Here is a 57,671-nt window from a genome sequence, read left to right as displayed (position 1 = left end):
TGGCGCTAAGCGTGCGGACGGTCAATTCGTAACTGGTGGCTCAATTCTTTACCGTCAACGCGGTACAAGAATTTACCCAGGTGTGAACGTTGGTAAAGGTGGAGATGATACACTTTTCGCGAAAGTGGACGGTGTTGTTAAATTCGAGCGCCTTGGCCGTGATCGTAAACAAGTAAGTGTATATCCTGTAGCTCAAGAAGCATAAGGATTAATGAGAAAACTCTAACCTTAATGGTTAGAGTTTTCTTTTTGGCCCCAAAAGGTGTATATTAAGTGTAGCTTGCTTACGACAGCTATAATTTTTGATATACTAACAGCAAAGATGTGTGACAAGACTTTTTGCTGTGTAGGAGTGCGTGTATGAAAAACGATTGGGATGTAATTGAGGTGCTGCGTTTCGCACGCCATGACTGGTTAAATAAAATCCAACTAATAAAAGGTAATTTAGCACTAAATAAAATAGATCGGGCTAAAGAAATCATCAATGAAATTGTGATTGAAGCTCAATCCGAAGCTAAGCTATCTAATTTGAATATTCCTCAATTTGCCTCTTTGCTTCTTACATTTAATTGGGAAAATCATTCTTTTCAAATCGAATATGATGTACAAGATGGTACGATAGGCGGTACTATAGATGATCAATGGCTAACAAACTGGGCGCGCCTTTTTTTCGAATGTCTTAACTCCTCTGTCAAGCCATTTTATGAGAACCATTTATCTGTTACAATTGATCCGCAAATGGATGGAACCCGTTTCTTTTTTGATTTTAGAGGAATAATAACAAATAAGCAGCAGGTTGAGCAATTTTTAGAAAGTTATTCTACTAATATTCATATTCAATGTTTGACCGAGCAAGAATTATCATTTGAATTTAAGGCAGCTGCAGCAATATAGTAATGATTACATAATAAAAAACAAACAGTTCTTGCTGTCAATATAAACGGACAGCTAAGACGGGAGGAATAAAATGTTTGTCGATCGCGTAAAAATTTATGTTAAAGGTGGAGATGGCGGAAATGGGATGGTAGCTTTCCGCCGTGAAAAATATGTTCCAATGGGTGGACCTGCTGGCGGAGATGGCGGCAAGGGTGCAGATGTTGTCTTTGAAGTCGATGAAGGTTTGCGTACACTTATGGACTTTCGTTATCAACGCCATTTTAAGGCTACACGTGGTGAACACGGAATGTCAAAAAATCAGCATGGTCGAAATTCAAAGGATATGATTGTTAAAGTGCCGCCGGGTACCGTCGTTTCCGATGTTGAAACAAATGAAATAATCGCTGATCTTACTGAACATGGCCAGAAAGCCGTTATCGCAAAAGGCGGACGAGGGGGAAGAGGAAACAGCCGATTCGCAACTCCTTCCAATCCGGCACCACAATTATCGGAGCACGGGGAGCCTGGAATCGAAAGAGAAGTCATTCTTGAATTAAAGCTTCTTGCAGATGCGGGGCTTGTTGGTTTTCCGAGTGTAGGTAAATCTACACTATTATCTGTTGTTTCTTCAGCAAGACCCAAAATTGCCGAATATCATTTCACAACGATTGCTCCTAATTTAGGGATGGTTGAAACAGAAGACGGACGTAGCTTCGTATTGGCAGACCTACCTGGATTAATTGAAGGAGCACACTCAGGGGTCGGACTTGGTCATCAATTTTTAAGACATATTGAACGTACCCGTGTCATCGTTCATGTCATTGATATGGCAGCAACTGAAGGCAGAGATCCATATGAGGACTACTTAACGATTAATAATGAATTAAGAGAATATAATTTACGTTTGACAGAAAGACCGCAAATTATTGTAGCTAATAAAATGGAAATGCCTGGAGCGGAAGAAAACCTCCAAAAATTTAAAGAGCAGGTCCAAGAGGATTTTCCAATCTTTCCAATATCAGCGATAACAAGGCAAGGGTTACGGGATTTGTTATTTGTCATTGCAGACAAGATTGAAGAAACACCAGAATTCCCACTTCACGAAGAAGAAGATACAGGGGTTCATCGTGTGCTTTATAAACATGAGGCAGATCAAACTGAATTCGTTATTACAAGAGATTCAGCTGGTACGTTTATTCTTTCGGGAGATGCAGTTGAGAAGCTCTTTAAAATGACTGATTTCAGCAGGGATGAATCTGTCAATCGTTTTGCAAGACAGCTTCGCGGAATGGGTGTGGATGAAGCCCTACGTGAAAAAGGAGCAAAAAATGGAGATACAGTCAAGCTGCTCGAATTTGAGTTTGAGTTTATAGAATAATCTCTAAAGGCTTAATGGAGTGTATATATGAGACAGGAAAAGTTCGATAAGAAGTTTTACCTCGTTCGGGAAGATGTTCTTCCTGAAGCAATGAAAAAAACACTAGATGCAAAAGAAATGATCGAGAGAGGAAAGGCAGAATCCGTATGGGATGCCGTGCAAAAGGTGGATTTAAGCCGGAGTGCGTTTTATAAATATCGTGATACGGTTTTTCCTTTTCATACGATTGTTAAAGATCGGTTAATCACTTTATTTTTCCACTTAGAAGATCGTTCAGGGACTTTATCACATTTATTAGGGGTTGTTGCGAAGTCGGGGTGCAATATCATGACGATTCACCAAACAATCCCCTTATTAGGGAGAGCAAATGTCACCCTATCCTTAAATGTTACCGAAATGGCGATTGAAATTGAAGAATTGCTAGCAAATTTAAGAAAATTAGAGTTTGTTGAAAAGGTAGAGGTGCTCGGTTCAGGCGCGTAGTTTCAGGGCTGATCCGGCCCTTTTTTTCTTTTTTTTAATAGAATTATCTCAAAATTACACACATTCTTAGTGTAAAGTGGTAAAGTAATATAAAAGATTGATGTGTACATTGTCGAGCTCCAGCGCCTACCCCCGACGTACAGGATGTACTAGTGTCGACAATGCGACAGGACAAGGAAAGCTTCGGCAGCGACACATCGCACGACCAAAAGTGTAGCTTTTGGGAGGACGTCGGGTTTATGTCGACCTCGAGGTCACAAGCCAATCCTGAAAGGTAGAGCTCACCTTTCAGGGAGGCTCGTCTTGTGCTTGTCGGGGTGATCAAGGCGCTTCCGCATTTCTATTTAAGGAGAGATTTTTGTGAAAGTAGGTTTTTTAGGCCCGAAAGCAACATTTACAGATATCGCTGTCCGGGAAATGTTTCCTGAAGAAAAGGCTGTTCCATATTTAACGATTCCTGATTGTTTTGATGCATTAATAGAGGATGAAATAGATATGGCTGTCGTTCCACTTGAAAATGCGCTTGAAGGATCAGTTAATATAACGCTTGATTACTTAGTTCATGAAGTAGATATTCCAATCATTGGTGAAGTCACTTGCCCGATTCGACAGCATTTGATGGTTCACCCTATGAATAAAGATAAATGGAAAGAGATAGGCGTCGTTTATAGTCACTCACACGCATTAGCTCAATGCCATAAATTTTTACACAAGGAACTAAAGGGAACACCAAGTGAAAAAACAACTTCGACAGCGGCGGCTGCTCAATTCGTGAAGGAAAGTCCGGACATTATTGCAGGAGCGATTGCCAACGAGCTGGCAGCAACGGAATACGGTCTTGAAATCGTTCAAAAGGATATACATGATGTAAGCTATAATCATACCCGCTTTATCGTTCTTTCTAAGAAGAAAGTTCGCTTACACGAAGAGAAATCAACTTATAAAGGCTTTAAAACAACGGTGATGATTACACTTCCGTCTGACCGCGCTGGAGCACTTCACCAAGTACTCTCTGCATTTGCTTGGAGAAAACTGAATCTATCGAAGATTGAATCAAGGCCGATGAAAACCGGACTTGGAAATTACTTTTTTATTATTGACGTAGATATGAAGCAAGATGAAGTGCTTATTCCTGGAGTTGTAGCTGAATTAGAGGCTTTGGACTGTCAGGTGAAAATTTTAGGAAGCTACCCTTATTTTCAAATCGGTTCAGAAAAGAGCCGTGTTCAACATTTATAATACAAAAGGATCCCAGCTAAAAGGGATCCTTTTGTTATGATTACTCTAATAAAAAGTTAGCCTTTTTTAGCGCTTTAACCGCTTCATCTAGTTTTTCTTCAGAGGCAGCGGCGATTGTGTGAAGGTGAATTCCTTCTGTCAGCTCTGATAAGTAGGAGGCTTTCGTCGTTTTTATTTTTTCAATAAATTGGGCAACCTCTTTACGATTAGAAACCATAACCGAGGCTATTAAGTCTCCATAAACGGGATGTTCAATTCGAACATCCTTAACTGTGACCCCGTGATCAACGAGTATATTGAGCTCCTCTTCCGTTTTTTCCGGAGAGTGGGAGCTTACGATGATTCTTTCAACTGAAGCGGAGAGAGTTGCCTTTGATAAATACATGTACCCCTGGCTTGTCGCAATAATAGGTTCGCCTCTTGCTTTAAGCAAAGTGATATCCCCAACAATTACTTGTCGGCTTACATTTGTTTTCGCAGCAAGCTCACTGCCAGTTATCGGCTCTCCATTGTCTTTTAATAACTGGAGGAGAAGCTCTCTTCTTTCTTCACCGAGCACTTTTTTCTGTTCCTTCATTTATAACAAACTCCCTTTTCTACCGATCATAGCTATATTTTATCATACATGGCAAAGCAAATATAATTCTGCTTATCTTAATGAAGTTTCGTGGATAATTTTTACAATTGTTTGCCCTAATTCCCTTGATTCTTCTTCAGTTGTATGCCAGCCAAAAGAAATTCTAATAAACCCTTTCGCATCTTTACCAGTAATCCCCATTGCGTGCATCGTTTTCGAGATCGACTGCATCCCAACTTGACACGCACTGCCTGTTGAGATGGCAAATCCTCTACGATTGCATTCAAGCATCATAAATTGCCCTTCCATTCCCTTTATCCTCATTCCGATCGTTGATGGGAGCTGATAGGGTTCATCAGATTGATAAACGATAACATGTTCATTGACTGGCTCTATCGCATGTAAAAAAGTTTCTCTGAGCTGCTTATAATGGGTATTGTTATTGTGTAACTGCTTGTCAGCCTTTTGGGCTGCCACTGTCATCGCTGCAATACTTGGCACATTAACAGTGCCGGGTCGAAAGCCTTTCTCATGGGTCGCAGCAGGATAGTACGGATTCCATTTGAGGTAGGGGTTAATATAAACCATTCCCGTTCCTTTAGGTCCGTAAAATTTATGTCCAGAAATTGAGATACTATCGACATAATCCGATATTCCTTTAAAATCTGTTTTTCCAAATGTGTGCACACAATCACTGTGAATTAGAATTTGCTTTTCTTTGCAAAGGTTGCTGATTTCCTTAAGCGGCTGCAACGTACCTATTTCAGAGTTTCCGTGCTGAATAGCCAATAGGACTGTTTCCTCTTTTATGGCTAATTTTAGCTGGTCTAAATCAATAATGCCGTTTGAGAGAAGCGGAATGGCAGTCACTTCATAATGCTGCTCATCGATGAATTTATCTAATGCACTTTTAACGGATGAGTGCTCCGCCATACTTGTAATAATATGCTTTCCATTCTTTTTTGCGGCTGTAAGAAGGGCGTGAATCCCCAGGAAATTACTTTCAGAACCTCCGCTCGTAAAATATATTCCCTCTTTTTCAACATGAAGGATGTGTGCCATTTCATCTCGGCAATTTTCTAATAAGCTATTCGCAACACTGCCACTATCATGAAGGCTTTGAGAATTGCCGAAATATTTAGTGGCTGCTTTTACATATGTTTCAGCCGCCTCGTCATCTAATGGACAGCTTGCGGCATAGTCGAAGTATTTAATCATCTAATCAGCTCCAAATCTCTTATTCTTTCAAATTGGCTCTGTTAATCGTAGTGCTGACGTAGTAACTGGCTTTATACATACATGTCGTACCGAATAAAATCCCGTTCACATCTCACGGTTTTGACAAAATTGTTAAAAACACTTGTCATTAGTTTAAATCTATGTAAATATATGTGTCAAGACACCTGTAAAAACAGGAGGTAAAAATGAAGACAGCCAATGTAATTATTATTGGCAGCGGAATCGCGGCTTTGCAATTAGCAAAGAGCCTTCGCTGTGATTTAAATGTGATAATTCTCACAAAGTCGAATGTAAAAAATAGCAACTCTCATTTCGCTCAAGGAGGGGTAGCGGCTGCAATGGGGGAAAATGATCACCCTCATAAACATTATGAAGATACGTTAGAAGCAGGAAGATTTCATAATAATCCGATAGCAGTCAGAAAATTAACTGCGGAAGCACCCTCTTTAATTCATAGCTTAATAGACGAAGGCTGTTTATTTGATAAAGGAAAAGATGGACATTTGCTTTTAGGGATGGAAGGGGCTCATAGCGAGCATCGAATTGTTCATAGCGGAGGAGATGCAACAGGAAAAACAATCATTCAATTTATGGCTGCAAATGTGAATCCTCAGATAGAAATTATTGAAGATATTTTCGTATTTGATTTATTAATGGATGAATTAAGAAAGACATGCATTGGAGTAAGAGGGAAATATCGGGATGGCAGGAAAGAGTCCTTTTTTGCTGAGCATATTGTTATAGCGACAGGCGGCTGCGGCCAATTATTTTCGTATACATCAAATGCTGAAACAATTGCGGGTGACGGGATTGCTTTAGCATACAAGGTCGGGGCAGAAATTACCGATATGGAATTTATCCAGTTTCATCCAACTTTACTTTATATCGATGGGAAAGCTGTTGGGCTTGTTTCAGAGGCTGTGCGCGGTGAAGGAGGATGGCTTGTGGCCGAAGATGGCAATCCGATAATGGATGGTATTCATCCATTAGGTGATTTAGCCCCAAGACATATCGTCTCCCAAACGATTTACCGGTATTTGAAAGCGGGAAAGCAGGTTTTCTTAAATATTTCGAAGATCAATGGTTTTGCTAAAAGGTTTCCGACGATCACTGCTTTATGTGAGAAGTATGGAATTAATCTAATGAAGGGACTTTTACCAGTTGTCCCTGGCAGTCACTTTTTAATGGGCGGGATCAAAACGGATTTATTGGGACGTAGCAGTGTGAAGGGGCTATATGCAATTGGTGAGGCGGCCTGTACAGGCGTTCACGGAGCAAATCGATTGGCAAGCAATTCTTTGCTGGAAGGATTGTATATGGGAAAAAAATTAGCTGAATGGATTAACAAGAGCCATTCTCACAAGCCATTTACCCCTAAATTGAATAAAGAAAGCAATCAACAAATGGTGTTCAGTCAGCCTTTGCCTTCAACTACCCAAATTCAAAGGTCCATGATGGATCATGTCGGAATCGTTCGCACGAAGGAAGGATTAGCCAAACAGAAAGCATGGCTAGAAAGCTTTGAGATAAACAAACTTCTACATGCTGATATTACGGAGCTTCCAACAGAAGAAGCTTTAAAAGCGTTCATGCTCATTACCGCTTGTCTCATTACTGATTCAGCAATAAAGAGAACAGAAAGCCGGGGAGGACATTTTAGACAAGACTTTCCATATGAAAATGATAATGAATGGCTGCGAAAGCAAATAATCCAATGTCGACTGACAGAAAAGGATGAAGCATATGAACAAATTAAAGCTGCGCTTGAAACTTGAGCAATTTTTTCTTGAGGATATCGGCGATCATGATGTGACGAGTGAACCGATTTTTGGCGTTAAGGAAAAAGGGAAAATCGTATTTATCGCCAAAGAAAATGGTGTTTTCTGCGGAGAAGATATCATTCGCATGGGCTTTAAGATTTTAGATGATGAGATTACAACAAATATAAAGGTAAAAGATGGAGAACGAATCGAAAAAGGGCAAGCATTAGCTGAGGCTGAAGGAACGGTTGCAAATTTATTAAAAGGGGAAAGAGTGATCCTTAACCTCGTCCAAAGAATGAGCGGTATTGCCACGATGACAAATAAAGCCGTTTCAGTATTAAATAGTTCTCATACAAAAATTTGTGATACAAGGAAAACTACACCGGGCTTACGCATGTTTGAAAAATACGCAGTTCGCTGTGGCGGCGGCTATAATCATCGATATGGGCTTTATGATGCGGTCATGATTAAAGATAATCATATTTCTTTCGCTGGTTCTATTCAGAAAGCAGTTGAAGCAGTTCGGTCAGAAATCGGTCATATGGTCAAAATAGAGGTCGAAACAGAGACAAAGGAACAAGTAATGGAAGCAGCAGCTGCAAAAGCAGATGTCATTATGTTTGACAATAGAGAGCCAGCTGAAATTAAGGAATGGTTGAAATATATCCCTGTAGGAACGATAACAGAAGCATCTGGCGGCATTACGTTCGAAAATCTTGCTAGCTACGGTGATACTGGAGCCGATTATATTTCACTTGGATTTTTAACTCATTCAGCGAAATCAATCGATATTAGTGTAAAAGTTTTACATGGGAAAGGAGAATACTAACATGAATATTTTTCAAACACTCGAAAAGAATCAAAATGTTCTTCCAGAAAAATATCGCAACATGACAACAGCTGAATTAGAAGAAAGAGTGAGAGAGATTAAACAGAAGCTTGGGAGCAAATTGTTTATTCCAGGCCACCATTATCAAAAAGATGAGGTCATTCAATTTGCTGATGCAACAGGAGATTCATTACGGCTAGCACAGCTTTCTGAAGAAAATCAAGAGGCAGAACATATTGTTTTTTGCGGAGTCCATTTTATGGCGGAAACAGCCGATATATTAACAACGGATCGTCAAAAAGTATATCTCCCTGATATGCGGGCAGGCTGTTCCATGGCAGATATGGCTGATATTTACCAAACGGTAAGAGCATGGGAGAAGCTAACCGAATTATTTGGTGAGACGATCCTGCCATTAACTTATGTGAATTCAACGGCTGCCATTAAGTCTTTCGTAGGGAAATACGGCGGTGCCACTGTCACCTCATCTAATGCAGACAAAATGGTTCAATGGGCGTTTAAGCAAAAGCAGCGAATTTTATTCTTGCCAGATCAGCATTTAGGCAGAAATACGGCTTATAATCTAGGAATTGAACTTGATGAAATGGCTGTATGGAATCCAATAAAAGATGAACTTGAGTTTGAGGGACCTATTGAAAGGGTGAAGGTGATCCTTTGGAAGGGGCACTGCTCGGTTCATGAGAACTTTACAGTAGCTAATATCGAAGAAGTCCGTCAAACATATCCGGAAATGAAAATTATTGTTCATCCGGAATGCACAAGGGAAGTCGTGGCACTTTCCGATTTGGCGGGATCAACTAATTATATTATTGAAGCGATTAATCAAGCTGAAAAAGGATCATCCTGGGCGATTGGAACTGAAATGAATTTAGTGAAGAGAATCATTCAGCAGCATCCTGATAAGCATATTATTTCTTTAAATCCGCATATGTGTCCATGCTTGACAATGAATCGTATCGATTTGCTTCACCTGACTTGGTGCTTAGAAACGATCGAACAAGGTATTGACCATAATTTAATTAAAGTAGAGAAAAACATTGCTGAATATGCAAAGCTTGCGCTTAACAGAATGCTCATCCAATCGTAAGACCTCCCAACCGGAGGTTTTTTATTTTTTGCAGTTATATAGCACTCCAATCATATCTTTAATAATATTTGCATAAGTTTTTATGTAGATTGATAGCAATTTGCCCACTTTGACATACACTATATGGACATTTGACTAGGAGGGAAATCAGAGTGAAGATCCATATCGTACAAAAAGGGGATACTCTTTGGAAGATCGCCAAAAAGTACGGCGTGAACTTTGAAGAGCTGAAAAAATTAAATACACAGCTCAGTAATCCTGATATGATTATGCCCGGTATGAAAATAAAAGTTCCAGGATCAGGCGGATCCATTAAAAAAGAAGCTCCAATCGGAGGCATGCCGGAAACAAAAATCAGTATGGGTTCTAAAAAGGAAATGCCGATTGCACAACATCCTTTCGTTAAAGAAAAACCAAAAGCATTGCCAATAGTTGAAGCACCAAAGGAAATGCCGGTTAAGGAATTGCCGAAAGCGATATTACCACAAGTCGAAATTCCGAAAGCAATACCAAAAGAATTACCGAAGGCTGAGATTCCGAAAGCAATACCAAAAGAATTACCGATGGCAGAATTTCCAAAGGAAATTCCAAAAGCGATACCGAAAGAAATGCCAGTAAAACCATATATTCCAAAGATGCCAAAACCAATTATGCCCGAAGCCGAAATGAATAATTATTATATGATGAATATGGCTAATTTAGCTCCTCAACAATCGGCTCCAAAACAATTGCCGAAAGAGCTGCCACTACTTCCACCAAAACCAGCAAATATTCTCCCGCAAGTAAAACCAATCGCTGCAGAAAGTCCAGAATCAATTGAAAGTGAATATACTCATGTACAACAAGGAGGGTTTTATCAGCCAATGTATCCATTTCAGCCTAACTGCTATTATCCTGTTTCTCCAGTGATGCCAGGTTCAGGATTTTATGAAGGATATCCTCAACCGATGGGGTATCCAGAAGTTCAAGGTGCAGCTGTAATGCCAATGGTCCATGGAGCACATATGCCAGCAATGCCGCAAATGCCACATTATGGTTTGGCTGGAGTTGAAAGCCCAGGATATGAAGAATCATCGTCACCAATATCAATGCATCAGATGCCACATGTGAGTCCGGCTTATGGAGCTCAAATGCCACCGCAAGTTATGGGGGCCCAAATGCCGCAGATGCCACAAATGGCCCAAATGCCACAAATGGCCCAAATGCCACAAATGGCCCAAATGCCACAAATGGCCCAAATGCCACAAATGGCCCAAATGCCACAAATGGCTCAAATGCCACAAATGGCCCAAATGCCACAAATGGCTCAAATGCCACAGACAGCACAGATGCCTGCCCCAGTTATGGGGGTTGAAGAAGCGCAATATCAAATGCCCTTTCAGCCAACATACACAGCACCAGTTTATGGTTACCCGCAGGAACCTTGCCATCCTTATCAAATAATACCGGTATCTCCTGTGATGCCAGGTTCGGGCTTCTGTGGACCAATGCCATACCCAATGGCATGTGGATATCCAGAAATGCCGCTTGTGCAAGGAGTAGAAGAATTTCCGCCAATGGCCCAAATGCCGCAAATGCCAGTGGAAGCTCAAATGCCGCCAATGGCCCAAATGCCGCAAATGGCCCAGATGCCGCATATGCCACAAGTAGCGCCAATGTCCCAGATGCCACATATGCCACAAATGGCCCAGATGCCACATATGCCACAAGTAGCGCCAATGTCCGCTAAACCAGTTATGGGGCTTGAAGCAGATTGTGGATGTGATGGTGGCGCACCACAAATGGTGCAGGGGGCCTATATGCCTGGCTATGGTGCACCGGGAATGTACGAAATGGGAGCGGCTCCGATGTATGGCGCGCCAGGAATGTATGGCACACAGATGGGCTATAGGGGGCCATCTCCATATATGAACCCTAATGGATACGGCCCAATGGACGACACTGCTTTTGGAATGCCTCGAGGATTTGAAGAAAGCAGTGAATATGAGGATTAATAATGACGGAGACGATTTATTTCATAATCGTCTCTTCTCCTATTTGCAAAAACAGCTAGCCATCCCAATTGAAGAAATTAGACGAATCAGAAAACAAGTTTTTTCTTTTAAGTCGGAAACGACGGACTATATTTTAAAAGGCTTTCCTACTTATCCCCGCTTGAAAGTTCAGGAAGAGTTTATAACTTTATTAAAGCAGGAAGGATTCGATAAAACGTACTCCTTTTATCAGCTTGCAAAGTATCCGCCTTTGCATTTCGAAAACACCTTTTATAGTTGCTTGCAATATTTACAACCATCTGACGATTCATTTACCTTTCATAAGCGCAAAAATCAGTTGGAGGGGTTAGATGTTTTGGACGAATTCCATAAAGTAACTGAAAAATTTGTTCATCATTTTCAACAATCCCTGCCTCCATTTAAGCAATTAGAAAAATGGAATGAACGAACAGCCGTGTTTTTAAATCATTTGCCGATCATAAAATATTATGTGCAAAAGGAAATTATCAATGAGTTACTTGTTTGGGCTGATTGGTCATTAAAAGGAATACAAAGGGAAACACACTTTTTTACATCCGGAAAGAAAGTTATCCTTCATGGGGATGTAGCCCATCATAATTTTTTGCGAACGAAAAATAATGAGCTGTTTTTAATTGATTTTGATCTCATTAGCCTCGGATTTCCACATTCTGATATTCTCCAATATACGAATAGAATATTGCCTTATTTACGATGGTCTTTTCACGAGCTGGTTAGTTTTGATAAAATCCGGCCATTTTTGCATGAAAAAGGTTTTCTTTTTGGACTTGGCTATCCAACAGATATTTTTCGGGAGTGGAATCGGGCCATTAGAGAGAAATCATATTTAGAACAAGGGAAAATGCAAATATTACTGGAAATGACGGTTGGCCAATTTAAGGAAAGGCAAGAATTTTTTAAGCAAATTCAATATTTGGCTGGGTAGGATAAACGAAATTGGACGTAACTGGACAGGATGAAATAAACTCTTTCGAGCCATTCTATTAGTGAGCATTTCGCTCATTAAGGGACATTGCAAGGGGGTTTTTTGCTTGAATAAAAAGCTTTTTACCTTTCCAGTTGCAGCTATTATGTCTATAGGTCTAGTTGGCTGTGGTGTAAATAATAATGAAACGGCCGTGCAAGACCGTAATAATGATACAATCCAGCCTGTTGGGTATTATTCAAATGAAAATCACCGCGGTAATAGTGGAGGAAATGTTAGAATCTTGGATCGGACTGATAATGATGGTCCTGTGACGGAATGGATGGATCATACGCTTGGCAATGAGGATGCTCATTACCGACGCTTGCAAAATGATGGATTTAGCAAAAGTGATATGAATTACCATGGACATTTAGGGTTTAACGAGAGGAAGCCAAGATCCTCTTATTATGAAGCATATGATGGCAATTATGTGAATCAAATCAATCAGGCCGCACACGTTAATAATGTCAAGAATGTTCAAACCCTTGTAAAAGGTAATGATGTGCTCATTGCTGTAAACCTTGCGAACAATAGGCTTAAAGGAGATACAATCGCTAATATTCGTCAATCGGTTAAACCGTACGTAAGTGGGAAAAATGTCCATATTGTTACTAATCCAAGTACATTTAACCGCATAAAAGTGATTGACAATGATTTAAGAGAAGGCGGTCCAAGAGATCAAATTAACCTGGATATAGATAATATTTTTCAAAGGCTGAAAAAACAGTAACTAAAGGGGCAAAGCATGGCTTTGCCCTAAAATTTTATCGATAGATTAACTAACATTCAGTGGGGGATGAAGAAACTCCCCCACTAAATGAAGTTTCACTTTATCGATTTTGATGCAAAAGATATAAGATCTTCCGTAATTCTGAAGTGGCTACTTGTCCTGGTGCTGATGCTTTTTTGGCAGTGCCAAATGTTATGGCTGACCCAAAAAATTCTCCCGTTAGACGGCTTATCACCCCTTTTTTTGCCATGGACATTGTAATAAAAGGGCGATCGGCAAATTTTTCATTCATAGTAAGCGTAGCATCAAGAAGAACTAAAACATCTTCTTTTGATTTAGGCATTACAGCTATTTTCGGAAGATCAGCTCCTAATTTCTGTGCTCTGCATAATCGTGTAATTATTTCTTCTTTTGATGGCGTTTTTTGAAAGTCATGATTGGAAAGAATAACGAAAACATTATTAGCATGGGCAAATTGGACAACCTCTTGAACGGTTTTTTCTTCATTACTATACAATTCAATGTCTATCATATCTGCCATACCGGTTTCGATAATCGCTTTATTTAGTGCTGCATAATACTCGCTGCTAACCTCTTTCTCGCCGCCTTCTTTTATACTGCGGAAAGTGAAAATGATAGGAGACGGTGATAAAATAGCATAAATTTCTGTTAAAGCTTCCTTAACCTTTTTGATATCTTCTACGTCCTCAAAAAAGTCTGCCCGCCATTCAACAATATCGAAGTCAATCGCTTTCAAATGGGAAGCTTCCTCTATAATTTCATGCATCGTTTGCCCAACGATAGGCACACAGATTTTAGGTATATCCTCCCCTATGACAACATTTTTTACTGTTAATAGTCTTTTCGCAGCTTTTTCTTCATTCGGAAACAAATCTGAATGGATCAGTGCTACAATTCGATCAGAGATTTCTTCAGCATCTAAACTTTCGGTTTCGACTCTATAATGATAATGGGAATATATTTCTTGTCTTTTTTGGAAAAGTTCGTGAATTTCATTTATTGATTTCCCTTGCAAAACCGGACGGCTATCAATGATTAAAGGGATGCGTTCCTTCCAGCTTTCCCATGGCAAATGGATATAAAAGACAATACAATTTGACAAACATGCTTCCCGAATCTCCTCCTGAAGAAAAGCCCCGCCACCAAGGGATAAAATATAGTTTCCTTCTTCGCTCAATTTTGTAATTAACGCTTTTTCCTTTTCTCTAAATGTCTTTTCTCCAAGCTGATGAAAAATTTCGGATACCGGCATTTCATATTCTTTTTCAATTTCTTCATCTGTATCAATAAATTTGCGGTTTAATTTATTGGCTACTAATTTGCCGATCGTTGTTTTTCCTACGCCCATAAATCCAATAAATAAAATGTTTTTTTCTCTTGAAGGAGCTTGCTGATTAATCAAATTACTTTATCCCCCTAAATCAAAAAAGTAAAAATAACTTGTCCTCATTATAGAACTTCTTTGATTGTTATCATAGTTTTAATAGTAAGCTTTTTCTACAATCGTTTTCTATTTAACAATTTTTTGTTAATAATATCCGGATAACTCAGGAAAAAATGGTCACAATAGTTAATGTTAAAGAATATAGTGAAACTTCATTCAGTAGGGGTTTACACTGAATGTTAGTTGAACTTATCACGCTCAAGAGTGCCACGTCCTCCCAAAAGCTCTGCTTTTGGTCGTGCGATGAATAGCTGTCGTAGTGTTCCTTGTCCTGTGGCTTTCTCCTGACTAGGACATCCTTTCCGTCGTCGGGCCTTTACGGGCAGTTGATCTCCCACCTAAACTTCTTCGAATAATCTAAAGATTCAAGTGGGGGCTTACTGCCCGTTAATCTGCGATAAATTTAGGCACCCTATTTAAAATGAGGTGATCATATGAGAAATAAGTGGGCCTTCGTCATTTTTGCCCTTTGTTTAGCCGGATTATTTCCCTTCCAGTTAAATCCCTTACATGTTTGGATGAACGGCAAAACAGCTTTGGCAAATTCAGAAGTGGATTATAAAGAAAGAGTCAATGACCCTATAACGATAAACGTAGTTTTAGAGCGGATGTATATGGATGGTGAAGTTAGTCAGGAATGGTTAACAGAAGAAATCTGGTCGATGGAAAACTTTTGGGCTAAATATGAAGAGTGGCAGCTTATAGATATGGACGAAGATCAAGCCATTTTTCGCAAATATATGGATGATATTTCTCCATTACTTAAAGCGAATGGCTATTTTGGCATCACCGACGAGGGAGTTTTAACAATTTTTAATGGAAAGCCACAAAAAATGAATATCATCCAATCATTTTTTCAAATAGATATTGGCCGATTAGAAAGTAAAAAATGCGAAGAACTAAAAGAGGGAATTCCAATTAAGACGAAAGAACAATATGTTGAAGTACTTGAAACATTTCAATCCTATTCCAAAACTGATGAACAGGCGAATTAATATAGAACAAGGACTGCGGCAAGTAAACCAGCAGTCCTTGTTTTTTTAAGCTCATTTGTCTTTTTTAACGAACCTTTTCGCAAAATATGATACAATGATGTACAGCAAATTAGAGGAGCGAGAAGGCATTGTATGAATTTATAAAAGGGCGGGTTGACTATATAGCGCCTGAGTTTGTTGTCATTGAAAATAATGGGATCGGCTATCAAATATCCACTCCAAATCCATTCAGTTTCACAAAGCAATTTAGCCAAGAGGTAACAATATATACTTACTATCATGTAAGGCAGGATGTTATTGCCTTATACGGTTTCCATTCCCGAGAAGAGAAAACCTTGTTTATTAAACTATTAGATGTGACCGGAATTGGACCAAAGGGTGCTTTAGCTATTCTTGCCTTTGGTGAGCCAGAGCAAGTTGTACAGGCAATAGAAAATGAGGATGAAGCCTTTCTAGTTAAATTCCCTGGTGTCGGTAAAAAGACAGCGAGACAAATGATATTGGATCTGAAGGGAAAGCTGCAAAATATCGTTCCAGACTTTTTCCCAGATCTTTTCTCTCAAGACAAATTCCAGGTGCAAAATAATATTAGCCAGGAGTTTGAAGAAGCCATGCTTGCCTTGAAGGCACTCGGATATTCGGAGAGAGAAATTAATAAAATTTCCCCAGAATTAAAAAAGGAAAAACTAACTACGGATCAATACATAAAAAAGGCGCTGCAAAGGCTATTAAAATAATCGCTTAGTTTGAAATTAAGGGTGATGATACAATGGAAGACCGTTTAATATCCAGCGAGGCTGACCTGCAGGATATCTCATTTGAGCAAAGCTTGCGTCCCCAAAATTTAAAACAATATATCGGGCAAGATAAAGTAAAGGCTAACTTGGAAGTGTTTATTAAAGCTGCTAAGCTTCGGCAGGAAACACTTGATCATGTGTTGCTTTACGGTCCTCCTGGATTGGGGAAAACAACACTTGCGGCCATTATTGCCAATGAAATGGGTGTGAATATTCGCACGACTGCTGGACCGGCGATAGAAAGACCAGGTGATCTTGCGGCTATTCTTACAGCGCTGGAGCCAGGTGATGTGTTATTTATAGATGAGATTCATCGCTTGCCTCGTACGATCGAAGAGGTACTATATCCCGCGATGGAAGATTTCTGTTTAGATATTGTCATTGGCAAAGGCCCAAGTGCTAGATCTGTTCGGCTTGATCTCCCGCCGTTTACGTTAGTCGGGGCAACAACGAGAGCGGGCTCACTATCAGCTCCTTTAAGAGACCGTTTTGGGGTACTAAGCAGACTAGAGTTTTATAATGAAAGTCAGCTTCAAGATATAGTTATAAGAACCGCTGAAGTGTTAAGTACTGAAATTGACTTACTTGCGGCCGCCGAAATAGCAAGGAGATCAAGAGGGACACCACGAATTGCGAACAGGCTGTTAAGAAGGGTGCGGGATTTTGCCCAAGTAAAAGGAAATGGAGTCATCGATGAAGAGCAGGCAGCGGAAGCTTTAGAGCTTCTTCAAGTTGACCGTTTAGGCCTTGATCATATTGACCATAAATTATTAAGAGGGATTATTGAGAAATTTCGCGGTGGTCCAGTAGGAGTGGAAACGATCGCAGCAACGATTGGCGAAGAAGCACATACAATCGAAGACGTTTACGAGCCTTACTTACTGCAAATTGGCTTCCTCCAAAGAACCCCGAGAGGAAGAATCGTAACAGATTTAGTATACAAACATTTGAAGATTGAGCGGGAAATGGGGACGTAAACCTTGTCCCGCAGAATAACATAAAGTTGGTGTCAGCATGAAAGTAGATTTATTTGATTTTCATTTACCTGAGGAACTTATCGCGCAAACTCCTCTTGTCGATAGGACAAGCAGCAGATTAATGGTGCTTGATAAAAACACGGGTGCTCTCACTCATGATGTTTTTAAAAATCTTAAAGAATATTTAAAAACTGGGGATTGTATCGTCTTAAATGATACGAGAGTACTGCCTGCAAGGCTTTTAGGAGAAAAAGAAGGGACAGGGGCAAAAATAGAAGTCCTTCTTTTAAAGCAGCAGAAGGGTGATGTATGGGAAACACTTGTAAAGCCTGCTAAGCGTATAAAAGAGGGAACGAAAATTGTTTTTGGCAACGGTCTTTTGACGGCTGTATGTACGGGCAGCTCTGAGCATGGCGGGAGAACACTTGAATTTCAATATGAAGGAATCTTTTATGAGGTTCTTGAGCAATTAGGAGAAATGCCGCTCCCTCCATATATTAAGGAGCAATTAGAGGATCGGGAACGCTACCAGACTGTCTTTGCCCGTGAACGGGGCTCAGCTGCAGCACCGACAGCAGGTCTTCATTTCACGGAAGAACTATTAGAAGAAATTAAAGAAATGGGTGTCCATGTTGCCTTCATTACACTACATGTCGGTCTCGGTACTTTCAGGCCTGTTAGTGTAGAAGATATAAATGAGCATGATATGCATGCAGAGTTCTATCAAGTAACGGAAGGAACAGCCAATCTTTTAAATAAGGTCCGTGCAGATGGGGGAAGAATTATTACTGTTGGGACGACTTCGACAAGAACGATAGAAACGATCGCCTCGAAGCATAATGGACAATTCAAAGAGGCAAGTGGCTGGACCGATATTTTTATTTACCCTGGCTATGAATTTAAGGGCATTGATGGGATGATCACAAACTTTCATTTGCCAAAGTCAACGCTTATTATGTTAGTTAGTGCGTTAGCTGGCAGAGAAAACGTTTTGCATGCTTATCAGGAAGCTGTTAAACAAGAATATCGTTTCTTTAGTTTTGGAGACGCGATGCTAATTATTTAATCTTTATAGGAAATGGTTTACGCCATGGAAGGAGCAATTTTCATTGACAGCAATTCGTTATGAATTAATTAAAACTTGTAAACAAACAGGCGCGCGTCTTGGCCGTGTACATACGCCTCATGGTTCTTTTGAAACACCTGTTTTCATGCCTGTTGGAACACTTGCGACTGTTAAGACGATGTCGCCAGAAGATTTAAAGGAAATGGGAGCCGGCATTATTTTAAGTAATACTTATCATTTATGGCTTCGTCCTGGTCATGAGATTATTAAGGAAGCTGGCGGCCTGCATAAATTTATGAATTGGGACCGGTCTATTCTAACTGATTCGGGCGGTTTCCAAGTCTTTAGCTTAAGTGATTTCCGTAAAATCGAAGAAGAAGGCGTTCATTTCCGCAATCATTTAAATGGCGATAAGCTCTTTTTATCACCAGAAAAAGCGATGGAAATACAGAACGCACTTGGATCAGATATTATGATGGCTTTTGATGAATGTCCGCCATTCCCGGCTACATTCGAATATATGAAAGCTTCGGTAGAACGGACATCGCGTTGGGCGGAACGCTGTTTACAGGCTCACAAACGGCCGAATGATCAAGGGCTATTTGGAATTGTCCAAGGCGGTGAATTTGAGGAGCTTCGCAAGCAAAGTGCCAAAGATCTTGTTTCGCTTGATTTTCCAGGCTATGCAGTTGGAGGATTATCGGTAGGCGAACCAAAGGATATTATGAATCGTGTCCTTGAATCTACAACGCCATTATTGCCTTCCGATAAGCCGAGATATTTAATGGGAGTCGGATCTCCGGACTCATTAATTGATGGCGCAATCCGCGGCATCGATATGTTTGATTGTGTTCTGCCAACTCGAATTGCAAGAAATGGTACACTGATGACGAGCGAAGGTCGTCTAGTTGTGAAAAATGCCAAATATGCGAGGGATTTTGGTCCAATTGATGAGAATTGCGACTGCTACACTTGCCGAAATTACAGCCGCGCCTATATTAGGCATTTAATTCGTTGTGATGAAACATTCGGAATTCGATTAACGTCTTACCATAATCTATATTTTCTGCTAAAATTGATGGAAGGGGTCAGACAAGCGATTAGAGAAGATCGTTTAGGTGACTTTAGAGATGAGTTTTTCGAGAAATATGGCTTCAATAAGCCAAATGCGAAAAACTTCTAATAATGCTTCTTCAAAAAGATGGTCAAACCCGGGCTTTTTGAAAAATTTCTAATGAAAGGAGGGGAAAGAGAATGGATATGATTAGTACAATCGGACCGTTATTGTTAATGTTCGTTTTATTTTATTTCCTGCTTATCCGTCCGCAGCAGAAGCGACAAAAGTCGGTTCAGAACATGCAGAGCAGCTTGAAAAAGGGAGATAGAATCGTAACAATCGGAGGTTTACACGGCTTTGTCGATGCAATCGATGAAGGAAAAGTAGTCATCAAATGTGGGGATGGAAGCCGTCTTACATACGATCGCGCAGCAATTCGCGAAGTTACAGAATCTGCTGGAAGTGACATGCTTGCAAAATCTTAATAAGGAAAGCGTGTTTTCATTGCTAAGCCGACTCTAGTACGTCGGGGGTAGGCGATGGAGCAGACTTCAAAAAGAAGCGAGAAATCTAAAAAGATTTCCGCTTCTTTTTTTACGCATTTCTTGTCTTCTTCATATTAACTCCAAGTATGCCACCCATCATGGCAGTGAGCGTATAGCATGTATGATAAATCATTTGTTGCATATCAAATAATTTATCAAAGCCTAGATACTGAAATAAGAAAATGATAATGGAATAAATAAGCCCTGTCATCCCTCCAAGAAGCCACCCTTTCTGTCTTCCTTTGCCGCCTGAAATGAGCCCGCCAATAAATAAAGATACGAAGGATATTGCCGTAATGACAAATTGCAAAGATGACTCCTGTAAAGATGTAAACCTTAATAAAAGTGAAAATAGTAGGCTGCTTATAATCGCCAGCACAAAAACCGCAATGACCCCATAAAGGACGGCACCGCCCACATTTCTTGAATCTTCTATTTTGCCCCTCTCCCTTCTGTTTTGTATCTGTAAAGCAGACCGGTTCAAAGCCATACTGCCTAGTACAAGCATATTCACGATATAAGAAAATAGAAGCGAAATTGTATGCTGGATTAAATAGTTTTTATCAAGTTTTTCACATGATTTCTCAATGCTTGTCAATAATAAAAGAGAATGCAAATTAAAGGGGGAATGAAGATGGGGGATTACTCAACGGTATTATTACGGACAGTGCTTATATATATTGTCATCTTACTCATTTTTAGATTGATGGGTAAAAAGGAGCTTGGACAATTAAGTGTGATTGACTTTGTTGTTTCAATCATGATCGCCGAGATGGCTGTATTAGCAATTGAGGATATCAAAAAACCAATCTTTACGTTCGTCCTTCCTATGATACTGCTCATGATTATTCAAATTACTCTATCCATTGCCACATTAAAGAGTAAGAAATTCCGAGATTTAATGGACGGAAAACCAACAATTATTATCAATAAAGGAAAGATTGACGAAGAAGCAATGCGGAAACACCGTTATAACTTCGATGATCTGCTTTTGCAATTACGAGGAAAGGATATTCGCAATATTACAGATGTTGAATTTGCCATCCTTGAGACGACAGGTGAATTATCTGTTTTCAAAAAGGAGAAAAAGAAGAAGGGAAATGTTACAATACCTGTTATTTTAGATGGAGTTATCCAAGAAACCACGTTAGAAGGCATGAATAAAACTAATCTTTGGCTTCGCCAGGAGCTAAGAAAGAGAGGCCACACAGATATTAACAATATTTCTTTTTGCAGCTACGAAAATGGCCAATTTTATATTGATTTCAAAGATGAAAAAAAATAAGAGACGTCCGCTGTCTCTTATTTTTGTCTAGCTCAGCACCAACCCCCCACATCACAATCTAAGACTCCTAGAAAGGTAAAAAACCCCTTTCAGTGAGGCTCGTCTTGTGCTTGTCGGGGGTGAGCACCAAGGAAAGCTTCTTCGAACAGTCATCGCAGGAACAATTTGTTCTTTAATTGTTCCGAAGGTGCTTCCGCTTTTCTATTCACCTAAAAGATAATTTTGCTAAAGACTTTCCGATCCAAGGAATCCTGTTAATCTCCTCTTTATGGACTAGGCCAAGCAGTAGGGTAAGGAAGAAATAAATTAAGGTAATAACCATTGAAATAAGCAATACTTGTACAACTAGATGAACATCAGAATTTAGATTTTTTAGCAGCCAATAGCCCGCCCATCCAGAAATACCCATTACAAAAAAGGTTTTTAAGTAATCGCGAATATAGAAAGTAAAGGATATTGCCTTTAAAACAGTGGCAAAGTGAAGCAATGTTACAAGAACGAATCCTACAAGAATTCCCATCGCAACTCCGTTAATGCCGAATGCTGGCTGACTCGCTAACATAAAAATGACCGCCGTTTTAACAATGGCTCCTATTAAACTATTGATCATCGCTGCTCTTGCTAAATTTAACGCCTGCAATGTTGCTTGCAATGGACCTTGATAATAATAAAAGATGAAAAATGGAGCCATTAACTTTATAAATGATGCCCCGCTACTGGAGCCATACATGACATTCATTAGCTCTTCAGAAAGCACATATAAAACGACAACTGCCAAGCCGCCTGTTAAAAAGGCAAGGCGAAGGGCCTGCTGCAATCTGTATTCAATCAGCCGTTTATTATTTCGAGAATTCGCTTCACTAATAGCTGGTACGAGAGCTGTTGACAGTGAGTGTGTAATAAATGATGGCAGCATTAATAACGGCAAAGCAAAGCCAGTTAGCGCCCCATATTGCTTTGTGGCTGCAATGGCAGCCACTCCGGCAATAGCGAGGCTATGTGCAACAACGATCGGTTCAAAAAACCACGCTAAAGAACCAATCATTCGGCTTCCGGTTGTCGGTAGAGCAATACACATTAATTCATTAAAGGTGCTTCTTCCTGATTTTACATATTTAAAGAAATGTTTTCGCACCCTGAATTTCTTTTTGATTTTGAAGGTGGCCATTAAATAAATAAGTGAACTCAATTCCCCAATTACAGAGGCAAGCATAGCTCCTGCAGCCGCATACTCGATACCATAAGGAAGAAAAGCTTTCGTCATCGCCGCAATTAATAAAATTCTCACAAGCTGTTCAAGCATTTGCGAAATGGCGGCGGGCTTCATATTTTGCCGACCTTGGAAGTAACCTCTAATAACAGAGGAAATGGCAATAATAGGTACAATCGGTGCGATGGCCAACAATGGAAGATATGTTCGTGAATCGGTAAAAAGCGTTTTTGATAAATAGGGGGCTAACAATATTAGGGCGGGTGTAAATATAATTGATAGAGAAATAGTTATTGCTAATGAGACAACTAATATTTTCTTTACTTTCGCTTTATCCCCTCTTGCCTCGGCTTCAGCTACATTTTTGGATATCGCTACAGGCAATCCGAGCTGTGTTATAGTAACGGCAAGAATTAATGTCGGGAATGCCATCATATATAACCCAACACCTTCTTCGCCAATAAATCTTGCGATGACAATGCGATTTATAAACCCAAGCACCCTAGTAACAAGTCCAGCCGCTAATAAAATGATCGTTCCTCTTAAAAACTTCGACATTGGGCTCCCTGCCTTCTCAAAATAGGTGTTATCATATACAATTAACTATATGCTTAGAAGTGGACAAAGCATGACAAGCAAAGTTTAAATTTTTCCTTAATTTCTCGTAGATTAACGGGCTGTAAGACTCTTACTTCAAGAATTTGAGAAAGCAGAAATTTCTAAGTGGGAGATCTAATAGCCCGTAAAGGCCCGTTTAAAGAACGTAGACTAAGAGCGCCACGTCCTGTGGCAACGTCTGCGTGACCCACATTCTGTGGGCCTCAACTAACATTTAGTGGGAAAAGGCATCCCACTGAATGAAGTTTCACTTTATTGTAAGGGGGTTGGCTGTTCATGGAAACCAGTCATACATATGATCAATTTCGCAATGATTTAAAACCTGCATTACAAAGTAAACAAGAGGAATTTTCATTATTAGGGTATGGCCAAGTGTCAGAGCAAGAACTATGGAATTTTTTAAAAAGAAAAAAGTGGAAAAAAACTGAAGGAAATAAAAGTATGGCTGAACTTATGCAAGATATTCTGTCTGTTAAAGTTGGGGAATATTTTAATTATGCGACTGTTGAAGCATTCAAAGAAGCCGAATTTGCTTTTGAGGATAAGGAGGAGCTGAGAAAGCTTTTCGAATAAGCCGTTTCCGCTTTTCGCTTTGTCTAGCTGCAACGGCTAGCCCCGACGTACAGGACGTACTAGTGTCGACAATGCGACAGGACGTCGCGTTTTTGTCGACCTCGAGGTCATAAGCCCCTTTATGAATGAAGGCAAAGTGCGCCTTCTTTCATAAAGCGTCTTATGCTTGTCGGGGCTGAACGAGCCGTTTCCGCTTTTCGCTTTGTCTAGCTCCATCGCCTACCCCCTCGAGGTCACAAGCCAATCCTCCCAGAAAGGTAAAGTACAACCTTTCCGTGAGGCTCGTCTTGTGCTTGTCGGGGGTGAACAAGGCGCTTCCGCTTTTAGATTAATTGACAGCTTTTGCAAACTGTTTCATAATTAAAATTGGAATTTCTAGTGGTTTGTATTTAAGGAGGATTTTTTCATAATGGTAAAGCGCGGTCGCATAGTTGCCTTCTTCCTAATTGTATTATTAATTGGAAGTTTAATGGGGACAACAACGAATAATATTTTAAAGGATATTAAGCTTGGTCTTGATCTTCAAGGCGGATTTGAAGTTTTATATGAAGTTTCACCGATTGTGAAAGGTCAAAAAATTGATAAAACAGTTCTTGCCAGTACGGCTAAAGCCCTAGATAAACGGGTAAACGTATTAGGAGTAAGTGAACCTAATATTCAAATTGAAGGGGATAATAGAATTCGTGTCCAGCTAGCTGGTGTGACTGATCAAAAGAAAGCCCGTGAGATTTTATCTACTGAAGCGAATTTATCGTTCCGTGATGTGAATGATGTTCCATTAATGGACGGAGCGGATCTTGCTGAAAATGGAGCAAAGCAAACATTTGATGAAAACGGAAAGCCGAGCGTTTCGATTAAGCTAAAAGATGCTACTAAATTTAGAGATGTAACTCAGAAAATTGTTAATATGGGTGAACCGAATAATTTATTAGTTATTTGGCTCGATTTTGAAGAAGGTAAAGATTCATTTAAAGCTGAAGCAGGGAAGCCAAACCCACGCTACATATCGGCACCAAGAGTTAGCCAAGTTTTTAACCAAGATACGGTTTCCATTGTTGGGAGTTTTACAATGGAGGAAGCTACAACATTAGCTGACTTACTAAATGCAGGATCTCTTCCTGTTAAATTGACTGAAGTTTTTTCAACGTCTGTTGGTGCCCAATTTGGGGAGCAGGCCTTGAACAAAACAGTTTTAGGTGGGATTATCGGTATTGCGCTCATTTACTTATTTATGATTTTTTACTACCGATTCCCAGGTTTTATTGCTACTGTGGCTCTATCGATTTATATTTATTTAATTCTTCTTGTATTTGACTGGATGAATGCGGTATTGACGCTACCGGGTATTGCCGCCCTTATACTTGGGGTTGGAATGGCAGTCGATGCCAATATTATCACGTATGAGAGAATTAAGGAAGAACTGAAAGTAGGGAGAACGGTTAAGTCTGCTTTCCAAGCAGGTGGCCGAAATTCTTTAGCGACAATTTTTGATGCGAATATTACGACGATCTTAGTATCTGGTGTTTTATTTGTTTATGGGACAAGTTCCATTAAAGGGTTTGCCACGATGTTAATTATTAGTATCCTTGTCAGCTTCATTACAGCTGTCTATGGCTCTAGGATACTTCTTGGATTATGGGTAAACAGTAATCTATTTAATAAAAAGCCAAGCTGGTTCGGTGTTAAGAAAAATGATATAAAAGATATTGCAGAAAATTATGATACGGTCGATTTACCGACAAGATTTGACCGCTTCGATTTTGTTAAACACCGGAAAAAATATTTTACTTTTTCTGGAACGATACTCTTAATTGGGTTGATTTGCGTTGCCGTTTTTGGCCTGAATTTAGGGATTGATTTCTCCCAAGGGACTCGGGTAGAGCTTCTATCAAATAAACCATTAACAAAAATTGAAGTAAAAGAGCAATTAGCTGAATTAAATCTAGAAACAGATGATATTGTTATTTCTGGTGCCAACCAAGAGATTGGTGTCGCAAGACTTAAAGAGGTACTCAGTAAGGATGAAATCGCTGAAATAAAAGCCCATTTCCATGAGAAATTAGGTGCAGATCCAAATGTAAGTACGGTTTCACCGACAGTCGGGAAAGAGTTGGCGAAAAATGGATTCATTTCTTTGTTGATTGCCTCTATTGGTATCGTCATTTATGTCACCATTCGCTTTGAAATGTATATGGCTATAGCTGCTATACTTGGTCTATTATATGATGCATTCTTTATCATCATATTCTTTAGCATCACTCGACTAGAAGTTGATTTAACGTTTATAGCAGCTGTCTTAACGGTTATAGGTTATTCACTCCATGATTCAATCGTTACATTTGACAGGATGCGCGAAAATATGCAAAAGAAAAAGCGGATCAAAACATTTGACGAACTCGCGGATGTTGTTAACTCAAGCTTACGCCAGGTGATGGGACGATCTATTAATACTGTTTTAACCCTTCTAATTGCTGTATTAGGAATCTTAATATTCGGAAGTGAATCCATCCGTAACTTCTCCTTTGCTTTATTAATCGGATTGGTAGCAGGTGCATATTCATCCATTTTCTTATCAGCCCAATTGTGGCTCATTTGGAAAGGAAAAGAATTAAAGAAAAAAGGTGTTATTAAAACAGAAAAAGTAAAACGAGTGTCAAGTGATGAACCACAAGTTTAATTTATGAAGCCTCAGGAAATCCTGAGGTTTTCTTTTTTCTAAATAAGGTCATAAACCGAGAAAAAAGGATAAACTACGAATAAGTTCATTTTTAGGAAGGAAGTTTCATTTTGAGTCATAATGATGATCGTTTCAAAAAGGCAGAGTTTGCCGCCATGCTTGGTATTATCATCAATATTGCCTTAGCGGTTGTGAAATGGGGTATAGGAGTTTATGCTGGAAGCCGTGCTTTAATTGCAGATGCGGTTCATTCTGCCTCCGATGTCGCTGGGTCCTTCGCTGTATATCTAGGTCTTAAAGCAGCCAAGCAGCCTCCTGATGAAGATCATCCATATGGGCATGGAAAAGCGGAATCGATCGCCGCTATTATTGTTGCCGTTATCTTACTTATCGTTGGTTTCCAAATTGGAAAATCATCGATTGCGTCTTTTTTTCAGCCAATTGCCCCCCCAAAAACTGTTGCCATTGTAGCTGTAATTCTCTCAATTATCGTAAAGGAAGCTCTCTTTCGTTATAAATATAAACTAGGTCGAGAGTTAAATAGTGATGCTTTAATTGTCAATGCCTATGAGCATCGTTCAGACGTGTATTCCTCGATTGCCGCTTTGGCGGGCATTGGGGCGGCAATTATTGGCGGCAAAATAGGGATAGAGTGGCTTGTATATGCAGACCCTGTTGCTGGGCTCATTGTCTCCTTAATGGTTATCAAAATGGCGTGGTCGCTCGGGAAAGAATCCATACATAACACACTTGATCATGTTCTCCACGAGGAGGATACAGTTGAGTTACGTAAAGCTGTCGAGAGTGTAGAAGAAGTGAAAGAAATTAATCAGCTCCATGCAAGAGAACATGGACATTATGTCATTATTGACCTAAAAATCTCTGTAGATCCAAATATGACAGTTGAAGAAGGGCACCATGTAGGGAAAAAAGTGAAAGGGAAGCTATTACAAATAGACAATGTCCACAATGTTTTTGTTCACATAAACCCCTATAATGCCAATGATGATGAATAGCAGTGAAAAATTCGCTGCTATTTCTATTTTTCTACATTGAATCCCATTCTAGGCTTTTGTATAATTAAAAAGCTGAGGGGTGAACAAATGTTACAATCGAAAACAAGGTGGATTGTTCGGAAACCGGATGAAGATAAACAACAGCTTCTCGTTCAACAATTAAATATTTCTCCTCTCCTTGCAACTTTGCTAGTTAATAGAGGAATAGAATCAATTGAAGCAGCACAGAATTTTCTGTTTGATCATAAACAAGATTTTCATAATCCATTTTTATTTGCAGATATGGACATCGCCGTTTCGCGAATTAAAAAAGCGATTGAATTACAAGAGCCTATTTTAATATTTGGAGATTACGATGCAGATGGTGTGACTAGCACGACTGTAATGATGAAGGTTCTGCGAGAGCTAGGGGCAAATGTTCAGTTCTACATTCCAAACCGTTTTACGGAAGGTTATGGACCGAATATTCCGGCATTTGAATATGCTACAGAAATAGGCATTAAATTAATCATTACGGTAGATACGGGAATTGCTGCGGTGAATGAAGCGAAGGCAGCAGCTGAACTAGGCTTAGATTTAATTATTACCGATCACCATGAGCCTGGACCTGAGCTGCCAAAGGCGCTAGCCATCATTCATCCGAAGCTTCCTAATGGACAATACCCGTTTCATGGGTTAGCGGGTGTGGGAGTGGCTTTTAAACTAGCGCATGCACTTTATGGAGAGGTTCCTGAGCATTTACTTGAAATTGCAGCAATCGGCACGATTGCGGATCTTGTTTCTCTAAAAGGTGAAAATCGCTTAATTGTAAAAAAAGGATTAGCGAGACTTAAGTCTACGCAAAATGTCGGCATAAAAGCACTATTGAAACAAAATAAAGTTGAGTCAAGTGCTATTACAGAGGAAACAATTGGTTTTCTTATTGCTCCCCGATTAAATGCCGCGGGTAGATTAGATAGTGCTGATCCTGCCGTTGATTTACTATTAACAGATGACATCTTTGAGGCTGAAGCGATTGCAGAAGAAATAGAACAAATGAATAAGGAAAGACAAGCCATTGTAAGTGAAATTGCGGAGCAAGCCATTAAAGAGGTCGAAGATCATTATCCGATTGATGAAAATGCGGTGCTCGTTGTCGGTAAAGAGGGCTGGAATGCAGGTGTCATCGGGATTGTAGCTTCAAAGCTCGTTGAAAAATTTTACCGCCCAACGATCGTTCTTAGTTTTGATAAAGAAAAAGGGCTGGCAAAAGGATCTGCCCGAAGCATTTTAGGTTTTGATTTATTTCAAAACTTATCACAATGCAGAGATATATTGCCTCATTTCGGCGGTCATCCGATGGCAGCTGGTATGACACTTGAGCTGAAGAATGTAGCTGAATTAAGGGAAAGACTTAATTCTGCTGCAAAAGAACAGCTATCAGCTGAAGACTTTATTCCAGTCACGTCGCTTGATGGCGCAATTACTCTAAATGACATCAGCCTGCCTGCGCTCGAGGAGATGCATATGCTTTCCCCATATGGTATGGACAATCCCAAGCCGAAGATTTTGATTGAGGAAGCAAGCATTGCCAATATGAGAAAAATCGGATCGGACCAAAACCATCTGAAAATGACGATTACGAGCGGGTCTGATTCACTTGATGGAGTTGGTTTCGGACTCGGAAGTTTATATGAACATATTTCCCCCTATTCAAAGGTGTCTTTAATTGGTGAGCTTTCGATAAACGAATGGAATAATATCAAAAAGCCGCAAATTTTCCTTCAAGATGTTGCTATTAAAGAATGGCAGCTTTTCGATATTAGGGGAATGAAGCGGTTTGAGCAAATTATTGAATTGATTCCGAAAAGTAATTCAACATGGATTGTGTTTAATGAAGAAAATGCAAACAAGGTTCAAAATTTTGTTAATGGGAATATTGTAATCGTAAAGTCAAATGAGCAAGCGGGCGCTTTAAATATTGATCATCATAATGTAATTTTAACGGAACTTCCTCCTGCGAAAGAAATTCTCGTTCACTTGTTTTCTGGGAAAAAGCCTTCGAGAATCTATGCTCATTTTTATAAAACTGATAGTGCTTTCTTTAGTACTTTTCCGACACGTGAGCATTTTAAATGGTTTTATGCCTTTATTTTTAAAAAAGGCCCATTCAATCTTCAAAAGTATGGAGATGATCTTGCTAAGCATAAAGGATGGAGCCGGGAAACAATTGACTTCATGTCACAGGTGTTTTTTGAATTAGATTTTGTTAAAATAAATAACGGAATCATTTCCATTAATAACATTTCACAAAAACGAGATTTAACAGATTCGTTAATATTTGAACAAAGACGTGTACAGTATGCATTAGAAAGTGAACTTTCATATTCAACTTATGAGCAGCTTAGAAGCTTTTTTGATTCAATAATCCAAGGTTCTGTGAAATTTGAGGAGGCAATGAAAGAATGGACTTAAAACAGTATATTACGATCGTCCAAGACTGGCCGAAGCCAGGCATTCAATTTAAAGATATTACTACCCTAATGGATAATGGGGATGCATATAGATATGCGACAGACCAAATTGTGGAATATGCTAAAGAGAAGCACATAGATTTAGTAGTTGGACCAGAGGCACGTGGATTTATTATTGGCTGCCCAGTTGCCTATTCTCTTGGAGTCGGCTTTGCACCTGTTAGAAAGGAAGGCAAACTTCCTCGCGAAACGATTAAAGTGCAATATGGCTTGGAATATGGTAAGGATGTTTTAACAATCCATAAAGATGCCATTAAGCCAGGGCAACGAGTGTTAATCACAGATGACTTGCTGGCAACTGGAGGAACGATTGAAGCAACAATTAAGTTAGTTGAGGAGCTTGGCGGCATCGTCGCTGGGATTGCCTTTTTAATTGAATTATCATATTTAGATGGTCGTGAGAAGCTTGAAAAATATGATATTCTAACATTAATGGAATATTAATTTTTTTATGAGCGCCTAAATAAAAGGCGCTCATTTTTAATGGATAAACAAGAGGAAAATCCTTCTTAAAAAAATACAAAATTCGACAAACTTCTTATTTTTCAGGAAAATAATCGGTATCCCTTTACATATTCGCTTTTTTTTTCGATAATAGTAACAATCATTCTAATTTTGTTATGACAATTTTAAACGGAAAATGACAAATCGACAAATGAAAATTAAAAGTAAAAGGTGAGGGGCCCATGGCGAATGATCATGTTCTGACCGCTGAACAAGTCATCGACAGAACAAAAGTATATTTAAATGATGAGCATGTGGAACTAGTTCAAAAAGCATATGAATATGCTAGACATGCCCATCGTGAACAATATAGAAAATCGGGTGAGCCTTACATCATCCATCCTATTCAAGTTGCGGGCATTTTGGCCGATTTAGAAATGGATCCATCTACAGTTGCAGCCGGTTTTCTCCATGATGTTGTAGAAGATACAGATGTCACATTAGCAGATATAGAAGCTGCCTTTAATAACGAAGTAGCTATGCTTGTTGACGGTGTAACGAAGCTCGGGAAAATTAAATATAAATCAAAAGAAGAACAGCAGGCAGAAAACCACCGAAAAATGTTTGTAGCGATGGCTCAAGATATCCGTGTAATCCTAATTAAGCTAGCGGATCGGCTCCACAATATGCGGACATTGAAGCATTTACCTGCAGAAAAACAGCGCCGTATTTCAAATGAAACGCTAGAAATCTTCGCACCACTTGCCCATCGGCTCGGTATATCGAAAGTAAAATGGGAGCTTGAGGACACAGCTTTAAGATATTTAAATCCACAGCAATATTATCGAATTGTTAATTTAATGAAAAAGAAAAGAGCTGAACGGGAGCAATATCTTGAAGATGTCATCGATGAGATGCGCACTAGAATGAATGAAGTGTCCATACGTTCAGAAATATCCGGAAGACCTAAACATATATACAGCATTTATCGAAAAATGGCATTGCAAAATAAACAATTTAATGAAATTTATGATCTTCTTGCTGTGAGAATTGTTGTAAACAGTATTAAGGATTGCTATGCTGTGCTTGGGATTATTCATACTTGCTGGAAGCCGATGCCTGGCCGTTTTAAAGACTATATCGCGATGCCAAAGCAGAATATGTACCAGTCTCTGCACACAACGGTTATAGGTCCAAAGGGAGACCCGCTCGAGGTGCAAATTCGTACATTTGAAATGCATCGAATTTCTGAATTTGGGATTGCAGCGCACTGGGCCTATAAAGAAGGCAAAAAGGTGAATGAAGGAAATTCGATTGAAAATAAGTTTTCATGGTTCCGCGAGATTTTGGAATTCCAAGATAATACAGTAAATGCTGAAGAATTTATGGAATCGTTAAAGATCGATTTATTTTCTGATATGGTATTTGTCTTTACACCTAAAGGAGATGTGATTGAGCTCCCATATGGTTCTGTCCCTATTGATTTTGCCTATCGAATTCACTCGGAAATTGGCAATAAAACAATCGGTGCCAAAATAAACGGAAAGATGGTTACTCTCGACTATAAGCTGAAAACAGGCGATATTATTGAGATTTTAACATCAAAACATTCCTACGGGCCAAGTAAAGACTGGTTGAAGCTTGCTCAAACCTCTCAAGCGAAAAACAAAATTCGTCAGTTCTTTAAAAAGCAAAGAAGAGATGAAAATGTTGAAAAAGGAAAAGAGCAAATTGAAAAAGAAATCCGCAACATGGATTTTGATTTAAAGGAAATTTTGACAAATGAAAATCTAAAAAGAGTGGCCGAAAAGTTTAATTTCGCTAATGAGGAAGATATGTATGCTGCTGTTGGCTATAACGGGGTCACAGCACTTCAAGTCGCTAACCGCTTAACGGAAAAACAGCGCAGAAAACGTGATAAGGAGCAAGAAGCTGATATTACGAACGCTGTTGCCGAGCTGCGATCCTTTCCGTCAGCAAAGAAACGCGAATCAGGCGTTCGTGTTTCTGGAATTGATAATTTGCTCATTCGACTATCCCGCTGCTGCAACCCAGTACCGGGTGATGAGATTGTAGGCTTCATTACGAAAGGCCGAGGAGTCTCTGTTCATAGAGCAGATTGTACAAATATTGTCGATGATGAAGCGAAGGAACGACTTATTCCTGTTGAGTGGGAATCGGATTTAAATGACAGAAAAGAATATAACGTTGAAATTGAGATTACCGGCTATGATAGACGGGGTCTATTGAATGAGGTTTTGCAGGCAGTAAATGAAATAAAAACAAATATTTCTGCGGTAACTGGGCGTTCCGATCGGAATAAAGCAGCAACGATTAATATGACGATTGCCATCCACAATGTGAACCATTTACACAAAGTAGTTGAACGGATAAAACAAATTCCTGATGTGTACGCTGTCCGCAGGATTATGAATTAAGGAGTATATGTTATGCGTGTAGTTGTACAGCGAAGTAAGGAAGCAAGTGTAAAAGTAAATGGTGAAATCGTTGGGAGCATTACGAAGGGCTTTGTCCTATTAGTTGGTGTTACACATGAAGATAAGGATGAGGATGCAGCTTTTTTAGCTGAGAAAATTGCTAATCTTCGTGTCTTTGAAGATGATAATGGTAAAATGAATTTATCGATTTTAGACAAAGGCGGAGAAATTTTATCTGTTTCCCAATTCACATTATACGGAGATTGCCGAAAAGGGCGCAGACCAAACTTTATGGATGCGGCAAAGCCTGAGCAGGCATTGAACTTATATGATACCTTTAATGCTTATCTTCGAGAAAAAGGCTTAAAGGTAGAGACAGGCGAATTTGGTGCGATGATGGATGTCCAATTAATCAACGATGGACCCGTCACTTTAATTATTGATAGTAAATAAGAAAAGCGCAAGCGCCTTGAAAAAGGAGCATCGATTAAAGACCGCCACGTCCAGTGGCGAACATCGACGTCAGCACATCGTGTGCAAGTCCGACAAGCACAAGCCAATCCTGAAAGGTGAGCTCTACCTTTCAGGATTGGCTTGTGACCTCGAGGTCGACAAAAATGCAACGTCTTCCCAAAAGCTACACTTTTGGTCGTGCGATGTGTTGCTGTCGAAGTCGAAGTTTTCCTTTCCTGCCACATTGTCGACACTAGTACGTCCTGTACGTCTGGGAGAGGCTCTGGAGTAAGACAATAAAAAAGGTCAGACACGTTCGGGTGATGTGTCTGACCTTTTTTATTTTAACTTGATTAATTGTCTTTAAAATATTTAGCAAGCCCTTGATAAATTCCAGTCGTAACAGACTCTTGGAATGGTGCAGAAGAAATAATAAATTCCTCAGCAGGGTTACTTAAATATCCTAGTTCCAAAAGAACTGCATTATGTTTATTTTCCCTCAATACATAATAATCGCCGAAACGATAGCCACGATCCTTTAAATTAGTTGTAGATGTGATAGAAGAGTGAATACTCGCGGCTAAGTTTTTTTGATAGGAATGATAGTAATAAGATGTCATTCCATTTACACTTTGGTCTAACATGCTATCATAGTGAATGCTAATAAACGCATCGGCATTGTTATAATGTGAAGTATAGACCCTAGATGATAAAGGAATATATGTATCATTTTGGCGGGTTAGATAGACATTAGCCCCAGCTGCTCTTAGTTTTTCATATAAGCTTTTCGCTGTTTGCAATGTTAATGTTTTTTCGAGCGTTCCTCTTGCCCCTGTTGTCCCATTGTCTCTTCCGCCATGACCAGGGTCGATAACAATTTTTTTGTTTTTTAGCTGACTCCCTGTTCCGGGCTTCTCATCAATTGGTGCTTGTCCATTTACAGATACAATCCAACCGGCAATATAGCCGCTTGTCCCATTTGCAAGTTGAATTTCGTACCAATCATTCTGGATGCTGATAATGTCAAAAATGTCACCTTGTTTGGCGATTAGAACGATTTCTGAATTGGTGTTTGGACTTTTTCTAATGTTTGTCCCATCATGAATAATCTTTAGTGAACTATTCTTTAAACTTTGTTTCGTAGAAGACGTCTGACTTGTCACCGACTTGTCCAAATACCAGCTGGCAACCCATCCGAATGCCCCTTTTTTATATTCGATTTTTGCCCAATTATTATTTTCTTCAATAATTTGAAAGCTTTGATCTTTATGTACGGAGCCAAGTGCCTTTCCGTTAAGAGTGTTGGAGTCCCTGACAATTAATGATGCTGTTGTCACTTTTCCTATTTTTCCGGAATTGGTTTGTTCATTCGGTTTCTTTTCATTTGCAGAATTGCTTATACTAGATTTTTTAAGTTGAATATACTCACTACTAATCCAAGCTTTCGTCCCGCCAAATGAGATTTCCGTCCATTCACTCGTTTGAGATAAAATCTCAACCTTGTCTCCTAAACGTAATTTTCCAATGACAGAACTATTTAGCGAAGGTGAACTCCTTACATTTAAGGAATTTGCCGAAATTTCTCCGTTCAAGCTTCCGCTTATTCCATTTGTCTTTTCACTTACGCTTTGTACGAATTCAGCTGCAACCCAACCAATGCCAAAAGGGGTTTCTAAATTGATCCAATCCCCATCTGTGCCATGGACAGCAAATACATCTCCTTTATTAGCTGTTCCAATTACTTGAAAACTTGTACCTGGCCCTTTTCTAATTCGTAAACCATCAGTTGAAATCGACACAGTCTTGAGTTCACCTAATTTTTTCTCATAATTGACTGTATTAGTAGAAGAGTTCCCTTGAGTTCCCTTCGTCACAAGCCAATTGGCTACCCATCCACGAACACCGTTCCTAAGCTCGATTTCAATCCAATCATCTTTTTCGGAGAAGGATAGATATTGTTCACCTTTTTTTGCCTTTGCAACGATTGGATAGCTCAAACCGGGCCCTTTGCGAATGTTCAAGTCATTTGTACCCACTTTGACAATCTCGTTTACTGTACTTGCTGCTGAGATTGTAGTGGGTCTCGTATTTGCAAACCCTATTAAAAGAATCATGCAAAAAAATAAAAGGATTTGTTTCCTGCTGTTCATCGCTTCCTCCCCAAATTAATAAAATTTATCCTCTTCAAGGAAAACAAATTAAATATCCATAGTCAAGCTTTTCTTGAATAATATTACTTCTCTCTAGGTAGGGAAAATTCCTTCAAAATGTTAAAATTTAAAAAAATTCTAAAGAGATCCTCGCAAAAAAAGCTATCCCTTTAGAATAGCTTTTTGTCGATAGTTATTCCTTTTCCACTTTTTGTACATATTACCCGGTTCATTTTCAGTTCTTTTAACATATCTTAAAAGTGACGATAACTTCACTTTGTGGCAATCTTTATATGTCACACAAAGGAATCTTTTGGGGCAATTTTTTGCCTCTTTTTTGTTTTAAATTAAGGTTTTTCGAAGAACGATTCCGTCTGCCTTCTACGGTATTTGAACTGATTTTAAATGTGAAAGATACAGACATACAATTTCTCCTTTTGCGAGTAATAATTCTGCCGAGTTATTTTCGATCTTGTTTAACAAACCCACTTTTTTCGGATCTGTTCCTCCGTCAAAGATGACAAGTTTTCCTTCTTCTTTTTTCAACTGATCTTCTAATTTATGTTGTAGAGGAATGTTAGCTGGGTTTACCTGTAAGTGAAGAGGGTTTTTACTTAAAGTTTGGTTTAATTTGCTTAAAGTGTATGGTGGAATATTTTCATTGAATGGGACAAGCCATTTAATGTGATAAATTGGAATATATATAAGTTTATAATGAGGTGAATAAAAACCAACATAATCATTTAAAATGTGTGTAATATACCCGTAGTACGATAAAGCTTTGCCTACATAAATTTCCGTGAACATTCCCTTTGATATTTTTAGTACTTCTTGAAGAGTAAGGAGATCCATTTCAGCAAAAGCTGAGGATTCATTTGGCATATCCACATACTCTTCTTTATTGCTGTTGAGCTCGAATTGATGAATATGTGACATCGGGATATATAAAAACCTTTGACCATTAAATATCACCACAATATCTTTACCTGCATCAATTAATATACCATTAATCATTTCTTTCCCTGACAACTGAATATTAATTTGTTTTCCTTGTAAGCTAATTAAATCAGTCAAAATTAATTCCTCCTATAATGTTTCCATTCAATTTAGGCAAATACCATTTGAACCCAATAGTACAGTAAGAACAAGGTGAAGATTGTTGATATTGGGATAACAACTAAAGAGACACTTAAATAGTCCTTCCATTTCACTTTGACTTTATGCTGTTTGAGAATATACATCCAAATAAGAGAAGCAAGTGTACCGATGGGTAGTAATAAGGAACCGATGTCACTTCCAATGATATTCGCGAGATAAATCGTTTTTAAAGTAATAGGATCGAGTCCCATTTCAGTTAGCGTAATCGTTCCAATCATTAATGCTGGATGATTGTTAAAAATATTTGAAAGAATTGAAACGAGCCCACCCATCGTAAAGCTTGCATAAAGAAGCCCTTGGTTGACGATTGGTTCACAAAATTGCACGAGGAAGGCTGTTAATCCTACATTGTTAAGTCCGTAAATAATGACGTACATCGAAAAAGCGAAAATCAGTATGTGCCAAGGTGTCTTTTTCAAAATATCTACGGGGTTTGTTCGCAAGTGATACCAGCGCCATACTAATAAAGCAAAAGATCCGATTACAGCAACAATGGAAATGGGAATGGAAAGAAAAGAGGCGACAAATAATAAACAGCGCATGACGAAAACAAACAGCAATACTTTCAACATAAATTTAGTACGTTTTCTCTTTGTTTCAACAGATAACTTTCCTTTTAAAGGATGAAAACTTTTAGTGAAAAAGCTTTCTTCAATTTCATATGATGAGTTTGGTAATTTTTTCGGCAATTTCTTCTTCACGACGACAAACATTAACCAGGACATGAACAGTAGACCGAGTGTAGCAGGTACAAACATCATGGCTGTATGCATATATAGCGTCATATCGACAATTTCTAATGCAATGAGATTAACGATATTGCTGACGCCAATAGGAGCACTTGAAGCGGTAGCGGTAAGAGCGCCACTTAACAAGTAAGGAATTTGCTGATGGGGTTTTAACTGCAGATTTTTTAGCAAGAGAATTAAAATTGGAGTTGTTATTAAGATACTTCCATCATTGTTAAATAAAAGTGTCATCAAAAAGCATAGCAGCTGCACATACCAATATAGACGATAGCCTGATCCTTTTGCCATACTAGCTAGCCGGGCTGCTGACCAATGAAAGAAACCGAAGCTTTCCAAGATGACTGCCATGACAATTGTCGCCATAATTGTAATGGAGGCTCCGCCAATTTTACTAATAATGTCAGCAACATTTGCTCGTGATACAACACCTGTTAATAAAATGATCCCTGCTCCGACAGCTGCTGGATAAGCCTCATTAATCCCCTTTGGCCTCCAAAGAATTACTAACATCGTCGTAAGGAAAACAAAAATGGTAATTCCTAATTCAAATGTCATTTTCTCACTCCTTTTCTTTTTTCGGTACTAGAGTCAATTGACCCTGCATGTCCGTTTGCTTATATTTATATTCGCCTCAAAATAGAAGGAACTAGATTATTGTCCAATTTTGTCTAAATGTATGTTTGTCTAATAGAGATAATTGCATGATTAGATAATTGTCTAGTAAATTAAATTCTTAACTTTACTAGTTGTTCATCCAGAAGTGGCATTTTCTATTCTGAAAGTGGGAAGAATAGGATAGAAATATGTGATGAAGGGTGATTGAAAATGAGATTTGGTGACAAAGGGATGTCAGTACAATTAGGAGAAAACAAGCTATTTGGGGTAGATTTTCATGACTTTATACAAAAGGAACAAGGATCAAACATGGTGGAATTAGCCTCAGAATTTGGTCTATCCGTAAGAGATGTCCGTAAATTAAAAAAACATTTGGAACGATCGTAACGAAACTATTGACAATCCGACTGCGGATACGTATGATAAGATAAATATTAAATTGAAATAATAAACCAATGATGAAGAACAGTAGTTAAGCCCCACATGAAAAGAGAAGAAATGCCCTAGGCTGAAAGCATTTCTACATGATGATTTAATGAATGAACACTTCGTAGGTTTCTCTCTGAAAGAGGCAACGCTTTAGTAGGAGTTGAACGTTGACAGGCGTTAACTGTAAAAGAGGAAGAACGTTTATTCAATGGCGTCTTCAATTAGGGTGGCACCACGGGAAACTATAAGCTCTCGTCCCTTGTATTTATATACAAGGAGGCGGGGGCTTTTTTATATTAAAAAATATGTCTTACTTGAAAACAATCACGAAATCATGTAATAGGAGGATGAACCATGGCATCAATTCGAATTCCACGGGGAACGCAAGATATTCTTCCAGGAGAAATTGAAAAATGGCAGCTAATCGAGGAAAAAGCAAGAGAACTTTGTGAAAAGTTTCAATATAACGAAATTAGAACACCTATTTTTGAACATACGGAACTATTTTTACGCAGTGTAGGAGATACAACCGATATTGTTCAGAAAGAAATGTACACTTTTGAGGACCGAGGAGAGCGCAGCTTAACTTTAAGACCTGAAGGAACAGCAGCTGTAGTTCGTTCATTCGTTGAAAATAAAATGTTTGGTCATGCTGGTCAGCCTGTCAAGCTTTATTATATGGGGCCAATGTTCCGTTACGAGCGTCCACAAGCAGGCCGCTACCGTCAATTTGTTCAGTTTGGTGTTGAGGCTATTGGAAGTAATGACCCAGCTATTGATGCTGAGGTAATCGCACTAGCAATGACTCTTTATAAGGAAATGGGATTAAAAAAGCTTAAGCTGATTATTAATAGTCTTGGCGATAAAGAAAGCCGCACTGCACACCGGGAGGCTTTAATCAATCACTTTAAACCGAGAATTGGCGAGTTTTGTACAGATTGCCAAAATAGATTAACAAAAAATCCAATGCGCATTCTTGATTGTAAACAGGATCGTGATCACGAATTAATGAAATCGGCGCCGTCCATTATCGATTACTTGAACGGCGATTCTAAAAAATACTTTGAAAAAGTTCAGCAATATTTAACTGATCTTGATATTGCTTTTGAAGTCGATCCTAACCTTGTGCGCGGCCTTGATTACTATAATCACACTGCTTTCGAAATTATGAGTGAGGCCGAAGGGTTTGGTGCCATTACAACTCTTTGCGGAGGCGGACGTTATAATGGCCTCACAGAAGAAATCGGCGGTCCAGAAGCGCCGGGAATCGGATTTGCGTTGAGCATTGAACGATTTATCGCTGCTTTAGAAGCTGAGCAAATAAAGCTGCCTATTAAAGAGAAAATCGATTGCTATCTTGTATCACTTGGAGAAGAAGCGAAAGACTATACTGTTGGATTGTTGCAAAAGCTTCGTCTAGCTGGCTACTCAGCAGAAAGAGACTATTTAGACCGGAAAATTAAAGCGCAATTTAAAGCTGCCGATAGAGCCAATGCAAAGTATGTCGCGATTTTAGGTGAAGATGAGCTAAAAGTTAATAAAATCAACTTGAAATCAATGGAAACAGGCGAACAGACAGAAGTGCAACTAGATACGTTTGTAGAGAAATTCACAGAGTTGAATAAATAAGAAAAGTGGAGGAATTTAAGATGTTTGGGAGAACGTACAGCTGTGGAGAGGTAACTGAAAAGGCAATTGGTGAAAAGGTTATTTTAAAAGGGTGGGTGCAAAAGCGCCGTGACTTAGGCGGGCTGATCTTCATCGATTTGCGGGATCGCTCTGGGCTAATCCAAATCGTATTTAACCCGGAGTTATCTCAAGAAGCACTTGCTGTAGCAGAAAAAGTTAGAAATGAATTCGTCCTTCATATTGAAGGAGAAGTCGTTGCTCGTCAAGAAGGAACGATCAATGAAAACATTAAAACAGGCCGGATTGAGGTTCTTGCAGAGAAAATTACCATAATCAACGAAGCAAAAACACCTCCTTTCATGATCGATGATAAATCTGAGGTTTCAGAGGATCTTCGTCTGAAATATCGTTATTTGGATTTAAGAAGACCTGCTATGTTTGAAACGATTAAAATGCGTCATCAAGTTACAAAATCAATTAGAGAATTCCTTAACGGTGAAGACTTCCTCGATATAGAAACACCTATATTAACAAAAAGCACGCCAGAAGGAGCACGTGATTATTTAGTACCGAGCCGTGTACATCCAGGTGAATTTTATGCATTGCCGCAATCACCGCAAATTTTTAAACAGCTATTAATGGTCGGCGGATTTGAGCGTTATTACCAAATTGCCCGCTGCTTCCGCGATGAGGATTTACGTGCTGACCGTCAGCCTGAATTTACACAAGTCGATATTGAAATGAGCTTTATGAGCCAGGATGAAATCATTGGTCTCATGGAGAATATGATGAAAAAGGTAATGAAAGAAGTAAAAGACCAAGACATTCTAACGCCATTTCCACGTATGACTTACGGAGAAGCAATGGATCGCTTCGGCTCTGATAAGCCTGACACAAGATTCGGCATGGAATTAACCGACTTGTCAGAGATCGTAAAGGATTCAAGCTTTAAAGTATTCTCTGGCGCCGTATCATCAGGTGGGCAAGTAAAAGCAATCAATGTGAAAAATGGCGGAAGTAAGTATTCAAGAAAAGATATCGATGCTTTAGGCGAATTTGCAGCAGTCTATGGAGCAAAAGGACTTGCCTGGTTAAAAGCAGAGGAAGAGGGTTTGAAAGGCCCTATTGCTAAATTTGTTACTGAGGAAGAGCAGGAAGCAATTAAAGCCATTCTTTCAGTTGAAACAGGTGACTTATTACTATTTGTTGCCGATAAGAAAAATGTAGTTGCTGATGCACTAGGAGCACTTCGATTAAAGCTCGGCAAAGAACTAGGCTTAATTGACGAAGGTAAATTCAATTTTCTTTGGGTAACGGACTGGCCGTTATTAGAATATGACGAAGAGGAAGGCCGTTATTATGCGGCTCATCATCCATTCACAATGCCGTTCAGAGAAGATTTAGAGCTGTTTGAAACAAATCCATCTCAAGTAAGAGCGCAAGCGTATGACCTCGTATTAAACGGCTATGAGCTTGGCGGAGGATCACTTCGTATTTTTGAAAGAACAGTACAAGAAAAAATGTTTAATGTACTCGGATTCGCTCCAGAAGAAGCGAATGAACAATTTGGTTTCTTAATGGAGGCATTCGAATATGGGACTCCTCCACATGGCGGAATTGCGCTAGGGCTTGATAGAGTTGTTATGATTTTAGCTGGCAGATCAAATCTTCGTGATACGATTGCATTCCCGAAAACGGCAAGTGCAAGCTGCCTATTAACAGATGCTCCAGGCAAGGTTAGTGAAGCCCAGTTAAATGATTTGCATCTGGCTATTAACTTGAAAAAATGATCATGTACCTAGTTTCGCTTACTTGAAAGAGCGAAAAGCATATGATAAAATACAATTAATCTTTAAAGAGTCCTGATGTGTTCGTTGTGTAACCTGAAATTTTGACCGAACATCTATCCTTCGGGAGTCCGGAGTTTTCTAAGCTAAGTACATGCCTCCTGGATTGAGGACTTACAAAAGCGGGAACAGGACACCCACCTGCTTAGTGCGGGTTCAAAATGAAGGCATCTAAGGCGACGGCACGATTGGGACTCTTTTCCTTACATATGAACGTTCGATCTATTCCGTATTGAAGGAATAGATCTTTTTTTTGGATCCTGATAAAAGAAATGTATTTTTTTGTTACTCACTATTGTATTGATGCCCGCGTCTAGCAAAAGATGCTCAGCACGGTAATCAGTAGCTTTATCTGATGCCCGGCCGAAGGGATAATAGCCAAATGCAGTCATCAGATACTCCTTATGCTGCCCGCTTCCAGTAAAAGGAGCTCCACATTGTAATCATTATCCCCATCTGATACCCTGCCGAACGAATATTAGCCCTCAATAGTCATGAGAATTCCTTTTTATCAACCTTTTCAAATCGGGTTCAAGCAATTATTAGATTTTCATTGATGTTGGAAAAAGATGTAATTTATATTACTATGTACTGATTGCTGCTATAATTTTATAGCTTGAAAATTAGTGAAAAATAAATCACTATATTCCTATGGAGATACTTATTTTTATCAAAAAGTATGGTATATTCAATAACGGGAAAAACAAAAGTAGAATCATTAAATTTCTAAATTGCTTGGAGTTGAAAATATATGTTGCATCAATTTTCTAGAAATGAGCTTGCGATTGGTAAAGACGGACTTGATATCATGAAAAACAGCACAGTTGCTGTTCTAGGTATTGGCGGTGTAGGGACATTCGCTGCTGAAGCATTAGCTCGGTCTGGAGTAGGTCGTTTAGTCTTAGTTGATAAAGATGATGTTGATATTACAAATGTTAATCGACAGATCATTGCCTTGCTATCTACTGTAGGACAGCCAAAAGTGGATTTAATGAAGGAACGAATTAAAGATATTAATCCAGAGTGTGAAGTCATTGCTCTTAAAATGTTTTACACAGAGGAAACGTATGAGCAGTTCTTTGAGTACGGTCTTGACTTTGTTGTCGATGCTTCTGATACGATTTCGTATAAAATTCATTTGATGAAGGAATGTTTAAAAAGAAATATTCCTATGATCTCAAGTATGGGTGCAGCGAACAAGATGGATCCTACCCGTTTCCAAATTGCTGATATTTCTAAAACACACACAGACCCAATTGCAAAGGTCGTTCGCACGCGCTTAAGAAAAGAAGGGATTCGCAAAGGGATTCCAGTTGTTTTTTCTGACGAAAGTCCAATCGTCATCCGTGAAGATGTCAGGAAGGAAGTCGGTAAAGACGACGCCACCATCCGAAAAGCAAAAATGCCTCCTTCATCCAATGCATTCGTTCCGTCTGTTGCTGGTTTAGTTATGGCCAGCTATGTTGTCAGACAGCTCCTGAGCAATATAAAAATTAACCGAGTGAAAGATGAGAGCAAGTCCAGCTAATGTGAACTTACCCCTGTCAAGTAGACAGCTCAAAAAAGACTACGCAGCCATCGTGATACGGTATTCTACCGGAGCACGGTGGTTTAGTCGTTTTTGGAATCTCTTATAATTGTAATGATACATATATGTTTCTATAGCTTGAATCAACTCTTCTTCTGTTTTAAAATCATATTGATACAACATTTCTGTTTTGAAATGGGAAAAGAACGATTCAATACAGGCATTATCTAGGCAGTTTCCTTTGCGAGAGTGGCTGCCCCTTATGCCGTATTTGTTTAATCGTTTGTTGTATTTCTTAGACGTGTATTGGAATCCTTGATCTGAATGGAGGATGGTTCCGTACACGTTTCTTTTTTTATTGAGGTCCTCTATGGTATCTAAAACCAATTTTAGATTATTTCTGTCTGAGACCTTCCAAGAAACAATTTCATTATTATAAAGGTCCTGGACTACAGATAGATAGTAAAATTTATTTTGGAAGGGTATATATGTTATATCACTAACTAGTACTTCATTTTTCTTTCTATCTTTGAATTCACGATTAACCAAGTTCGGGTATACCTTAGAACCTTTCTTACCAAAATATCTCCATTTCTTCCTGATTACTGATTGAATGTTCATTAACTTCATTAATCGATAAACCTTTTTATGGTTTACTATGAACCCTTTTTCTCTGAGTGCGATGACCATCCTAGGATACCCAAACTCTTTATGCTGGTTGTGGACAGAAAGCATTTTCTCCATTAAATCTTGATCCTGCTTCATTCTCTTCTTACGTAAGGTTATTGTCTTTACCCATTTGTAATAACTTGAACGTTTGACCTCTGCTATTTCAATAAGCCATGTAATAGGGTACGTTTGCTTCATTTTATTAATAATCTCGAACCTTACTGATTTCTTGATTTCACCACCCCGTGTAGATTTGGATAGCGCTTTTTTAAATATTCAACCTGCGCCTTGTAGTAATCTCGTTCTTCCACTACACTTTGAAATTTTGTTTTGGGTCTACCCATAAGAGGATTATCTAAAGATGACATTTTCCCTCTTTTATCAACTAGACTACCGCCTTCTTCATATTTCTTTACCCAACTCTTTAACTGAGTAGAACTTTTTAACCCTAGTTGTTTAGACAAGGATTTGTAGCTACCATCACCATTCAAATACATCTCGACTGCTTTCAACTTAAAATCTTCTGTATAGTGTTTAAAGGTTTGTCCTTTTTTTGCCATAGAAAAATCCCCTCCAAGTAGTAGTGTAGCATCCGTGATTAAATCATGGGCTTTTTACACTGTCTACTTAAAGGGGATAATATCAAATGCTGGGCTTTTTTTATTGTCTAGCTCCAGCGGCTACTCCCAACGTACAGGTTGTACTAGTGTCGACAATGCGACAGGACAAGGAAGACTTCGACAGTGACACATCGCATGACAAAAGTGTAGCTTTCGGGAGGACGTCGCGTTTTTGTCGACCTCGAGGTCATAAGCCAATCCACCCAGAAAGGTAAAGAACCCCTTTCCGAGTGGGCCGTCTTATGCTTGTCGGGGGTGATTGAGGCGTTTTCACTTTTCGTACTGTATAGCCTATTTTTTCTAAAAAATTGTAAAAAGTCTTGACTAACCTCTTTGTACCAGTGTACTATTTGGCTAGAACACTGTAACACCTGAATAGGAGGGGCAAATGTGGAAGCATTTAAAGGACTATTGCAAAAGGAAATTAAATTGACTAAAAATTGGTTTTTAACCGGGATTGCTTTGCAAATCATTGCTTATTTAACAGGAATCGGTTTAGCAGGATATTTCAATGAACCGATCATTCCGATGATCATGTCTTACGTTGTTTTTTTTATCCATGCCTTTTATTTACCTGCATACTTACTAACTTCTCTAAATATAGAAGGACAGACACAGCTTTGGCTCCATAATCCAAATAGTGGCACAAAGCTTTTACTTGCCAAATTGGCAGCGGGATTTGTCTTTTTCCTAATTTCTATTTTGTTTTCTATGTTGGTAACGAAATGGCAATTATTATTCTCGATTCAATCAGATCATTTCATTCGGTTTACTGGTGGATTCGTTCCTAATCTGCTCCTAACTAGTGCTGGAATTGCTTCTTTCTCAATATATCTTGGGATTTGGGTGTTATTTTATTGGTCATTGTATCATTCATTAAAAAGTGTCCCTGTACTGAAAAAATTCCGTTGGCCAATATTAATTATCATCTGGAATGTACTTCAAATAATAGGAACCTCCCTTGAAAAACTGCCTCTTTACAAAAAAATAATCAATATTGGCGTCATTCATCTAAATCAAAAGAATCCGATGCAATTCAATGCAGGAAATTCCTCAATAGGATTTCATGATGTAACGAAAATACCAACTATGAGTCTGCTTATTTTCGCTGGTATTGCAATTATTGTTTTTTATATCGCAGTATGGCTTCTAGAGCGGAAAGTAGAGGTGTAGTGTGATGGGAGAAGAATTCCAAGCGTCGAAGCCAATATATATGCAAATCGTTGATAAAATTAATCAGCAAATTATTAGAGGAGATTTAATGCCTGGCAACAAGCTTCCTTCTGTGCGAGAAATGGCGATCCAATCGGGGGTTAATCCAAATACGATTCAGCGAACTTATAGTGAATTGGAGAGGATGGAAATCGTGGAAACGAAACGAGGCCAAGGAACTTTTGTAACAGAAAATATCGACCTGATTAAAGAGTTAAAGGTAAAGCTGCAAATGGAAGTAATTGAAGCCTTTTTTAATAACATGAAGGAGCTTGGCTTTTCAGAAGAAGAAATGATTTCTGGCCTGGAGTCTTATATAAAAGGAAAGCGAGTGGATGGGAATGATTGAATTCCAGAATGTATTGAAAAAATACGGCCGTGAAGTTGGTTTAGATGATGTTTCCTTTACACTTGAAACAGGGAAAATATACGGTTTACTTGGACCGAATGGAAGTGGGAAATCAACAACCTTGAAACTAATCGCTGGTCTAACCCATCCTACTTCTGGAAAAGTAATGGTTAATGGCAGAACGGCTGACCGAAAAATAGCAGCTGATGTAGCTTATTTAACAGAACTTGATATGTTTTATCAGACTTTTAAGGTCAAGGATATGATAAGTTTTTATGCTTCACAATTTCAAGATTTTCGCATGGACCGTGCAAAGGAATTACTTCAATTCATGAAATTAGATCCTGATAAAAAGATTAAGCAATTATCAAAAGGAAATCGTGGGCGGTTAAAACTAGTTCTTGCCCTAGCAAGAGAAGCATCCGTATTGCTTTTGGATGAGCCATTTTCTGGTCTAGATCCAATGGTCAGAGACTCGATCGTGAAGGGATTACTGACTTATATAGATTTTGAAAATCAAATTGTCATTATTGCAACACACGAAATTGATGAAATTGAGCCACTGCTTGACGAAGTCCTTGCTATACAAAATGGAAGAATAATTGAACGTCATCAAGTAGAGGATCTAAGAGAAACAAGAGGTCTTTCTATCATTGAATGGTTGAAACAGACTTTTAAAGAATGAGAGGAGAAAAAATGGGCGCCATTGTCGAAATTCAAAATGTATCAAAAGTGATAAAGGGAAGAACGATTATTGATTCTTTGAGTTTTAATGTGAATAAAGGGGAAGTGTTCGGTTTTCTTGGACCGAATGGGGCCGGAAAGACAACGACGATACGGATGATTGTTGGGTTGATCGGGATGACTTCTGGTGATATAAAAATCCTTGGTCATAGCATAAAGACGGATTTTGAAAAAGCTATTACCCATGTTGGAGCTATCGTTGAAAATCCCGAAATGTATAAGTTTATGAACGGCTATCAAAATCTTCTTCATTATGCGAGAATGTCAGGCGGCATTTCGAAGAGTAAAATAGACGAAACTGTGGAGCTGGTTGGTCTTACAGAAAGAATTCATGATAAGGTGAAAACCTATTCCCTTGGTATGAGACAAAGACTTGGGCTTGCACAATGTCTCCTTCATGATCCAAAAGTATTAATTCTTGATGAACCTACAAATGGATTAGATCCAGCAGGAATTCGCGAAATTCGGGATCATTTAAGAATGCTTGCGCGGGAGAAAGATATGGCGGTTATCGTTTCCAGTCACTTATTATCTGAAATGGAAATGATGTGTGACCGCATCGGAATTATCCAAAAAGGAAAGCTTGTTGATGTTCAGCTTATTAGTGATTTTGTACAAGGAAATGAGAAGGTTTATGAAATTGAAGTTGATGGGGTAGAACAAGCAATTAATGTATTAAAAACAGTTTTTCCGAATGTTCATGTGCAGTTAGCTGAATATGGTGTATCAGTTCCGTTAAAAAGAGAAGAGATACCGATTGTAATTAAGGAATTCGTTCATAAAGGGATTTCAATTTATGGCATTAATGAGATAACGAAAACATTGGAAGATCGCTTCCTCGAAGTGACTGCACAGGAGGGGCATGAACATGTTTAGGCTCATACAAAATGAATTAATGAAAATATTTAAGCGACCAGGTACGTTTGTAATGATTGGTATCCTGATACTAGTCACGACGATTGCAGGCGGATTTATAAAATATCAGGAAACGAGAGGGGCTCTCCCTGACAATTCTGAATGGAAAAGGGGACTTCAAACGCAAAACGAGGAGTACAAAAAACAGCTACAGGAAATGGGGACATCCGCCTCTTATGAAATAATAAACCATAATGAAAGAAACATAGCCCTCAATACGTATCGAATTGAACATAATATTTCGCCAAATGAAGAATATTCGATTTGGGGATTTGTTAATGATACTTCGTTTTCCATTGATTTTATTGGATTATTTACAATTATTATTGCAGCGGGAATTGTAGCAAGTGAATTTAACTGGGGAACAATCAAACTATTATTAATCAGGCCAATCAAAAGAGGAAAAATTTTATTGTCAAAATATATTACGGTTCTCCTATTCGGTTTATTCTTGCTTGTTCTGTTATTTGTTTATTCTGCAGCGCTAGGAGGCATCCTTTTTGGCATGCCTGAGCAGTCGACCACTCACTTATATTATTTTAATGGAAAAGTTCACGAGCAAAGTATGTTTGTTCATTTAATTAATATTTACGGTTTAAAATCAATTAATATGTTGATGCTAGCGACCATGGCTTTTATGATTTCATCAGCATTTAGAAATAGTTCACTGGCAATTGGATTATCGATCTTCCTTTTATTTATGGGGGAACAGGTGACAAGATTGATTTCCATGAAATATGTGTGGGCAAAATATATTTTGTTTGCCAATACGGATTTACTGCAATATTTTGAGGGAACACCGATCGTAGCCGGGATGACATTGGGCTTTTCGGTCATTATGTTAATCATATACTTCCTTTTGTTTCAAACGGTTGCTTTCTATGTATTTAAGAAGAGGGATGTAGCGGCATAATAACGAAAATGCACAGAAGAAATCACCATTTAAGCGATTTCTTCTGTGCATTTATTTATGCAAATTCGAATAAATCGAAGCTAGAGCTTGCTCGAATTTACCTGTTTTCTTAGGTTGATAGTATACTTTGTTTTTGATTTTATTAGGAAGGTATTGCTGTTTTACCCAGCCACCCTCATAATAATGGGGATATTTGTAGTCAATCCCTCTACCAAGCTCTTTTGCTCCTTTATAATGCGCATCTTTTAAATGATCTGGAACTTCTCCACTCATCCCTTGCTTAATGTCGGCAAGGGCAGAATCAATAGCCAAAATGGCTGAGTTTGATTTTGGAGACAGGCATAGCTCAATAACTGCATTGGCAAGTGGGATTCTTGCCTCAGGGAAACCGACTCTTTCTGCCGTTTCAATCGCTGCCAAAGTTCTAGCCCCCGCCTGAGGCGAAGCAAGGCCGATATCTTCATAGGCGATTACTAATAAACGCCTGCTTATGCTTTGAAGATCCCCTGCTTCAATTAATCTTCCTAAATAATGGAGAGCTGCATTGACATCGCTTCCTCGAATGGACTTTTGAAAGGCGGAAAGAACATCATAGTGCGCGTCCCCGTCTTTATCATGTGTTAAGCTTTTTCGCTGCATGCATTCTTCAGCTGCCGCTAAATCGATTTGAATAATATTCTCTTCATTCGGCTCCGTTGATAAAACGGCTAATTCTAAAGCGTTTAAGGAGCTTCTTACATCTCCATTTGAGGCTGTGGCAAAATGAGTTAAGGCTTCATCTGTTAACTGAATATTCTTTTCTCCTAATCCACGTTCCTTATCTTCAATGGCTCTAAGTAGTGCTACTTTAATATTTTCAACCGATAAAGGCTTTAATTCAAAAATTTGACAGCGGCTGCGGATTGCAGGGTTAATAGCGTGGTAAGGATTGCTTGTTGTCGCCCCAATTAAAGTAATCATACCATTTTCTAAAAAGGGCAGCAGGAAATCCTGTTTTCCTTTATCTAACCGATGTACTTCATCTAGAAGAAGGATCACCTTGCCAGACATTTTTGCTTCGGCAGCTACAATCTCCATATCCTTTTTATTATTCGTCACCGCATTTAAATTCCGAAAGGCATAGCGAGTACTCCCTGCAATAGCACTAGCAATCGATGTTTTTCCGATTCCAGGCGGACCATATAAAATCATTGAAGACAGCTGCTTTGCTTTGACCATCCGATTAATAATTTTCCCGTCCGCTACAAGATGCTCTTGCCCAATGATTTCTTCGATCGTTCTCGGCCGCATTCGGAATGCTAATGGCTTAATATTCATATGTCTCACTCCAAATCTTTAAGGCAACAATAGCCGGCACAATAATATTAAACATACCATATTATTAGGATTGACAAAATGATTATCACTTTTATATATGCTATAATTACAAAAGTCTATATAAATACTGTGAATAAGCTTTCCACTCGAGGAGAAATGGGCAAATGAATAAGATAAAAGGGAACCAAATAGGTCCAAGATTCATTGTTTTTATAGTTGGATTGCTCGTAATGACTCTCGGGGCTGTACTGCTAATTCTTGCTGATTTAGGTGCAACCCCGTGGGATGTTTTACATGTAGGATTATATTACAAGTTAGGGCTGACCATTGGCACATGGACCATTATTGTTGGAATTGCAATTTTGGTCGCGTCATCAGTTATTTTGAAGGAGTTCCCTAAAATTGGTGCTTTCTTAAATATGGTTTTATTTGGCCTGTTTATGGACTTTTATTTATGGCTTCCCTTTATGCAAACCCCAACTTCACTTTTGGGAAAGATAATTATGTTTGCTAGCGGATTAATTATTTGTTGCTACGGGATGGGCTTTTATATTTCTGCAAAATTTGGAGCAGGTCCAAGAGATAGTTTAATGATTGCCTTAACGTCAAAAACAGGCTGGAAAGTTAGTCATGCCAGGTTTTGTATGGAGGTTGTCGTATTAATCATTGGCTGGCAGCTTGGTGGTCCGGTTTTTTGGGGAACTGTTATTATCGGGGTTACGATAGGACCAATCGCTGGAATCGCTCTACCCCAATGTCAGAAAATGACGGACAGATTTTTAGCAAAAATAAAGTCAAAACATACAAAACTAGCTTTAAATGAAAAAGATAGAGGTGTAAGTTAATGAAAATATCGACGAAAGGCCGCTATGGCTTAACGATTATGATCGAATTAGCAAAAAAACATGGTGAAGGGCCAACTTCGTTAAAGTTAATAGCCCAAACAAATGATCTTTCTGAGCATTATTTAGAGCAGCTTATTGCGCCTTTAAGAAATGCTGGTTTAGTAAAAAGTATTCGTGGAGCGTATGGAGGCTATATTTTAGGAGATGAACCAGCAAAAATAACAGCTGCGGACATTATCCGTGTCTTAGAAGGACCGATTAGTCCAGTAGAAGGAATTGAGGATGAAGGACCTGCGAAGAAACATCTTTGGATGAGGATTCGTGATGCAGTTAAGGACGTGTTAGATAATACAACACTTGAAGATTTAGCTAACTATACAGATGATGGAACAACAGATGGCTATATGTTTTACATTTAGGCGATAAATAATATGAGCGGCGGATATATTGTAGATCTGGCGGATAAATTAGTCCAAGTGGCGGATATATCCAAAAAGTCGCGGATAAAGTAGCAAAACTAGCGGATATATTTAAATAGTATAAGTAGGTGAACGACTTGGAGCGGATATATGTTGATCATGCAGCAACATCTCCTATGCACCCTAAGGTGATTGATAAAATGATGGAGGTCATGAATACCGAATTCGGAAATCCATCCAGTATCCATTCATTTGGCCGTGGTGCTCGTCATATTATAGATGAAGCTCGTGCGGAAATGGCGCAAAGTATTGGAGCCCAAGCAAATGAAATTATTTTTACAAGCGGCGGTACGGAAGCTGATAATCATGCAATATTTGGTATTGCCCAAGCTTATCAGCATAAGGGCAAACATATTATAACGACGAAAATAGAACATCATGCCGTTTTTCATACTTGTGAACAGCTGGAGAAGGAAGGCTTTGATGTAACATATTTACCTGTTGATCAAGAGGGAAGGATTTCTTTAATTGATTTAAAGCATGCCTTAAGAGACGATACGATACTTGTTACAATCATGTATGGCAACAATGAAGTCGGTACAATCCAGCCAATTAAAGAAATCGGTGAAATTATAGCTTCTCATCAGGCAATCTTCCATACAGATGCTGTTCAAGCATACGGTCTTGAAAAAATAAATGTTAAGGAAAGCAGCATTGACTTAATGTCGGTGTCCGCTCATAAAATAAATGGGCCAAAAGGGATTGGCTTTTTATATGTGAATAAAGATGTGACGCTTTCTTCACGTTTATTCGGCGGGGAGCAGGAAAGAAAAAGACGGGCAGGAACTGAAAATGTTCCTTCGATTGCCGGTTTTTTAGAAGCGGTTCGTATCTTACAACAGGAAATGGAAGCAAAAAGAGAAAAATATGAGCAATTCAAGTCTAGTTTTATTAAAAAGCTGATAGAAAATAAAGTGGACTTTACTCAAAACGGATCACTTGATTTTTCATTGCCTCATATTTTAAACTTAAGCTTTCCCGGAACGAATGTGGAAGCCATGCTAGTGAATCTTGATTTAGCAGGCATCGCTGCTTCGAGTGGGTCAGCATGTACAGCAGGTTCCATTGATCCGTCACATGTACTTGTTGCGATGTTTGGCAAGGATGATGAACGGATTCAAAATTCCATTCGGTTTAGCTTTGGGCTTACTAATACTTTGGAGCAAATCGAGGTAGTTGCTGAGGAAACAAGTAAAATCGTTAAACGATTAACAACATAGAAATATTAGATAAGAAACGTGGTGAAGTTTTATGAAAAAAGCGCCAAAGGACACACGCGTTGTTATTGGTATGTCAGGCGGGGTCGATTCATCAGTCGCAGCTCTTTTATTAAAAGAGCAAGGTTATGATGTAATCGGCATTTTTATGAAAAACTGGGATGATACAGATGAGAACGGCGTTTGTACGGCAACGGAGGATTATAATGACGTCATTCGCGTTTGTAATCAAATTGGCATCCCTTATTATGCAGTAAATTTTGAAAAGCAATATTGGGACAAAGTTTTCACCTATTTTTTAGATGAATATAAAGCGGGCCGAACACCAAATCCTGATGTGATGTGTAATAAAGAAATTAAGTTTAAGGCTTTTCTCGAGCATGCGGTGAAACTTGGGGCTGATTATTTAGCAACAGGACATTATGCTCGGGTCGATTATCGTGATGGCGAATATAAAATGCTGCGCGGCATCGATGAAAATAAGGATCAAACTTATTTCCTCAACCAGCTTGGGCAATCTCAGCTTGAAAAAGTTATGTTCCCGATCGGTGATATTGAGAAATCAAAGGTTAGGGAGATTGCTCTTGAGGCTAATCTTGCTACAGCTACGAAGAAGGATAGTACTGGGATTTGCTTTATTGGTGAGCGAAATTTCAAGGAGTTTCTTGGAGGTTATTTGCCAGCTCAGCCGGGAAATATGGAAACCTTTGACGGCAAAGTTATGGGGAAGCATGACGGGCTCATGTATTATACAATCGGACAGCGCCATGGATTAGGCATCGGTGGATCTGGTGAGCCGTGGTTTGCTATTGGGAAGGACTTAAAGAGAAATGTGCTTTATGTCGGACAAGGCTTCCATAATGAAAAGCTTTATTCTGATTCGATTACAGCTGTGAATGTCGGTTGGACTTCAAATAAAGAAAAACCGCAAACATTTACATGTACAGCGAAATTTAGATACCGCCAGCCAGATAATAAAGTTACTGTCGAGCTATTGGCAGATGACAAAGTTAGAGTCATTTTTGATGAACCAATTAGAGCGGTTACTCCTGGACAGGCTGTTGTATTTTACGATGGCGACGAATGCTTAGGTGGCGGAACTATCGATGAAGTTTATAAAGATGGAAAGCGTCTTGATTATGTAGGATAAGCAAAATGACTGAAATATTAAAAGGGCTCTTTTGGTTCTGTTATACAGAGTCGGGAGCCCTTTTTTTTGCTCGTTTGAACTTAGGAAGAATATGCTATACTTTTTAGTGAAACGGAGTGAATGTGAAAATGGATAAAAACCAAATAGGTATTCAATATATGCAAGAAGGAAAATGGGAAGAAGCGGCTAAAATTTTTATGGAAGCAATTGAGGAAAAGCCGGCAGACCCAGCATCTTACATCAATTTTGGCAATGTTTTATCGGCAGTCGGAGAGAATGAAAAGGCATTACAATTTTACGAAAAAGCAATGGCGATTGATCCGAATGCGGCGACAGCCTATTATAGTGCAGGAAATTTATATTATGAGCTGCAGAATTTTCAGGAAGCTAAAAAAATGTTTGAAACTGCGATGAAAAAGGGGCTCGAATCCGGAGATAATTATTTTATGCTTGGACTAACATTAATGGCTCTAGAGCAAGGAAAATTAGCTCTCCCTTATTTACAGCGAAGTACGGAGTTAAATGAAAATGATGAAGAAGGCTTTTTTCAGTATGGACTATGTTTAGCGCAAGAAAATTTTATCGATGAATCAATCGTTCAGCTAGAGCAATGTATAAAAATTGAGCCAAACCATGCCGATGCCTATTATAACCTAGGTGTTGCTTATGGGTTTAAAGAAAATGAAGCTCTGGCGCTTGAATATTTCGACAAGGCTTTAAATATTCAGCCGGACCATTTACTAGCTGGCTACGGTAAAAAGCTAATTGAAAAAGGAAGTTTAGAATAGAAAGCAAACAGTGTAAGGGAAGGAGGAGGAGCAATGGAAGGGCAGAACTCGCAGGGGTCATTAGATTTATTTTCCGAACAAGAAAAGAAATACATAAAAGGCCGCCATCTCGTAACTATTTTTCATAATGAGCAAAATTTATATACGGTTTTACGAATCCGAGTGGATGAAACAAACCATCAATATGAAGAAAAAGAGGCGGTCATTACTGGTTATTTTCCAAAAATGCACGAGCAAGAGACATATATTTTCTACGGAGACTTGAAAGACCATCCTAAATTCGGCGTCCAGCTACATGCCAGCCACTACCGCAAAGACATCCCGCAGACGAAACAGGGTGTAGTCAATTATTTATCTAGTGAGCTATTTAAAGGAATTGGCAAAAAAACAGCGGAAACCATTGTAGAGATCCTTGGGGAAAATGCGATTACACGAATATTAAACGAGCCTTCCTTGCTTGATAACATTCCAAAGCTCCCCCCGGAAAAAGCAAAGTCCTTATACGATACACTTATGCAGCATCAAGGTATTGAGCAGGCTATGATTGCCTTAAATCAATATGGATTCGGCCCTCAGGTTTCGATGAGAATTTACCAGATCTATAAAGAGGAAACGCTAAATGTAATTCAAAACAACCCATATAAACTAGTAGAAGATGTGGAAGGGATTGGTTTTGGAAGAGCAGACGAACTAGGATTTAAGCTTGGAATTTCCGGCAATCATCCAGCGAGAATTAGAGCCGCTTGCCTTTACAATTTAGAAATGGAAAGCATGCAGACTGGGCATGTGTATATGGAAGCTAGGGAGCTCCTGCAAAGCACGAAAAAGCTTTTAGAGGACAATAAGCGGGATGAGATAGAGTTTAGCGACATTTCCGATGAAATCATCAAGCTTCAAGAAGAGGGAAAAATTATCGTTGAAGAACAAAGATTATATTTGCCTTCCCTATTTTTTTCTGAAAAAGGTCTTGTAACAAATATAAAGCGGATTTTAAAGCAGACTCAATATGATGAACAGTTCCCAGAATCGGAATTTCTGCTCGCACTTGGAAAACTTGAGGAACGGCTAAAAGTGCAGTATGCTCCAACGCAAAAAGAGGCCATTCAAACAGCTCTCATGTCACCAATGCTAATTTTAACGGGTGGTCCGGGAACGGGAAAAACAACAGTTATAAAAGGGATTGTTGAATTATATGCTGAACTGCACGGCTGTTCTTTAAATCCAAAGGACTACAAAAAAGAAGAGCCGTTTCCGTTTTTATTAGCAGCACCGACTGGCAGAGCAGCGAAAAGGATGGCGGAATCAACAGGATTACCTGCTGTCACAATTCATAGGCTACTCGGTTGGAATGGAACGGAAGGTTTTGACCGTCATGAGGAAAATACACTCGAGGGCAAAATATTAATTGTTGATGAAACATCGATGGTAGATATTTGGCTTGCCAATCAGCTATTTAAAGCCCTTCCCGAAAACTTGCAAGTAATATTAGTTGGCGACGAAGATCAGCTGCCATCTGTCGGTCCGGGACAAGTATTAAAGGATTTGCTAAGTTCCCAGCGGATTCCCACAGTTCGATTAACAGATATTTACCGGCAGGCTGAAGGATCGTCTATCATTGAGCTTGCTCATGAAATGAAAAAAGGAAAGCTACCGGAAAATTTAACGGCACAGCAAGCCGACAGATCCTTTTTTAAATGCAGCCAAGGGCAAATCGCAACGGTTGTAGAAAAAGTCGTTTTAAATGCGAAGAAAAAAGGTTATACAGCGAAAGATATCCAAGTACTCGCACCAATGTATCGAGGACCAGCTGGGATTGATAAGTTAAATGAAATGCTACAGGAGATTTTTAACCCGAATCCTGATGGATCCCGAAAAGAGCTTGCATTTGGCGATGTGCAATACCGTATCGGAGATAAAATTCTACAGCTTGTCAACCAGCCGGAGAGCCATGTTTTTAATGGTGATATGGGCGAAATTGTTTCCATCTTTTATGCGAAAGAAAATACGGAAAAGCAAGATATGATTATCGCATCCTTTGACGGGACGGAAGTGACGTATACTCGTCAAGATTTAAATCAAATAACTCATGCCTATTGCTGTTCTGTCCATAAATCACAGGGAAGCGAATTTCCAATAGTCATTCTTCCGGTTGTGAAGAGCTATTATCGAATGCTCCGAAGAAATTTGCTATACACTGCAATTACCCGAAGTAAACAGTTTTTGATTTTATGTGGGGAAGAAGAAGCTCTTAGATTAGGTGTGGAAAGAGCGGATGAGTTTTCAAGATTGACAACTTTAACCGAAAAGCTTCAAGAAGCAATTGGAGATCATGAAAATGCACCTGAAGAAATAATGGAAGCCGATGAGATGGAATCATTAACTTATGAAGAAACACTAATGATAGCCGACCCATTGATTGGATTGGGAAATATAACACCGTATGATTTTATGGAAATAGAAAATAGCTAATGAAGAGCAGTCTGAAAAGGCTGTTCTTTGTTAATTAAAGGAAATTGTTGATATTGCTATTTTGTTGTTGATTGGAGCGGAAATCAACAGAAACGTATTAAAATGGAGGGTTCAGAATGGGAAAATGGAATGAAGAGGCAGCACCAAATAACAACTTAACTTCAGCAGAAATTCAAAGTGGATCGAGAATAGATAATTGGCTGAACGAGGAATTTTCCGAAGAGCTTTCCGATGGCGGAGAAAGAAATGAAAGATTTAATAAGCCAAGATATAACAAAAAGTAGCTATTTCTAAATGTTATTACTGGCGGGATTGGAAACGGAATTACATTATTTTTTAATGAAAAATACGCAAACTATTAATGTTCCGGGAAGGTGGGACATACTTTTGCGGACATTTTCATTGTTAAAAGGGCTGCCAGTATTTGAAATAAAAAGCGGGACAAAAATTGGTGATGTATTTGATTTAAATATCTCCGTATGTGGAACGGTAACTGGTCTTATAGTTCGTAAAGGGACGATATTGAAA

Annotated in this window: 53 protein-coding genes, 1 other RNA gene, 1 pseudogene and 1 other annotated feature (2 of these 56 cut by a window edge); of the genes and pseudogenes, 43 read left to right on the top strand and 12 right to left on the bottom strand. The window is 39.0% G+C overall.

The genetic code is table 11. The annotated features are described in order from the left end of the window. The 5 genes from rpmA to pheA form a co-directional block, all read left to right on the top strand. Positions 1-205 carry the 3' portion of a 50S ribosomal protein L27 gene (gene rpmA, locus F7731_RS03905; protein WP_057771732.1) on the top strand. It extends 89 nt beyond the left edge of the window, so 205 of the gene's 294 nt are visible here — the last part of the coding sequence; its start codon lies beyond the left edge, outside the window; the stop codon is at positions 203-205. Between the two features lie 155 nt (positions 206-360). Then, positions 361-894: a sporulation initiation phosphotransferase B gene (locus F7731_RS03900; protein ID WP_151533443.1), complete on the top strand. Its 534-nt coding sequence runs from the start codon at positions 361-363 to the stop codon at positions 892-894. A gap of 73 nt (positions 895-967) precedes the next feature. Further along, on the top strand, positions 968-2,254 hold the full coding sequence (gene obgE / locus F7731_RS03895; protein ID WP_151533442.1) for a GTPase ObgE: 1,287 nt from the start codon (positions 968-970) through the stop codon (positions 2,252-2,254). 27 nt (positions 2,255-2,281) lie between these two features. Then, positions 2,282-2,737, top strand: a complete 456-nt coding sequence (locus F7731_RS03890) for an ACT domain-containing protein (protein WP_151533441.1) — start codon at positions 2,282-2,284, stop codon at positions 2,735-2,737. Between the two features lie 360 nt (positions 2,738-3,097). Next, positions 3,098-3,976 (top strand): prephenate dehydratase, encoded by an 879-nt coding sequence (gene pheA / locus F7731_RS03885; RefSeq protein ID WP_151533440.1) that lies wholly within the window; start codon positions 3,098-3,100, stop codon positions 3,974-3,976. Positions 3,977-4,016: 40 nt separating this feature from the next. Here pheA and F7731_RS03880 read toward each other — a convergent pair whose 3' ends face one another. Then, on the bottom strand, positions 4,017-4,553 hold the full coding sequence (locus F7731_RS03880; RefSeq protein ID WP_151533439.1) for a transcription repressor NadR: 537 nt from the start codon (positions 4,551-4,553) through the stop codon (positions 4,017-4,019). Between the two features lie 72 nt (positions 4,554-4,625). Continuing rightward, a complete protein-coding gene (locus tag F7731_RS03875) occupies positions 4,626-5,771 on the bottom strand; it encodes an IscS subfamily cysteine desulfurase (RefSeq protein ID WP_246197125.1) in 1,146 nt (381 codons plus the stop codon). A 206-nt stretch (positions 5,772-5,977) separates the two neighbouring features. Between F7731_RS03875 and nadB the strand changes: the two genes are divergently transcribed. The 6 genes from nadB to F7731_RS03845 all read left to right on the top strand — a co-directional run bounded on the left by nadB (position 5,978) and on the right by F7731_RS03845 (position 13,222). Continuing rightward, positions 5,978-7,567 carry an L-aspartate oxidase gene (gene nadB, locus F7731_RS03870; protein WP_151533438.1) on the top strand — a complete coding sequence of 530 codons (1,590 nt, stop codon included), beginning with the start codon at positions 5,978-5,980 and terminating at the stop codon, positions 7,565-7,567. Then, a complete protein-coding gene (nadC, locus tag F7731_RS03865; RefSeq protein WP_151533437.1) occupies positions 7,536-8,384 on the top strand; it encodes a carboxylating nicotinate-nucleotide diphosphorylase in 849 nt (282 codons plus the stop codon). The genes nadB and nadC overlap by 32 nt, the downstream gene beginning before the upstream one ends. 1 nt (position 8,385) lies before the next feature. Beyond that, the gene (gene nadA, locus F7731_RS03860) at positions 8,386-9,492 is read left to right on the top strand and encodes a quinolinate synthase NadA (RefSeq protein ID WP_151533436.1); all 1,107 of its coding nucleotides are present in this window, start codon (positions 8,386-8,388) and stop codon (positions 9,490-9,492) included. A 152-nt stretch (positions 9,493-9,644) separates the two neighbouring features. Next, positions 9,645-11,486, top strand: a complete 1,842-nt coding sequence (safA, locus tag F7731_RS27045; protein WP_281352196.1) for a SafA/ExsA family spore coat assembly protein — start codon at positions 9,645-9,647, stop codon at positions 11,484-11,486. Beyond that, the gene (locus F7731_RS03850; protein WP_246197124.1) at positions 11,476-12,450 is read left to right on the top strand and encodes a phosphotransferase; all 975 of its coding nucleotides are present in this window, start codon (positions 11,476-11,478) and stop codon (positions 12,448-12,450) included. Before safA ends, F7731_RS03850 begins: the two co-directional genes overlap by 11 nt. A 106-nt stretch (positions 12,451-12,556) precedes the next feature. Beyond that, the gene (locus F7731_RS03845; RefSeq protein ID WP_151533434.1) at positions 12,557-13,222 is read left to right on the top strand and encodes a YhcN/YlaJ family sporulation lipoprotein; all 666 of its coding nucleotides are present in this window, start codon (positions 12,557-12,559) and stop codon (positions 13,220-13,222) included. A gap of 100 nt (positions 13,223-13,322) precedes the next feature. Here F7731_RS03845 and aroD read toward each other — a convergent pair whose 3' ends face one another. Next, positions 13,323-14,114, bottom strand: a complete 792-nt coding sequence (gene aroD / locus F7731_RS26345; protein ID WP_170289638.1) for a type I 3-dehydroquinate dehydratase — start codon at positions 14,112-14,114, stop codon at positions 13,323-13,325. A gap of 24 nt (positions 14,115-14,138) precedes the next feature. Beyond that, positions 14,139-14,591: pseudogene (locus F7731_RS26340) on the bottom strand (shikimate kinase); the annotation flags it as partial. Between the two features lie 530 nt (positions 14,592-15,121). Between F7731_RS26340 and F7731_RS03835 the strand changes: the two are divergent. The 6 genes from F7731_RS03835 to yajC all read left to right on the top strand — a co-directional run bounded on the left by F7731_RS03835 (position 15,122) and on the right by yajC (position 20,064). Next, complete coding sequence (locus F7731_RS03835; RefSeq protein ID WP_151533432.1) at positions 15,122-15,682, top strand: intercompartmental signaling factor BofC; 561 nt, start codon at positions 15,122-15,124, stop codon at positions 15,680-15,682. A 128-nt stretch (positions 15,683-15,810) separates the two neighbouring features. After that, positions 15,811-16,419 carry a Holliday junction branch migration protein RuvA gene (gene ruvA, locus F7731_RS03830; protein ID WP_151533431.1) on the top strand — a complete coding sequence of 203 codons (609 nt, stop codon included), beginning with the start codon at positions 15,811-15,813 and terminating at the stop codon, positions 16,417-16,419. A gap of 32 nt (positions 16,420-16,451) precedes the next feature. Beyond that, on the top strand, positions 16,452-17,456 hold the full coding sequence (gene ruvB / locus F7731_RS03825) for a Holliday junction branch migration DNA helicase RuvB (RefSeq protein WP_151533430.1): 1,005 nt from the start codon (positions 16,452-16,454) through the stop codon (positions 17,454-17,456). Positions 17,457-17,493: 37 nt separating this feature from the next. Continuing rightward, on the top strand, positions 17,494-18,522 hold the full coding sequence (gene queA / locus F7731_RS03820; RefSeq protein ID WP_151533429.1) for a tRNA preQ1(34) S-adenosylmethionine ribosyltransferase-isomerase QueA: 1,029 nt from the start codon (positions 17,494-17,496) through the stop codon (positions 18,520-18,522). A gap of 43 nt (positions 18,523-18,565) precedes the next feature. Then, positions 18,566-19,705 carry a tRNA guanosine(34) transglycosylase Tgt gene (tgt, locus tag F7731_RS03815; RefSeq protein ID WP_151533428.1) on the top strand — a complete coding sequence of 380 codons (1,140 nt, stop codon included), beginning with the start codon at positions 18,566-18,568 and terminating at the stop codon, positions 19,703-19,705. Between the two features lie 71 nt (positions 19,706-19,776). Next, on the top strand, positions 19,777-20,064 hold the full coding sequence (gene yajC / locus F7731_RS03810; RefSeq protein ID WP_151533427.1) for a preprotein translocase subunit YajC: 288 nt from the start codon (positions 19,777-19,779) through the stop codon (positions 20,062-20,064). Positions 20,065-20,173: 109 nt separating this feature from the next. Here yajC and F7731_RS03805 read toward each other — a convergent pair whose 3' ends face one another. After that, positions 20,174-20,722, bottom strand: coding sequence for a TIGR04086 family membrane protein (locus F7731_RS03805; protein WP_343032845.1), 549 nt, complete (start codon positions 20,720-20,722; stop codon positions 20,174-20,176). 36 nt (positions 20,723-20,758) lie between these two features. Here F7731_RS03805 and F7731_RS03800 point away from each other — a divergent pair, with 36 nt between their 5' ends. After that, positions 20,759-21,409, top strand: a complete 651-nt coding sequence (locus F7731_RS03800) for a DUF421 domain-containing protein (RefSeq protein WP_151533426.1) — start codon at positions 20,759-20,761, stop codon at positions 21,407-21,409. A 205-nt stretch (positions 21,410-21,614) separates the two neighbouring features. Here the strand turns inward: F7731_RS03800 and spoVB are convergent, their stop codons facing one another. Further along, on the bottom strand, positions 21,615-23,177 hold the full coding sequence (spoVB, locus tag F7731_RS03795) for a stage V sporulation protein B (RefSeq protein WP_151533425.1): 1,563 nt from the start codon (positions 23,175-23,177) through the stop codon (positions 21,615-21,617). 336 nt (positions 23,178-23,513) lie between these two features. Between spoVB and F7731_RS03790 the strand changes: the two genes are divergently transcribed. The 7 genes from F7731_RS03790 to dtd all read left to right on the top strand — a co-directional run bounded on the left by F7731_RS03790 (position 23,514) and on the right by dtd (position 33,351). After that, entirely contained in the window at positions 23,514-23,810 is a 297-nt protein-coding gene (locus F7731_RS03790) for a post-transcriptional regulator (protein WP_151533424.1), read from the top strand. A gap of 409 nt (positions 23,811-24,219) precedes the next feature. Next, entirely contained in the window at positions 24,220-26,487 is a 2,268-nt protein-coding gene (gene secDF, locus F7731_RS03785) for a protein translocase subunit SecDF (RefSeq protein WP_151533423.1), read from the top strand. 155 nt (positions 26,488-26,642) lie between these two features. Continuing rightward, positions 26,643-27,503 (top strand): cation diffusion facilitator family transporter, encoded by an 861-nt coding sequence (locus tag F7731_RS03780; protein WP_151533726.1) that lies wholly within the window; start codon positions 26,643-26,645, stop codon positions 27,501-27,503. A gap of 87 nt (positions 27,504-27,590) precedes the next feature. After that, complete coding sequence (gene recJ, locus F7731_RS03775) at positions 27,591-29,957, top strand: single-stranded-DNA-specific exonuclease RecJ (protein ID WP_151533422.1); 2,367 nt, start codon at positions 27,591-27,593, stop codon at positions 29,955-29,957. Then, a complete protein-coding gene (locus F7731_RS03770; RefSeq protein WP_151533421.1) occupies positions 29,948-30,460 on the top strand; it encodes an adenine phosphoribosyltransferase in 513 nt (170 codons plus the stop codon). The genes recJ and F7731_RS03770 overlap by 10 nt, the downstream gene beginning before the upstream one ends. 242 nt (positions 30,461-30,702) lie before the next feature. Further along, positions 30,703-32,898, top strand: a complete 2,196-nt coding sequence (locus F7731_RS03765) for a RelA/SpoT family protein (RefSeq protein ID WP_151533420.1) — start codon at positions 30,703-30,705, stop codon at positions 32,896-32,898. Positions 32,899-32,910: 12 nt separating this feature from the next. Then, the gene (gene dtd, locus F7731_RS03760) at positions 32,911-33,351 is read left to right on the top strand and encodes a D-aminoacyl-tRNA deacylase (RefSeq protein WP_151533419.1); all 441 of its coding nucleotides are present in this window, start codon (positions 32,911-32,913) and stop codon (positions 33,349-33,351) included. A 353-nt stretch (positions 33,352-33,704) separates the two neighbouring features. On the opposite strand, the gene F7731_RS03755 is transcribed toward dtd, so the two are convergent. The 3 genes from F7731_RS03755 to F7731_RS03745 form a co-directional block, all read right to left on the bottom strand. After that, entirely contained in the window at positions 33,705-35,501 is a 1,797-nt protein-coding gene (locus tag F7731_RS03755; protein ID WP_151533418.1) for an N-acetylmuramoyl-L-alanine amidase family protein, read from the bottom strand. 381 nt (positions 35,502-35,882) lie between these two features. After that, on the bottom strand, positions 35,883-36,575 hold the full coding sequence (locus F7731_RS03750; RefSeq protein ID WP_151533417.1) for a DUF2642 domain-containing protein: 693 nt from the start codon (positions 36,573-36,575) through the stop codon (positions 35,883-35,885). 32 nt (positions 36,576-36,607) lie between these two features. Further along, entirely contained in the window at positions 36,608-37,963 is a 1,356-nt protein-coding gene (locus tag F7731_RS03745) for an arsenic transporter (protein ID WP_151533416.1), read from the bottom strand. 270 nt (positions 37,964-38,233) lie between these two features. Here F7731_RS03745 and F7731_RS26335 point away from each other — a divergent pair, with 270 nt between their 5' ends. The 5 genes from F7731_RS26335 to F7731_RS03725 all read left to right on the top strand — a co-directional run bounded on the left by F7731_RS26335 (position 38,234) and on the right by F7731_RS03725 (position 43,456). Beyond that, positions 38,234-38,410: a hypothetical protein gene (locus F7731_RS26335; protein WP_170289633.1), complete on the top strand. Its 177-nt coding sequence runs from the start codon at positions 38,234-38,236 to the stop codon at positions 38,408-38,410. A gap of 59 nt (positions 38,411-38,469) precedes the next feature. Continuing rightward, positions 38,470-38,715, top strand: a binding site (T-box leader). 91 nt (positions 38,716-38,806) lie between these two features. Continuing rightward, entirely contained in the window at positions 38,807-40,081 is a 1,275-nt protein-coding gene (gene hisS, locus F7731_RS03740) for a histidine--tRNA ligase (RefSeq protein ID WP_151533415.1), read from the top strand. Positions 40,082-40,101: 20 nt separating this feature from the next. Beyond that, positions 40,102-41,871 (top strand): aspartate--tRNA ligase, encoded by a 1,770-nt coding sequence (gene aspS, locus F7731_RS03735; RefSeq protein WP_151533414.1) that lies wholly within the window; start codon positions 40,102-40,104, stop codon positions 41,869-41,871. 66 nt (positions 41,872-41,937) lie between these two features. Continuing rightward, positions 41,938-42,127, top strand: a non-coding RNA gene (ssrS, locus tag F7731_RS03730) — 6S RNA. 552 nt (positions 42,128-42,679) lie between these two features. Next, positions 42,680-43,456 (top strand): tRNA threonylcarbamoyladenosine dehydratase, encoded by a 777-nt coding sequence (locus F7731_RS03725; protein ID WP_151533413.1) that lies wholly within the window; start codon positions 42,680-42,682, stop codon positions 43,454-43,456. A 39-nt stretch (positions 43,457-43,495) separates the two neighbouring features. On the opposite strand, the gene F7731_RS03720 is transcribed toward F7731_RS03725, so the two are convergent. Next, a complete protein-coding gene (locus F7731_RS03720) occupies positions 43,496-44,335 on the bottom strand; it encodes an IS3 family transposase (RefSeq protein WP_425481982.1) in 840 nt (279 codons plus the stop codon). An 8-nt stretch (positions 44,336-44,343) separates the two neighbouring features. Then, positions 44,344-44,685: a helix-turn-helix domain-containing protein gene (locus F7731_RS27245; RefSeq protein ID WP_425481976.1), complete on the bottom strand. Its 342-nt coding sequence runs from the start codon at positions 44,683-44,685 to the stop codon at positions 44,344-44,346. A 450-nt stretch (positions 44,686-45,135) separates the two neighbouring features. Between F7731_RS27245 and F7731_RS03715 the strand changes: the two genes are divergently transcribed. The 5 genes from F7731_RS03715 to F7731_RS03695 are packed head-to-tail and all read left to right on the top strand — an operon-like array spanning position 45,136 to position 48,878. Next, a complete protein-coding gene (locus tag F7731_RS03715) occupies positions 45,136-45,918 on the top strand; it encodes a hypothetical protein (protein WP_151533411.1) in 783 nt (260 codons plus the stop codon). Between the two features lie 4 nt (positions 45,919-45,922). Continuing rightward, the gene (locus tag F7731_RS03710) at positions 45,923-46,306 is read left to right on the top strand and encodes a GntR family transcriptional regulator (protein ID WP_151533410.1); all 384 of its coding nucleotides are present in this window, start codon (positions 45,923-45,925) and stop codon (positions 46,304-46,306) included. Continuing rightward, positions 46,299-46,991, top strand: a complete 693-nt coding sequence (locus tag F7731_RS03705) for an ABC transporter ATP-binding protein (protein ID WP_151533409.1) — start codon at positions 46,299-46,301, stop codon at positions 46,989-46,991. The genes F7731_RS03710 and F7731_RS03705 overlap by 8 nt, the downstream gene beginning before the upstream one ends. 11 nt (positions 46,992-47,002) lie before the next feature. Next, positions 47,003-47,926 carry an ABC transporter ATP-binding protein gene (locus tag F7731_RS03700; protein WP_151533408.1) on the top strand — a complete coding sequence of 308 codons (924 nt, stop codon included), beginning with the start codon at positions 47,003-47,005 and terminating at the stop codon, positions 47,924-47,926. Beyond that, entirely contained in the window at positions 47,919-48,878 is a 960-nt protein-coding gene (locus F7731_RS03695) for an ABC transporter permease (RefSeq protein WP_151533407.1), read from the top strand. Before F7731_RS03700 ends, F7731_RS03695 begins: the two co-directional genes overlap by 8 nt. Before the next feature lie 51 nt (positions 48,879-48,929). On the opposite strand, the gene F7731_RS03690 is transcribed toward F7731_RS03695, so the two are convergent. Beyond that, positions 48,930-50,195, bottom strand: coding sequence for a replication-associated recombination protein A (locus F7731_RS03690; RefSeq protein ID WP_151533406.1), 1,266 nt, complete (start codon positions 50,193-50,195; stop codon positions 48,930-48,932). A gap of 164 nt (positions 50,196-50,359) precedes the next feature. Here F7731_RS03690 and F7731_RS03685 point away from each other — a divergent pair, with 164 nt between their 5' ends. The 8 genes from F7731_RS03685 to F7731_RS03655 form a co-directional block, all read left to right on the top strand. After that, positions 50,360-51,040 (top strand): YczE/YyaS/YitT family protein, encoded by a 681-nt coding sequence (locus tag F7731_RS03685; protein WP_151533405.1) that lies wholly within the window; start codon positions 50,360-50,362, stop codon positions 51,038-51,040. Continuing rightward, positions 51,040-51,459 (top strand): cysteine metabolism transcriptional regulator CymR, encoded by a 420-nt coding sequence (cymR, locus tag F7731_RS03680; RefSeq protein ID WP_151533404.1) that lies wholly within the window; start codon positions 51,040-51,042, stop codon positions 51,457-51,459. Before F7731_RS03685 ends, cymR begins: the two co-directional genes overlap by 1 nt. Positions 51,460-51,596: 137 nt before the next feature. Then, the gene (locus tag F7731_RS03675; protein ID WP_151533403.1) at positions 51,597-52,739 is read left to right on the top strand and encodes a cysteine desulfurase family protein; all 1,143 of its coding nucleotides are present in this window, start codon (positions 51,597-51,599) and stop codon (positions 52,737-52,739) included. A 31-nt stretch (positions 52,740-52,770) separates the two neighbouring features. Then, positions 52,771-53,886, top strand: coding sequence for a tRNA 2-thiouridine(34) synthase MnmA (gene mnmA, locus F7731_RS03670; protein ID WP_151533402.1), 1,116 nt, complete (start codon positions 52,771-52,773; stop codon positions 53,884-53,886). A 128-nt stretch (positions 53,887-54,014) separates the two neighbouring features. Next, positions 54,015-54,674 (top strand): tetratricopeptide repeat protein, encoded by a 660-nt coding sequence (locus F7731_RS03665; protein ID WP_151533401.1) that lies wholly within the window; start codon positions 54,015-54,017, stop codon positions 54,672-54,674. 33 nt (positions 54,675-54,707) lie between these two features. Then, on the top strand, positions 54,708-57,143 hold the full coding sequence (gene recD2, locus F7731_RS03660) for an SF1B family DNA helicase RecD2 (protein ID WP_151533400.1): 2,436 nt from the start codon (positions 54,708-54,710) through the stop codon (positions 57,141-57,143). Positions 57,144-57,259: 116 nt separating this feature from the next. Further along, complete coding sequence (locus F7731_RS26330; protein ID WP_170289632.1) at positions 57,260-57,427, top strand: hypothetical protein; 168 nt, start codon at positions 57,260-57,262, stop codon at positions 57,425-57,427. Between the two features lie 103 nt (positions 57,428-57,530). Then, a protein-coding gene (locus F7731_RS03655; protein WP_151533399.1) for a PRC-barrel domain-containing protein crosses the window boundary here: on the top strand, positions 57,531-57,671 show its beginning. The gene runs 333 nt beyond the window's last position; 141 of the gene's 474 nt are visible here — the first part of the coding sequence; it begins with the start codon at positions 57,531-57,533; its stop codon lies off the right edge, out of view.

The sequence above is a fragment of the Cytobacillus depressus genome (assembly GCF_008923245.1).
GTDB classification, from domain to species: domain Bacteria; phylum Bacillota; class Bacilli; order Bacillales; family Cytobacillaceae; genus Cytobacillus; species Cytobacillus depressus.
Note: the sequence above shows the minus strand (reverse complement) of the source record. Positions and strands in the feature narration are given on the sequence as shown.

Coding starts and splice junctions, on each gene's coding strand:
- F7731_RS03705 (WP_151533409.1), top strand. CDS start 46,299: ATGATTGAATTCCAGAATGTATTGAAAAAATACGGCCGTGAAGTTGGT.
- F7731_RS03900 (WP_151533443.1), top strand. CDS start 361: ATGAAAAACGATTGGGATGTAATTGAGGTGCTGCGTTTCGCACGCCAT.
- F7731_RS03835 (WP_151533432.1), top strand. CDS start 15,122: ATGAGAAATAAGTGGGCCTTCGTCATTTTTGCCCTTTGTTTAGCCGGA.
- F7731_RS03725 (WP_151533413.1), top strand. CDS start 42,680: ATGTTGCATCAATTTTCTAGAAATGAGCTTGCGATTGGTAAAGACGGA.
- F7731_RS03710 (WP_151533410.1), top strand. CDS start 45,923: ATGGGAGAAGAATTCCAAGCGTCGAAGCCAATATATATGCAAATCGTT.
- queA (WP_151533429.1), top strand. CDS start 17,494: ATGAAAGTAGATTTATTTGATTTTCATTTACCTGAGGAACTTATCGCG.
- obgE (WP_151533442.1), top strand. CDS start 968: ATGTTTGTCGATCGCGTAAAAATTTATGTTAAAGGTGGAGATGGCGGA.
- nadC (WP_151533437.1), top strand. CDS start 7,536: ATGAACAAATTAAAGCTGCGCTTGAAACTTGAGCAATTTTTTCTTGAG.
- F7731_RS26335 (WP_170289633.1), top strand. CDS start 38,234: ATGAGATTTGGTGACAAAGGGATGTCAGTACAATTAGGAGAAAACAAG.
- F7731_RS03745 (WP_151533416.1), bottom strand. CDS start 37,963: ATGACATTTGAATTAGGAATTACCATTTTTGTTTTCCTTACGACGATG.
- F7731_RS03685 (WP_151533405.1), top strand. CDS start 50,360: ATGAATAAGATAAAAGGGAACCAAATAGGTCCAAGATTCATTGTTTTT.
- nadA (WP_151533436.1), top strand. CDS start 8,386: ATGAATATTTTTCAAACACTCGAAAAGAATCAAAATGTTCTTCCAGAA.
- F7731_RS26330 (WP_170289632.1), top strand. CDS start 57,260: ATGGGAAAATGGAATGAAGAGGCAGCACCAAATAACAACTTAACTTCA.
- F7731_RS03700 (WP_151533408.1), top strand. CDS start 47,003: ATGGGCGCCATTGTCGAAATTCAAAATGTATCAAAAGTGATAAAGGGA.
- spoVB (WP_151533425.1), bottom strand. CDS start 23,177: ATGTCGAAGTTTTTAAGAGGAACGATCATTTTATTAGCGGCTGGACTT.
- F7731_RS03800 (WP_151533426.1), top strand. CDS start 20,759: ATGGGGGATTACTCAACGGTATTATTACGGACAGTGCTTATATATATT.
- yajC (WP_151533427.1), top strand. CDS start 19,777: ATGGATATGATTAGTACAATCGGACCGTTATTGTTAATGTTCGTTTTA.
- F7731_RS03780 (WP_151533726.1), top strand. CDS start 26,643: ATGCTTGGTATTATCATCAATATTGCCTTAGCGGTTGTGAAATGGGGT.
- recJ (WP_151533422.1), top strand. CDS start 27,591: ATGTTACAATCGAAAACAAGGTGGATTGTTCGGAAACCGGATGAAGAT.
- F7731_RS27245 (WP_425481976.1), bottom strand. CDS start 44,685: ATGGCAAAAAAAGGACAAACCTTTAAACACTATACAGAAGATTTTAAG.
- F7731_RS03890 (WP_151533441.1), top strand. CDS start 2,282: ATGAGACAGGAAAAGTTCGATAAGAAGTTTTACCTCGTTCGGGAAGAT.
- secDF (WP_151533423.1), top strand. CDS start 24,220: ATGGTAAAGCGCGGTCGCATAGTTGCCTTCTTCCTAATTGTATTATTA.
- F7731_RS03690 (WP_151533406.1), bottom strand. CDS start 50,195: ATGAATATTAAGCCATTAGCATTCCGAATGCGGCCGAGAACGATCGAA.
- nadB (WP_151533438.1), top strand. CDS start 5,978: ATGAAGACAGCCAATGTAATTATTATTGGCAGCGGAATCGCGGCTTTG.
- F7731_RS03665 (WP_151533401.1), top strand. CDS start 54,015: ATGGATAAAAACCAAATAGGTATTCAATATATGCAAGAAGGAAAATGG.
- ruvB (WP_151533430.1), top strand. CDS start 16,452: ATGGAAGACCGTTTAATATCCAGCGAGGCTGACCTGCAGGATATCTCA.
- F7731_RS03755 (WP_151533418.1), bottom strand. CDS start 35,501: ATGAACAGCAGGAAACAAATCCTTTTATTTTTTTGCATGATTCTTTTA.
- mnmA (WP_151533402.1), top strand. CDS start 52,771: ATGAAAAAAGCGCCAAAGGACACACGCGTTGTTATTGGTATGTCAGGC.
- recD2 (WP_151533400.1), top strand. CDS start 54,708: ATGGAAGGGCAGAACTCGCAGGGGTCATTAGATTTATTTTCCGAACAA.
- F7731_RS03880 (WP_151533439.1), bottom strand. CDS start 4,553: ATGAAGGAACAGAAAAAAGTGCTCGGTGAAGAAAGAAGAGAGCTTCTC.
- aspS (WP_151533414.1), top strand. CDS start 40,102: ATGTTTGGGAGAACGTACAGCTGTGGAGAGGTAACTGAAAAGGCAATT.
- F7731_RS03770 (WP_151533421.1), top strand. CDS start 29,948: ATGGACTTAAAACAGTATATTACGATCGTCCAAGACTGGCCGAAGCCA.
- hisS (WP_151533415.1), top strand. CDS start 38,807: ATGGCATCAATTCGAATTCCACGGGGAACGCAAGATATTCTTCCAGGA.
- cymR (WP_151533404.1), top strand. CDS start 51,040: ATGAAAATATCGACGAAAGGCCGCTATGGCTTAACGATTATGATCGAA.
- F7731_RS03875 (WP_246197125.1), bottom strand. CDS start 5,771: ATGATTAAATACTTCGACTATGCCGCAAGCTGTCCATTAGATGACGAG.
- F7731_RS03790 (WP_151533424.1), top strand. CDS start 23,514: ATGGAAACCAGTCATACATATGATCAATTTCGCAATGATTTAAAACCT.
- F7731_RS03765 (WP_151533420.1), top strand. CDS start 30,703: ATGGCGAATGATCATGTTCTGACCGCTGAACAAGTCATCGACAGAACA.
- F7731_RS03850 (WP_246197124.1), top strand. CDS start 11,476: ATGAGGATTAATAATGACGGAGACGATTTATTTCATAATCGTCTCTTC.
- F7731_RS03695 (WP_151533407.1), top strand. CDS start 47,919: ATGTTTAGGCTCATACAAAATGAATTAATGAAAATATTTAAGCGACCA.
- dtd (WP_151533419.1), top strand. CDS start 32,911: ATGCGTGTAGTTGTACAGCGAAGTAAGGAAGCAAGTGTAAAAGTAAAT.